Below are 56,331 nucleotides of genomic sequence, written 5' to 3'. Positions count from 1 at the left end.
TTCCGCGGAGCGCGCCGGCGCCGCCGCGGCGGCGCTCGGCTGGGCGACGGTGGAGACCGACTGGAAGGAGCTCCTCCGCCGCGACGACGTCCAGCTCGTCGACATCTGCACGCCGGGCGACAGCCACGCCGAGATCGCGGTCGCCGCGCTCGACGCGGGCAAGCACGTGCTGTGCGAGAAGCCCCTCGCCAACTCCGTCGCGGAGGCGGAGGCGATGGCCGCCGCCGCGGAGCGCGCCCGCGCGCGCGGCGTCCGGTCGATGGTCGGGTTCAACTACCGGCGCGTCCCGGCCGTCACGCTCGCCCGCAAGCTCGTGGACGAGGGCCGCATCGGGACCGTCCGGCACATCCGGGCCCAGTACCTCCAGGACTGGCTCTCCGACCCGGAGGCGCCCTTCACCTGGCGGATGGACCGCGACAAGGCCGGGTCGGGCGCGCTCGGCGACATCGGCGCGCACATCATCGACACCGCGCAGTTCATCACCGGGCAGTCGCTCGCCGGGGTGTCGGCGCTGCTGGACACCTTCGTCCCGGAGCGCCCGGTGCCGGGCGGCGGCACGGCGCGGGTCACCGTGGACGACGCGGCCCTGTTCATCGGGCGGACGGACGCCGGCGCGCTCGCCACGTTCGAGGCCACCCGGTTCGCGACCGGGCGCAAGAACTCGCTGCGGATCGAGGTCAGCGGCTCGTCCGGCGCCCTGGCGTTCGACCTGGAATCGCTGAACGAGCTGTGGTTCCACGACGCGGCCGAGGACCCGCGCACCGCGGGCTTCCGGCGGATCGTCGTCACCGAGCCCGTCCACCCCTACGCCGGGCACTGGTGGCCGCCCGGCCACATCCTGGGGTACGAGCACACGTTCACCCACCAGCTGGCCGACCTGCTCACCGCCATCGCGGACGGCGCCGACCCGCGCCCGTCGTTCGCCGACGGCCTGCAGGTGCAGCGGGTCCTCGCCGCGGTCGCCGACAGCGCGGCGTCCGGCCGCTGGGTCGATGTCGAAGGGAGCGAGTGAGATGGCACGACCGATCACCCTGTTCACCGGCCAGTGGGCGGACCTGCCGTTCGAGGAGGTCTGCCGGCTGGCGTCCGGCTGGGGCTACGAGGGCCTGGAGATCGCCTGCTGGGGCGACCACTTCGAGGTCGACAAGGCCGTCGCCGACGACGGCTACGTCCCGCGCAGGCTGGAGACGCTCGCCAAGCACGACCTCAAGGTGTTCGCGATCTCCAACCACCTCGTGGGGCAGGCCGTCTGCGACAACCCCGACGAGCGGCACCGGGCGATCCTGCCGGACCGGATCTGGGGCGACGGCGAGGCCGAGGGCGTCCGGCGGCGCGCCGCCGAGGAGATCAAGGACACCGCGCGGGCCGCGGCGAAGCTCGGCGTCGGCACCGTGGTCGGCTTCACCGGGTCGTCGATCTGGCACACGGTCGCGATGTTCCCGCCCACCCCCGACGCGATGGTGGAGCGCGGCTACGCCGACTTCGCCGAGCGCTGGAACCCGATCCTGGACGTGTTCGACGAGGTCGGCGTCCGGTTCGCGCACGAGGTGCACCCGAGCGAGATCGCCTACGACTACTGGACGACCGTCCGGACGCTGGACGCGATCGGGCACCGGCCCGCGTTCGGGCTGAACTTCGACCCGTCGCACTTCGTCTGGCAGGAGCTCGACCCGGTCGGCTTCCTCTTCGACTTCCGCGACCGGATCTACCACGTCGACTGCAAGGACACGAAGGTCCGCACGGGCGACGGCCGCCGCGGGCGGCTGTCGTCCCACCTGCCGTGGGCCGACCTGCGGCGCGGCTGGGACTTCATCTCCACCGGCCGCGGCGACGTCCCGTGGGAGGACGTCTTCCGCGCCCTCAACGCGATCAGCTACGACGGCCCGATCTCGGTCGAGTGGGAGGACGCCGGCATGGACCGCCTCCAGGGCGCCCCCGAGGCGCTGGAGTTCGTCCGCGGCCTCAACGCGATGGAGCCGCCGACCGCGTCGTTCGACTCCGCCTTCTCGTCCGACTGAGCCCGCGGCGCGCCGCCCCCCGTGAGGCCACGCACGCGGGCGGCGCGCCGCTCCCCTCGTGACGCTCATTCACGACGCGGGGCGGGCGCCCAGCCTGGCGGGGGCGTGGTCCTCGACGAACCGCTCCAGCTCGGCCGCCGGGACGCCCATGGGCGGGACGACGATGAGGCGGTCCACCCCCAGCTCGCCGTAGACCCGGACGAACTCGGCGTCCGGGAGCTTCGGCGGGCTCACCGAGATGTGCAGCGGTTCCCGGCCGGCCTCCTCGCGGAGGGCGCGCACCCGGGGGATCAGGTCGGCGGCGGCGCGGCGCCCGACCATCCATCCGTACCAGCCGTCCGCGTGGCGGGCGGCCCGGCGGAGCGCCGCGGGGCCGTGGCCTCCGGTCACGACGGGGATCGGGCGCTGGAGGGGACGCGGATACGCGTCCACGCCCTCGAACCGCACATGGCGGCCCTGGAAGGCGGGCCTGTCGTCGTACCAGAGCGACCGCATGGCGGCGAGGTACTCGTCCGCGCGGGCGCCGCGTCCTTCGGGGGAGACGCCGACGGCACGCATCTCCGGCTCCAGGTACCCCGCGGCGGCACCGAAGATCAGCCGTCCCTCGCTGAGCACGTCGACGCTGGCCAGCTGCTTCGCGAGGACCAGCGGGTTCCGCTGCGGCAGGACGACGACGCCGGTGCCGAGCGCGATCCGCTCGGTGCGCGCGGCGAGGTGCGCGAGGGCGACCAGCGGGTCGGTGAACGGCGCGTCCGGCTCCGCAGGGGACGGGTCCACCCGCGGCCTCGGCAGGACGACGTGGTCGCCCACCCAGACGGAGTCGTAGCCGAGGTCCTCGGCGAGCCCGGCGACGCGGGCGGCGGTGCGCGGCTCGGCGCACGCGTACATGTTGAGAGCGAAGAGCCCGATGGTCGGTGGCATCCATCAATAGTCGAACTTTTCTACGATCGAGTCAACCGATGATCGATTCGATATACCATGTCGCCATGGTGGAAGGTCCCCCGCGGGGCGGGCTGCCGGAAGGGCTCGCGTCCCTGGCCGGCTTCCAGCTGTCCAAGTGCGGATGGTGGATGGAGCAGCGGGTCGAAGAGGAACTGAGGCCGCTCGGCATCCGGGTGCGGCATTTCCTGGTGCTGGCGATGCTCGACTCGTCCGGCACGCTCAGCCAGCAGGACATGGCCGGGTACCTGCTGCTCGACCCCACGCTGATGGTCGGGCTCGTGGACGACCTGGAGGAGCGCGGCCTGTGCGAGCGCGCCCGCGACCCGCGCGACCGGCGGCGCTACTCCGTCGCGATCACCGAGGACGGGCGCGCCCTGCACCGCCGCGCCCGGGCCGCCGCCGACCGCGTGGGCGACGAGGTGTTCGGACCGCTGGACGAGGAGGAGCTGCGCGTCCTCGTCCGCGCGGTAGGCCGGGTCATGGAGCCGTTCTGGGCCGAGCAGGCGGTGCGCCCGCGCCGCAAGAGCGCGGGCTGACGCGCGTCAGGGCAGGGCGCGGAAGTCGGTGAAGTCGAAGCCGGGGGAGACGACGCAGCTCACCAGGACCTCCTCGTCCCCGGCCGGGCGCGCGGCCTGCCAGGCGTTCGCGGGCACGACGGCCTGCGGGACCTGCCCGCCCGCCACGTCCGACCCCAGCGTGATCCGCTCGGGCGTCTCGGACGGCCGTTCCCCCTCGCCGCCGAGCAGCAGCGTCAGCGGGCCGCCGGCGTGCCACAGCCACACCTCGGCGGACCGGACGGCGTGCCACATCGACTCCTCTCCCGGCGGCAGCAGGAAGTAGATGGCGGTCGCGCTCGCCCGCTCGCCCGGGTAGCCGTCCGGCGTGAACGCCGCGTCCGACCGCCAGGTCTCCCGGAACCAGCCGCCCTCGGGGTGCGGCAGCAGGTCCAGCGCCTCGGCGGTCGCGGGTCGCTCCAGCACCGCGACGTGCCTCCCGTCCGGGCCGCGCCGCACGTACCGGACGCGGGACGCGGTGGTCCGGTCGATGATCCCGCGCGGCGGCAGGGCGCCGGGCGCCGGGTCGAGGGTGACGGCGACGACCTGGCCGTCCTCGAACACGTCGTCGGCCACGGCGAGCACTCCGGGCTCGTCGTCCGGCGCCCAGACCGCACCCGCCTCGGACAGGACGAACCTCGGGCCGGCCTGGGCCCGCCAGGCGTCGAGTGTGGTGATCAGCAGCACGGGTCGAGCCTAGGGGGTCGGGGCTATTCCATCTCAGAGAGGCGGGCCGGGTCGAACGCGATGGGGAAGGGGCGGTCGAGGGTGACGGTCTCGCCGGAGCGGGCCTTGCCCGTCAGCTCGTAGCGGCCGTCCCGCAGCTCCATCAGGGTGAGGGTGGGCCGGGGCTCCAGGTCGACCAGCCAGTAGTGCGGGATGCCCGTCGTGGCGTACTCGTCGACCTTGCGGACCCGGTCGATCTGCTCGTTGACCGTGCGCGGCGTGACGACCTCGGCGACCAGGATGAGGTCGGGGCCGTAGTAGGTGCGGGTCTGGCGTTCGAGGGCGGCCCGCGCGACGTCCCGCGCGACCGCGAAGACGTCCGGCTTGCGGACGCCGGCCGGGGTCGTGACGTCCTGCGGCGCGCCCGCGATGTGCACGTCGGCGTCGGCCTGCCGGGCCGCGTCCTTGAGGATCGCCTTGAGCCGCTCGGCCGCGTGGTCGTGCCAGAGGTCGCCCGGCAGCTCGTGCAGCCAGCCGTCGGCGAGCTCGTAGCGGCGGCCCTCCTCGGGGAGCGCGTCCAGGTCGTACAGCGTGTACGGGCCGTGCGCGCGGCCGAGCGTCCCGCCCATGGATCGTCCCCCCTCACCTCGATCAACGGGCTGTTCCGAATCTAGCGGACGGCCGTCCGGAAAGGCCGCAGCCGTGATCGCGCGTCGGGATGCGGCCGAATGTCTCGAAAGCCGAGCGACGACAAGTTAAGATACATCGCGTATTGACCCTCCTCCCACGGGAGGGTGCAGGCTGCGGAGGCGGACCCGCTAAGGAGAGATGCGATGAGCGTCGAGCAGCACCCCCAGCCCCCCGTCGCACTGCGCGCCTCGGACCGCGACCGGGACGACATGCTCGTCCGGCTGCACACCGCCTTCGCCGAGGGACGCCTCAGCGAGGCCGAACTCGACGAGCGCATCGACACCGTCCTGGCCGCCCGCACCCATGACGAGCTGGGGACGGTGGCCGCCGACCTGCCGTCCGGCCGGGTCGCCCCGCCGGGCGCCGGGCACGGGCCGGCGGGCCGGTTCCAGGTCGCCTACAAGGGCTCGGTCACGCGCGCCGGATGCTGGCGGCTCCCGGCACAGTTCACGACCGTCGTCTACAAGGGGACGGGAACGCTGGACCTCCGCACCGCCGACTTCGAGGCCGAGCTCACCGTCCTGCGCGTGCTCGCCTACAAGTCGGACGTGGAGATCATCGTGCCGCCGGGCGTTCGGGTGGAGACCGGCGGCCTCGGGGTGTCCTCGGAGGTCCACGGCGATCCGCGGCCCGGTGCGCCGGTCGTCCACGTCCGCGGCTACGCCTACAAGGGAACGATCGAAGCGAAAGATCGGATACGTCGCCCGTGAGGTGATAGAACGCTCCCGCGGCCCCATCGGCCGCCGTTCACGCGGATGTCCGTACAAGGACTCCCGTGGCGCGATTTGATGGTGGTCCGACAGGACCGTGAAGGAGCGCGTGTGACGGCGAGCACCCCGGAGCAGGACGAGGCCCGGCGGACGGCCGAGGAGGGCCCCGCGGGGTCCCGCCAGGTCCGGCGGAGGCTGACGTTCGGCGTCGCCGGCGACCTCGCCGACATGCCCGCCGCGCTGTCGCCCTGGCAGCGCGCCTACGAGGCCTGGCGCGCCGCCGGGCTGGTCTGGGGGCACGGGGCACCGCCGCGGGAGCGCGCGCCGAAGGCCGGGAGCCTCAACGCCGTCCGCCTGGAGTCCCCGCCCGAGACGGCGGACGCCCCCGCCCCGCGCCCGGCGAAGGCGAAGCCCGCCAAGCCGAGCAAGCCGAGCAAGCCCGCGAAGCCCGCGCCCGCGCCGCGGCGGACCGCGAAGGCGAAGCCCGACCCGGGCGACGTCCTGGTCGCCGGGCCGCCGAAGCCGAAGCCGGCCCCGGCGATGCGGACGGGCCTCTCCCGGCGCCTGCGCGTCCGGGCGGCGGTCGGGGCCGGGGTGCTCGCGGTCGCCGGCGGCGCGATCGTCGTCGCGTCCCAGGGCGACGGCGGGCCGGACGGGCCGGGCGTCCCCGCGCCGATCGCCGCGGACGCGCTGTTCGCGCCCGACCCCGAGGCGACGGCCGACGGGCTCGTCCAGGACCTCACCACCGTCGCCTCCGCCGGCGCGGCGGTCGTCGCCGCGGGCACCGAGGGCGACGGGGTCCCCGGCCGGGAGCGGGCCCGGTTCCTCGTCTCCGCCGACGCGGGCCGCACCTGGTCGCTCGCGACGCCGCGCGCCGCGGGCGGCGCCGCGCCGCCGGCCGGCGAGGTCCCGCGCCTGGTCTCCGGCGGAGACGGCCGCTGGGTCGCGCTCGGCCGCTCGCCCGGCGGCGGCGTCGTGGCCTGGACGAGCGACGACGCCAGGACCTGGACCCGCCGCCCGGTCACCGCGGGCTTCACCCCGTCCGACCAGGTGACCGACCTGGCCCGCACCGACCGGGGCTTCGTGGCCGTGGGCGCGTCCGGCGGCCGCGCCGTCGCCTGGAGCTCGGCGGACGGCCGCGCGTGGCAGCGCGTCGACGGCGGCCTCAAGGGCATCCTCGGCCTCGACCGCGTGGCGGCGTCCGGGAACGTGGTGCTGGCGCACGGGACGTACTCCCGGAAGATCACCGCCAAGCGCGGCAAGAAGAAGGTCACGCGGACCGTGCGCGCCGGCGGCATCTGGCGGTCCGCGGACGGCGGCCGGACGTGGGCGCTCGTCACCGTCCCGCAGACGCAGGGCTCGTACGGGGCCACGAAGGGCCTGACGGCCGGTCCGGGCGGGTTCGCGACCGTCCGCGAGGGCAGGCGCACGACCGGCCGCAAGAAGAACCGCAAGACCACGCGGTTCGGGGTGCTGTTCACCTCGCCGGACGGGAAGACGTGGCGGGTCGCGAGCAGGTTCGGCGGGTACGGCATCGACCGGTTCGACGGCACGCCGGCCGGCCTCGCGGTCATCGTCCGCGGCGCCAAGGGCGCGCACACCGTGCTGCGCAGCGCCGACGGCCGCACCTGGCAGCCCGGCGGGAGCATCCCGGCGCCGGTGGACAGCAGCGGGCTGACGGTCGCCGGCGGGCGGGTCGCCGTCACCGGACGGCAGGGCGACGACGCCTACCTGTTCGGCGTGGACCTCCGCACGGTGCCGGGCGCCGTCCACCCCGAACGCTCGATCAGCTCGCTCGCGACGGCCCCGGGCCTGGCGGTCGCGGTGGGCAGCACCAACGGCGGCACCGCGATCTGGACGGCCCCCGACGGCCGCTCGTGGACGCGGGCCCAGTTCCCCGGCACCGGCGGGCGGCTCGCGGACGCCGTCCGCGGCGACCGCGGCTGGCTGGCCGTCGGCCGCGTCTCCGGTGCCTCGCCCGGCCCCCTCGCGATGACCTCGCAGGACGGGCTGGCCTGGCAGAAGGCGCCGTTCCCCGGAGGGCCGCCGCCGGTCGCCGCCGCCGCGGGCCCGTCCGGCTACGTCGCGGTCGGGACCGGCGTCGCCTGGCGCTCGGCCGACCTGCGGACCTGGCGGCGCGCGGCCCTCGACGGGGCCCCGGCCGACGTCACCGCGACCGGCCGCAACCTCGTCGCCGTCGGCGGCCGGGGCAAGGCAGCCGCGGCCTGGACGTCCCCCGACGGCGCCGCGTGGACGCCGGCGAAGCTCCCGCCCGGCCTCACCGCCCCGCTCACGCAGGTCGCGGCCAGGGGCGGCACGCTGGTGGCGATCGCCGGCGGCGCGCCGGGCGACGCCGTCGCGCTGGTCTCCACCGACGCCGGCGCGACCTGGACGCGGCGGGTCCTCGGCCCCGGCCTCACCGCCACCGCCGTCGCGCCGACCCCGCGGGGATTCGCGGTGGCCGCGGTCTCGAACGGGAAGGCGGCCGTCCTGACGTCCCGCGACGGCTCGGCCTGGCGCCGCCTCGACGTCCCGGGGCTCGCGGGCGACGGCGCCCAGCAGCTGACCGCCCTCACCACGGTGGGGCCGGATCTCCTCGCCACCGGGACCAGCGGCGAGACACCGATCCTCTGGCGCGCCCCCGTTCCGGAGTGAGGGCGCCGGCGCGGGTCAGCCGTTGCAGCCGCAGGAGCATCCCTTCGGGCAGGAGCATCCGCCGCCGTGTCCGCAGTTGCAGTCCTTTTTCGTCATGAGCGGACGGTAACGTCCGGTGCACTCTGCGGTCTATGACCGGAGCGCGACGTGCACCTGTCGCCGGAGGCACGGGCCGTCCCGTGGCGGGGACGGGACGGCCCGTGCCCGGCCGGGCGCTCAGAAGTCGATGTGGAAGTCCACGCCCAGCAGGACGAGGACCCACAGGAAGACGGCCAGCAGGGCGCTGACGATGCGCTGGACCAGGCCTTCGTCGATGTAGCCGCGGTCCCACGCGATGAACACGCCGATGATGATGTAGATGAGCCCGACCAGGCTGATGTGCGGTCGGTATCGGGTCGCCATGGGGGGCGTCTCCTCCAGCCGGGGGTGTGACGATCGATGGCTGCCCCGCCCGTCCGGAGGAAAACACCGGAGGCGTTGGGGGACCTGCCGCGCCGATCTTTTCGGCACCGCCCAAATCCGGTGAGGTGTTTATTTCCCTGACATGGCGATGCGCACGACCGTCGGGTCGCGCTCGCCGGCCCGGTCGGCGAACTCCGCGCTGCGGTGCACCACGTCGAACTCGTGCCGCCGCCGGTGCAGCGACGCGCTGAGCATGATGTGGTCGAGGTCCTCGGAGTTCCCCGCGGTCACCGCCGTGTAGCGGTCGCCGGCGGGCAGCTCCGCGGAGAGGTCGGCGAGCCCCGCCCCCTTGGCCAGGGTCTGGACGGGGATGGACGCCGCCCGGTCGTTGAGGTCGCCCGCCACGATCACGCTCGCGTTCGCGTCCACCCTCCGGACGGAGTTCACGAACCGCGCGACGACGCGGGCCTGCGCGTCGCGGCGCCACGCGGTGGGCTGGGACGGCGGCTGGTTGCGCCCGAAGAGCGGCTGGTCGTCGCCGGTCCGCGGGAACCACTGGTTGGCGATGACGATGAGGCGCCGGCCCTGCCAGGTCAGCTCCCCGGCGAGCGGCTTGCGGGTGCCGGCCCACGCGGTGTCGCGCGGCGCGATCCGGCCCGGGCTGAGCGTGAGCCCGGCCGTGCCGCCGCGCGCGACGGCCCGGACCGAGGTCACGGCCGGGTCGGGCTGCTCGGGCGGCTCGTCCGGGAGCGGCTCGGACGGGGAGGGGCGGTCGACGAACGCCAGGCCGCGGTCGGTGCGGAACAGGAAGCCGACCCGGTCGTTGGCGCCCTTGCGGCCGCCGTCCTCGTTGTCGCGCGGGTCGACCGAGCGCCAGTCGTAGGCGGGACCGCCCGCCGCGCTGATCGCGGTGATGAGCTGCGCGACGGTCTGGTCGTCGGCGACGGTGCCGTCGTCGTCCGGTCCGCTGTTGTCGCCGAGCCCGGTCACCGCGACGAGGTCGGGGGAGCGCAGGCCCGCCACGATGTCGCGGGCCACGGCGTCGAACCGCGCGGGCGGCGCGTCGGGGTTCAGCCCGTTCAGCGCGGTGGTGGCGACGGCCATCTCGCCGGGGCGCTGCGGCCGGGTCGCCTCGCGCGCCGGCCCGCCGGGGACGCGCCGCGGTGACGCGGTGAGCAGCAGCCGGTAGTCGCCGTAGGAGTAGTCGAGGACGCCGTCGTTCGGGCCGGGCAGCCGGTCGCCGACGTTCGCGGCGGGGATCGGGGCGAGCGCGTCGTCGAGGATGACCCGCTCGGGGTTGGCGTCGCCGTCGCGCAGGAGGATGCCGCCGCGCGCCGTCCGCGCCCGCGCCCCGGCGCCGCCGGCGGGCAGGACGGGCAGCTCGCCGTCGAGGGTGGGGCCGGCCGCGACGGCGTCGTCGACGCGGACCCGCATGCCTTCGAGGGCCTCGTAGAAGTCGATGGCGTCGTGGCGGGGGTCGAACGCGCCGCCCCGCTCGACGTTCCCCCGCCCGCGCTCGATCACGGCGCCCGGGGGGCGGAGCCCGCGCGGGCCGAGCGCGGCGGGCGCCGGGAGCGGCGCGCCGTGCGCGCCGACGGCCGTCGCGGTGGCGTCGATCTCCGTCCGGGTCAGCCCGCCGGACGTTCCGCCGCCGGGGCGGAACTCGCTGACCCTGCCGTCCACGCGGACGGAGTCGCCGACGCGGGCCTTGGGCGCGGTCCGGGTGAAGACGAAGACGCCCTCGGACGTCGCGTGGCTGCGGTCGGGGTGCGGGTCCTGCATCCAGAAGCCGTTGACGGTCAGCGCCGTCACGACGCCGGGGACCCCGGACACGGCGCGGCCCTTCAGCGGCGAGATGTGCGCGGCGCCCTGGATGTCGCGGATGCGCGGCGAGGGGGCCGCGGCGTGCGCCGCGGGGGCGGCGAGCAGCGGCGCGGCCAGCGCCGCCGCGGCCAGGAGCGCGCCCAGACCGTGCACCACTTACGCTCCATGACCGACTCGGAGTCCGAACGAACGACAAGGATGATACGCCGGTGCGACCGTGCGGCGTGCCGTCCCGGGATGGGCGCGGTTTGCGGGACGGCACGCCGCAGGCTCGGGGGCCGGGAAGCGGCGCGGTCGGGCTACTCCTCCAGCGTCAGCGCGGCCTTCGGGCACGACCGGACCGCGTGCCGGACGCGGTCCTGCTCCCCGGGCGGGACGTCCGGCTTCAGGATCACCAGCTCGTCGTCGTCGGTGAGGTCGAAGACCTCGGGGGCGAGCCCGACGCACACGGCGTTCGCCTCGCACACCAGCGGGTCGACCCGTACATTCATCGCCTTCTCCGTTCACGATTCCCGGTGAGCGCCGCGGTGCCGGGGCCTGGCCACCGCGCCCGCCAACCTACCGAACACGGTTCGGGAAGGTTCTTGTGCACCCGGAAAGTAGAACACGTTCCAGTCTGGTGGGGCAAGCCATCCTGGACACAGCACGACTCATCCGGACGATGTTGGACATGGCGCCCGCGAGGTAAGGTGCCCCGGACAGAGGAGATCGATGACCGACACCAAGGCGTCCACCCCCGCGGGGACGACCGCCGCGCCCGCCCCGGCGATGCCCGCCGACCTGCGGCGGGTCGCCCGCGCCGCCAAGGGCTTCATGCCGGAGGAGGAGGGCCTCGCGCTGTACGAGACGGCCCTGCTCTACGGGGCCCGCCTCGCCGCGGCCGGGCCCATGCTGGAGGTCGGCACCTACTGCGGGAAGTCCGCCGTCTACCTGGGCGCCGCTGCCCGGACGGCGGGAACGGTCCTGGTCACCGTCGACCACCACCACGGCTCCGAGGAGAACCAGGCGGGCTGGGAGCACCACGACCCGTCCCTGGTCGACCCGAGCACCGGCCGGATGGACACGCTGCCCACCTTCCGCAAGACGATCGGCTACGCGGGCCTGGAGGACGAGGTCGTCGCCATCGTCGGGCAGTCGCGCACCGTCTCGGCCTTCTGGCGGGCGCCCCTGGCGCTGCTGTTCATCGACGGCGGGCACGCCGAGGAGCACGCGCAGGGCGACTACGAGGGCTGGGCGCCGCACGTCGCCGTCGGCGGAGCCCTCGTGATCCACGACGTCTTCCCCGACCCGCGGGACGGCGGGCAGCCGCCCTACCACGTCTACCTTCGGGCCTTGGAGAGCGGAGCGTTCGAGGAACGGCGGGTGGAAGGGTCGCTGCGCGTCCTGGAAAGGGTCGCCGGCACCGACCCCCTCACGCCGTCCGCCTGACGCCTCTCAGACGCCGCTGAGCCGCCCCACGCGGGCGCCTCACACGCGGTTGGCGACCGCGACCAGCGCGCACCCGCACGCCAGCGGGTCGGACGCCTCCGACGGCCCGAGCGGCCGTCCCGCGATCTCCTTGAACAGCCGGGAGCCGGGGGACGCGCCCGCCAGCGCGTCCGCCGCCAGGACGACCGCCGCCGCCGTGTAGGTGGAGCGGTCCCCGGGGAAGTGCCGCTCGTTCTCGAACTGCCAGCCCGTCCAGTACGAGCCGTCCTCGTGCCGGAGGTGCTGGATCGTGGCGAACAGCTCCAGCGCGCGGTCGCGGTCGCCCGCCGCGTCCAGCGCCAGCACCAGCTCGCAGCTCTCCGCCGCCGTCACCCACGGCTGGTCGGACACGCACCGGCACCCGAGGCCCGGCACGACGAAGGCGTCCCACTGCTCCTCGAACCGGCGGGCCGCGTCCGCGCCGCGCACCGGGCCGCCGAGCACCGGGTAGTACCAGTCCATCGACCAGCGGCTCTTGTCGGCGAACGCCTCCGGATGCGCGGCCACCACGTGCCCGAGCTGGTCGGCGGCGAGCTCCCACTCCGGCTGGTGCTCGCCGAGGTGCTCGGCCAGCGCCACCGCGCAGCGCAGCGACTGGTAGATGGACGAGCAGCCGGTCAGCAGCGCGTGGTCGGACGGCTCGCCGTCCTCGTGCCGGATCCAGATGATCTCGCCGCGCCGGGTCTGCAGCCCGAGCGTGAAGTCGATCGCCCGCCGGACCGCCGGCCACATGTGCCGCGCGAAGCGCTCGTCGCCGGTGGTGAGCAGCTCGTGCCAGACGCCGACCGCGACGTAGGCGGCGTGGTTGGACTCGCCGCCCGGCTCGGTGACCTCGCCGAGCACCCACTTCGCGGGCCACGACCCGTCCGGCCGCTGGACGCCCCGCAGCCACTCGTACGCCCGCCGGGCCTCCGCGCCGAGACCGGCGACCGACAGCGCCATCGCCGCCTCGACGTGGTTCCAGGCGTCCACGTGGCCGGGGACGCCGCCGGTCGGGGAGAACCACGGGATGGCGCCGGACGCCTCCTGCTGCGCCGCGATGCTCCGCGCCGTCGCGACGATCTCGTCCGTCGTGAGGATTCCGGGGACTGCGGGCGGCGCGGTCTCAGACCGCATCCGCCGTCTCCCTGGCCGGGGTCGCGGGCGTGCCGGGGACCGCGGGCTTGGCGGAGTAGACGACGACGCTCTTGCCGATCAGCGGGTTCATCACGTGCTCGGCGAGCCGGGTGGCGAGCGGCCGCTTCATGATGTCCCACACGAGGATCTGGTGGTAGGCCTTGGCCAGGGGGTTGCCGTCGTTGTCCACGCCCACCGCGCACTTGATCCACCAGTACGGCGCGTGCAGGCCGTGCGCGTGGTGGTGGCCGCCGATCCTGAAGCCGGTCGACTTCAGCTTGGCCTCCAGCTCGGCGCGCGTGTAGATCCGCACGTGCCCGCCCGGGGCCGTGTGGTAGTCCTCCGACAGCGCCCAGCACACCCGCTCGGGCAGCCAGCTCGGCACCGTCACCGCGAGCCTCCCGCCAGGCTTCAGGACGCGCAGCAGCTCGCGCATCGCCCGCATGTCGTCGGGGATGTGCTCCAGCACCTCGGACGCGATGATCGCGTCGAAGCGGTCGTCGGGGAACGGCAGGTCGAGCGCGTCACCCTGGACGGTCTCGGCGGTCGCGTCCGCGGGCACCTCGCCTTCGAGGCGCATGGCCCCGAACATCGTCTCGACGCCGGCCAGCTCGCCGGCGTCCTGGTCGAAGGCCACGACGTGCGCCCCCCGGCGGTACAGCTCGAAGGCGTGCCGTCCGGCGCCGCATCCCATGTCGAGGACGCGGTCTCCGGGGGAGACGCGGAACCGCTGGAAATCCACGGTCAGCAGGGTCGTGCTCCTTCCGTACAGGGGCCGCCGGGAGGGCGCTCCCTCACTTGCCCCCGGCGGCGAGCCGCCGGTAGTTCTGCTGGGCGATCGCGGCCCGGTAGTGCTCGACGGTGGCCTGCGCCACCGCGGGCCAGGCGAACCGCTGCTGGACGCGGGCGAGACCGGCGGCGCCCGCCCGCGCGCGCTCCCCGGCGGAGTCGTGCAGGCGGTGCAGGGTCGCGGCCAGCTCCTCCACGTCGCCGGGCTGGACGAGGATCCCGGCGTCGCCGACGACCTCGGGCAGCGCGCCGGCGCGGCTGGCGACGAGCGGCGTCCCGGACGCCATGTGCTCCACGGCCGGCAGCGAGAACCCCTCGTAGCGGGACGGGACGACGGCGGTCTCCGCGGACGCGAGCAGCTCGCCGAGCTCCGCGTCGCCGATGCCGCTGACGAACCGGACGCGGTCGCCGAGGGCCAGCTCGCGGACGAGCTTGTCGGTCGGCCCGTCCTTCTGCGGCCGGCTCACGACGATCACGTGGACGTCCCGCTCGGTGGCGACCTTGGCGACCGCGCGAAGCAGCACGTCCACGCCCTTGATCGGCGCGTCCGCGCTGGCCATCGCGACGATCCGGCCCGGGACGCGCTCCCCGCGCGGGTGGAAGATCCGGGTGTCGACGCCGAGCGGCAGGATCTCGATGTCGCGCGGGTCGACCTTGAAGTCCTTGACGATGTCGACCTTGGAGGACTCCGACACCGTCAGGACCGGGCCGATCCGCCGGGACACCTGCGACTGCATGCCGACGAACCCGTACCAGCGGAGCTTGCCGAGCTTCTGCTTGATCCCGCGGGCGGCCTCGATCTCGATCCGCCGGTCGACGCTGATCGGGTGGTGGATGCTGGTCACCAGGGGCAGCCCGAGCCGGGCGATGCCGAGGTTGCCGAGGCCGAGGACCTGGTTGTCGTGCACGACGTCGAAGTCGCGGCGGCGCCGGCGCAGCAGCCGCAGCGCGCGCAGGCTGAACGTCAGCGGCTCGGGGAAGCCGCCGGTCTTCATGTGCGCGAACTCCAGGACGTCCAGCCAGTCGCGGAACTCGCGGAGCGCGGGGGTGCGGAACGGGTCCTCGTCGCGGTACAGGTCCAGGCTCGGGAGCTTGGTGAGGGCGATCTCCTCGCGGTCGAGCTCGGGGTACGGCTGGCCCGAGACGACCTCGACGGTGTGCCCGAGATCGACCAGTTCCCGGCTCAGATGCCGGAGGTAGACGCCCTGCCCGCCGCAGTGCGGCTTGCTCCGGTACGAGAGCAGGGCCACCCGCAACGGGCCGCCCGCCTCGCCTGCCTCACCCACGCCAGGCCCTGTTCACGCACCACTCCCGTCAGTCGAGGGACGCCGGTCGCACGCGCACCGGCATCTCCTTTATGCCGTTGATGAAACTAGACCTTAGCCTGCGTACGTTACCGCTGAGTTCAATATTGGGCATGGCGTCCAAAAGTGTTTCGAAGAGCACACTCAGCTCAAGTCGGGCAAGGTGCGAGCCCAGGCAGAAGTGGGGCCCTCCGCCGCCGAATCCGAGGTGCGGGTTCGGGTCCCGTCCCACGTCGAAGGCGTACGGGTCGGCGAACACGGCCTCGTCGCGGTTGGCGGACGAGTAGAAGACGACGACCTTGTCGCCCTCCTTGATCTTCTTGCCGCCGAGCTCGGTGTCCTGGACGGCCGTCCGGCGGAACAGGTTGACCGGCGTGACCCAGCGGACGATCTCGTCCGCGGCCGTGCGGACCAGGGACCGGTCCTCCCTGAGCCGCGCCCACTGCTCCGGATGCTCCAGCAGCGCGAGCATGCCGCCGGTCGCCGCGTTGCGGGTCGTCTCGTTCCCGGCGACCGACAGCAGCATGACGAACAGCTCGAACTCGTCCCCGGTCAGGACCTCGCCGTCCGCGTCCGGCTGGAGCAGCTTGGTGACGATGTCGTCGCGGGGGTTCTCCCGCCGGTCGGCGGCCAGGACGTTGGCGTAGGCGTACAGCTCGGTCGCCGCGGCCTGGCCCTCCTCCGGCGTGCGCTGGAACTCCGGGTCGTCCCCGCCGATCAGGGTGTTCGACCAGTGGAAGATCTTCTCCCGGTCCTCCGGCGGCGCGCCCAGCAGCTCGCAGATGACGTACAGGGGCAGCGGCGCCGCCAGGTCGCGGACGAAGTCGGCGTCCTCGCCCCGCTCGGCGGTCTCGGTGACCAGCGTCCGGCAGATGTCGCGGATGTGCTCCGCCAGCGCGCCGATGGCGCGCGGCGTGAAGCCCCGGTTGACGATGCTCCGCTTGCGCGAGTGCTCCGGCGGGTCCTGGTTGAGCATCATCATCCGCTGCAGGACGAGATGATCCTCCGGCGGCTCGTCGAAGAGCGCGAGCCGCCGCCAGGACGAGAAGACCTCCGGATGCCGCGACACGTGGACGACGTCCTCGTGCCGCGTGACCGCCCAGAACGGCGGGTAGTCCCGCTCCGGATCGCCGTGGTGCCAGTGCACCGGCTCGTGCTCGCGCAGCCACGCCAGCTGCTCGTGCGGGATGCCGCCGCGCTCGTACGCGCCGGGATCGACCAGTTCGATGTCGGGGGTGGTGGTCATCGCCTCGAACCTCCTCGTCCGGAGTGATGGGCGCCGTCAACCTCCAAGGGGAGCCGAGGGCGTGAACCGCACCGGGATCTCCTTGTAGCCGTTGACGAAGTTGGACCGCAGCCGGCGCGGCTCGCCGGCGAGCCGGATGTCGGGCATCCGCTCCAGGATCGTCTCAAAGACGATCCGCAGGTTCATCCGGGCGAGGTGGGTGCCGAGGCAGTAGTGCGGGCCGCCGCCGCCGAAGCCGAGGTGCGGGTTCGGGTCGCGGCCCACGTCGAAGGAGAAGGGGTTCTCGAACACCCGCTCGTCCATGTTGGCGGACCCGTAGAACAGCACCACCTTGTCGCCCTTCTTGATCTCCTTGCCGCCGAGCTCGGTGTCGGCGAGGGCCGTCCGGCGGAACTGGTTGATCGGGCTGACCCAGCGGACGATCTCCTCGACCGCCTTCGGCAGCAGGCTCCGGTCCGCCCTCAGCCGCTCCCACTGGTCCGGCCGCTCGAAGAAGGCGAGCATCCCGCCGGCGGTCGCGGTCCGGGTCGTCTCGTTCCCCGCGATCGACAGCATGATGATGAACAGCTGGAACTCCTCCAGGCTGATCGTGTCGCCGTCCGCGTCGGGCTGCAGCAGCTTGGTCACGATGTCGTCGCGCGGCGTGGACGCGCGCGCCGCGGCGAGCCGCCCGCCCCACTCGGCGAACTCGGCGGCGCACAGCGTCGACTCCTCGCGGCCCTCGATGAACTCGGGGTCGTTGAACGCGACGAGCTTGTTCGACCAGTGGAAGATCCTCTCCCGGTCCTCCAGCGGGGCGCCCAGCAGCTCGCAGATCGTGTACAGGGGCAGCGGCGCCGCGAACTTCTCCACGAAGTCGCACTCGCCGAGCGGCGCGGCCTCGTCGATCAGCTCGTTGCAGATCCGCCGGATGTGGTCCTGCAGCCGCCCGATCATCCGCGGGGTGAAGCCCTTGTTCACCATGGACCGCAGCCGCGTGTGGTCCGGCGGGTCCTGGAACAGCATCATCTGCCCGTAGAGCGCGATGTCCTCGTCGGCGAACTCCTCGAACATCGCCGACCGCACGTGCGAGGAGTACGGGTCGGCACGCCGCGACACCGCGACGACGTCCTCGTGCCGTGTGATCGCCCAGAAACCGGGGACCCCCTCGTTGGGGTCCTGGTGCCAGTGCACGGGATCGTTGTCGCGCAGCCACTGGAACTGCCGGTGCGGGATGCCCCCGCGCTCGTACACGCCGGGGTCGATGATGTCGATCTCGGGAGCTCGGAAGGCCCGGTGGGCGGAGACGGGAGACGTCGCGAGTGCCATGGAAGATCCTTCGTGCCGGGGTGGAGACCACACGAGGCGAACAGGCCGTTTGAGCGCTTGCTTGGGTGCACGCACCTAGAACAGGTTCTAACATGAGACTCCAGTCTCATCAAGGCCCCGGAGCCGGAGTGACGCATGCCGCATCCGGCCCGCGCCCCCTCGTCCCGCCTGGTCCGGGGCGGTAGGATCCCGGACGTGCTGCAGTCGCTCTTTCTCTGATCGGACTCCGGACGGCCCGCCCCTCGCGCCGAGCGAGCCGCGGGCGGTCTGACGCCTGCCATTCGCCCTCGCACTGGGCGAGTCAGCTCGAAGGCACGCTCCCGTACCGCGGTCGCCCGCGCGACGGTCGAAGCGTGCCTCCGTCCGGAGGAAGAATGACCGTCTCCATCACCCTGCCCGCACGCGCGCGGGCACAGCTCACCGCCGAGGGGATCCGCGTCGCCCGCGGTGGGCGGACCGTCCTCGACGGCCTGACCATGACCGTCTCACCGCGGTCCCGCTGGGGCGTCGTCGGCGAGAACGGCCGCGGCAAGACGACCCTGCTGCACGTGCTGAGCGGAGCGCTCGCGCCCGACGAGGGCGAGGTGCGGCGCGTCGGCACGTTCGGCATCGCCGAGCAGAACATGCCCGCCGGCGAGAGCGCCACGGTCGGCGACGCCGTCGACCGGGAACTCGCGGACGCGCGGGCCGCGCTGCGCGCCCTCGACGCGGCCACCGGCGCCCTGACCGACGGACGTCCCGGCGCGGACGAGGACTACGCGGCGGCCCTCGACGCGGCGGAGGCGCTCGGCGCCTGGGACGCCGACCGCCGCGTCGACCTCGCCCTGCGGAACCTGGGGGCCGTCACCGACCGCGCCCGCGGGCTGCGGGAGCTGTCGGTGGGGGAGCGCTACCGCGTCCGCCTCGCCTGCCTGCTCGGGGCCGAGCACGACTTCCTGCTCCTCGACGAGCCGACGAACCACCTGGACGCGGCGGGCCTGGCGTTCCTCACCGAGAGGCTGCGCGGGCACCCGGGCGGGATCGTCCTCGTCAGCCACGACCGCGCGCTGCTGGAGGACGTCGCGACCACCGTCCTCGACCTCGACCCGAGCCCGGACGGGCGCCCGCGCGTCCACGGAGACGGGTTCGCCGGGTATCGGGAGGGCCGCGAGGCCGAGCTGCGGCGGTGGGAGGCCGAGTACGAGCGGCAGCGGGCCGAGCATGTGCGCCTCTCCCGCGACCTGTCCGAGGCGCGGAACCGGCTCGTGACCGGGTGGCGGCCGGACAAGGGCACCGGAAAGCACCAGCGGGCCACGCGCGCCCCCGCGCTCGTCCGCGCCGTCCACCGCAGGCGCGACGAGCTGGAGCGGCACGCGGTGACGGCGCCGGAGCCGCCGCGGCGCTTCGGGATGCCGGATCTTCCGGCGCGTCCGGGCGTCCTGCTGGCCGCCGACGGCGTGCGCGTGGACGGCCGGCTGCGCCGGGAGGCGACGCTGTCCCTGGAGGCCGGCTCCCGCCTGGTCGTCACCGGGCCCAACGGCGCGGGCAAGTCGACCCTGCTGGGCGTGCTCGCCGGGCGGCTCGCGCCGACGGCCGGGACGGCGCGCCGCGCGCCCGGCGTGCGGGCCGGCCTGCTCGCCCAGGAGTCGCCGCCGGCGGACGGACGCCGTGCCCGCGACGTGTTCGCCGCACATGTGGGGCGGCTGGTCACGACGGGCGCCGTCGCCGAGGACGAGACCGTCTCCGTGGCGGCGCTGGGCCTGCTGTCGTCCGGGGAGCTGGGGAAGAGGGTGCGCGAACTGTCGATGGGGCAGCGGCGCCGGCTGGACCTGGCGATGGTGCTGGCGGCCCGCCCGCACGTCCTCCTACTGGACGAGCCGACGAACCACCTGTCGATCGCACTCGTGGACGAGCTGACCGAGGCCCTCCACGCGACCCCGGCCGCGGTCGTCCTGGCGACCCATGACCGGCGGCTCCAGCGCGACACCGCGGGCTGGCCGCGGCTGGACCTCGGTGGTCAGCGCAGGACGTAGCGGAGCGGGTCGTCGGTGCCCTCGCGGCGGGCCACCGCCCGCGTCTCCAAGGTGCGGATGTGGGCGGCGGCCTCCGCGGCGGCCATGCGGCGGGCCTGCTGGGCCATGTCCGCCCACGGGTGGCGCCAGGTGAGGCCCGCCGTGAGGTCCCACAGCGTGATGGGGCTGGACGACAGGAGCGCCGCCACCTCGGCGAGGCGCTCCTCGTGGTGGGTGATGATCTCGCGGGCGCGGGCGGACAGCCCGCTGAAGCGGAACTGGTGGGCGGGCAGGACCTCCTCCACCGACATCGCGGACACCTTGTCCAGTGACCCGAGGAAGTCGCTGAGCGGGTCGATGTCCGGGGTGTCGTACGGGTAGAGGCCGATGTGCGGGGTGATGCGGGGCAGGACGTGGTCACCGGTGAAGATGCGGTCGTCGTCCTCCAGGTGCAGGCAGATGTGCCCGGGGGAGTGGCCCGGCGTCCAGACCGCGCGGAGCCGGCGGCCGGGCAGGTCGACCAGGTCGCCGTCGGACAGCTCGCGGTCGGGGATCGCGGGCGGGGCGACCCGGGTCTGCTGGCTCGGGCCGCTCAGCTCCGACTCGGCCGCGCCGGCGCGGCGCAGCGCGGTCAGCTCGAACGCGCGGCGGCCGCCCTGGCCGACCTGGTGGAAGAGCCGGACGATGCCGGCGTCCGCGTGGTGCATGGCGATCCAGGCGCCGGACGCCTCCCGGACGCGGCCGGCGAGGCCCGAATGGTCGGGGTGGAAGTGGGTGACGACCACGCCGTGCACGTCGGCGACGTCGATCCCGAACGTGCCGAGGCCGTCGCGCAGGGCCGTCCAGGCGTCCTCGTGGTGCCAGCCCGCGTCGATCAGGACGGGCCCCCGCGGGCTCTCCACCGCGTACACGAGCGTGTAGGCGAGGGGGTTGTCCGGGATGGGGACGGGAACGCTCCACAGCCCGCCGCCGAGATCTTCAGGTTCCGGCTGCACCGAGACCGCCTTTCGCGCCTGTCAGGGGTCGAGGCCCCGGCGAGGACCGCCGGGGCCGATGTCCAGGATGCCCGCTCAGATCCGCTCGATGACCGAGGCCGTGGAGAGGGCGCCGCCCGCGCACATCGTGACGAGGGCCGTGCCGGCGTCGCGGCGCTCCAGCTCGTGCAGCGCGGTGGTGATCAGCCGGGCGCCGGTGGCGCCGACGGGGTGGCCGATGGCGATGGCGCCGCCGTTGACGTTGACCCGGTCCATGTCCGGCTTGTGGACCGACGCCCACGACAGCACGATCGACGCGAACGCCTCGTTGATCTCGGTGATGTCGATGTCGTTCATCGTCATGCCGGACTTGCGCAGCACCCGCTCGGTCGCCTGGACCGGGCCGTCGAGGTGGTAGTACGGCTCGCCGCCGACGAGGGCCTGCGTCCTGACGCGGGCGCGGGGCCGCAGGCCGAGGGCCCTGGCCTTCTCCTCCGACATCAGCAGGACGGCGGCGGCGCCGTCGGAGATCTGCGAGGACGTGCCCGCGGTGTGCAGCGCGTCCGGCATCACGGGCTTCAGCCCGGCGAGCCCGTCGGCGGTCGTCTCGCGCAGGCCCTGGTCGCGGGTGACCTCGCGGGTCTCCCCGGTGACGTTGCCCTCGGCGTCCAGGACGGGGGCCGTGATCAGGGCGACCTCCCGGTCGAACCGGCCGTCCGCCCACGCCTTGGCGGCGAGCTGCTGGGAGCGGGCGCCGAACGCGTCGAGGTCGGCGCGGGTGATGCCGCGGCGGGCGGCGATCCGCTCGGCCGCCTCGAACTGGTTCGGCATGTCCAGCGACCAGTCGTCCGGGCGCGGGTTGGCGGGCAGCACGTTGGAGCCGAGCGGGGCGCGGCTCATCACCTCGACGCCGCAGCCGATCGCGACGTCCACGACCCCGGCCGCGATCTGGGACGCGGCGAGGTGCACGCCCTGCTGCGACGACCCGCACTGCGCGTCGATCGTGGTGACGCCGGTCTGCCACGGCAGCCCGGCGTACAGCCAGGAGTAGCGGCCGATGTGGCCGCCCTGCTCACCGGCCTGCGTGACGCAGCCCGCGAAGACCTGCTCCACCTCGGCGGCGTCGATGCCGGAGCGGCCGACGACGGCGTTCAGCGCGTGCGCGAGGACGGCCATCGGCTTCAGGCCCGCCATCCAGCCGTTGCGCTTCCCGAGCGGCGTGCGCACCGCCTCGACGATCACCGGGGTACCCATGCGGTCTCCTTCTAGAACGCGATTCGCCTTCGACTGTAACGTGTTCTAACTTTCCCGGGGAAGGCCGGTCCCGGTGAAAGGGATCCGCGCCGGGGCGCGGGCGGCGGCCGTGAATCGCCCCTGTGGGCACCCGGACGCGTCCATTAGCCTGGGGTGCGACGATCCCCCGCGCCGGAGGGCCCCCATGGCCGCAGATTTCGACGATCCCGTGTTCGACGAGGACTTCGTCAGGAGCGCGGTCTTCACCGAGCCGTCCGCCCGCGAGCGGGCCCGCCCGCCGGGCCGGCGCGAGCGGCGGCGGTCCCGCAGGGCCGCCCGGCGGGCCGGGGGCGGCCGGTTCCGCCGCCGCGGCCGGGAGACGAGCCACCGCATGGCCGTGTTCCAGCTGATCGGGGCCGTGCTGGTGCTGCTGGCGATCTCCATCGCGCTCTGGTGGTGGAACTCGGCGCCGCGCGCCGAGGAGCCGGCCCCGCCGGTCGGCCCGACGATCACCCACTCCCCGGCGCCCGCCCCGGCGCCGACGGGTCCGGCGCCGACCGGCCCGGCGACGCAGGCGCCGCCGACCGGCATCCCCGAGATCTAGGCGAGCCGCACCCGCAGCTCGGCGTACGCCGGGACGAGCACCCGCCGGGCGGGGCGCCGGGAGACGATCCGGTACGGCCGGCCGCCCGACAGCAGCGTCCCCAGCATCCGCGCGACCTGCACCCGCGCGACCGCCGCGCCGAGGCAGAGGTGGCGGCCGCCGCCGAACCACAGCTGCCGCGTCTCGGGCACGTATCCGCGGTGGACGTCGAACGGACCGGCGCCGTTGGTGGCCCGGTGGACCAGCAGCAGGACGCGCTCGCCCGCGCGGAGCCGCCGGCCGCCGACCGTCGCGTCCCGGGCCACGTGCCGCCCGATCAGCGGGGCGGGGGCGGCGACGCGCAGGCCCTCGCGGACGGCGGCGTCCATGAGCGACGGGTCGTCCAGCAGCGCCCGCTGCCGGCCGGTGTCGTGCAGCAGCGCCGCGGTCCGGGCGGTCCCGGAGGCGCCGGTCTCCGTTCCGGCGATCACCAGCAGGGTCGCCAGGCCGCGGCTCAGCGGCAGGCCGAGGCCCATCGCGCGGCACCGGCCGAGGAGGGTGTCCGGCCCCGCCGTGCGGTAGGCGTCCGGGACGGCGGCGGTGAGCCCGGCCACGATCGCGCGGGCCCGCGCGAGCACGGCCGGGTCGAGGTCGGTGGACGCGGTGGTGCCGAGCGCGAGCCGGGCCAGCCGCTCCCCGGCGGCGAACAGCTCGCGGCAGGCGTCGTCGGACCGGCCGGCGGGAAGCCCGAGCAGGTCGGCGACCATCCGCCCGGACAGGACGCGGGCGGCGTCGGCGACGTCCACGTCGGCGCCGGCGGTGAGGCGGCCTGCGAGCGCGGCGTGGGAGGCGCCCTGGGAACGTTCCACCAGGGTCCGCGCGGCGTCCTCGGTGAACAGGTCCCGGACGCCGGTGCGGATCTCCGCGTGCCGCGCGCCGCTGAAGAAGCGGCCCATCTCCTCCCCGAACAGCTGCGTCCACAGGTGGCCGACGCCGCCCTCGCCGGTCATGCCGAAACCGGCGTGGTCGTTCAGCACGTGCCGTGCCAGGACGGGATCGGTCACCACCCACCCGAGCCTGGGGACGCAAGTGATCGGGCCCGTGTGGCGCGCCGCCTCCAGGAGAGCGAACAGCGCGGGGTTCGCGGCCCACAGCAGCCGCGCCTCGTGCCGGTCCGCGATCTTCATGCTGGTCATCCGGCGATTCTGGCGGGTGGCGGACCGGGACGGAAACGCGGTATTACTCAAACCGGCTAAGTGGCGGTACTCACCACGAACCGGGTACAACGCCCGCTCCATGTTCCGTAGGGTCTCCCTGATCGGGAGCGTCCGGGTTCGGCGAGTCTGGCCGGACACCGAGCACGAGGAACCGGGGGAACCCCAGCCCATGAGAGCCCGCATCACCGCCGTCGCCGCGCACCTGCCCGAGCGGACGGTCAGCAGCGCCGAGGTCGAGGCCCGGGTCGCCGCCGAGAGCCCCGGATTCCGGCCGCGCCCCACGATCGTCGAGCGGATGACCGGGATCCGCGCCCGGCACGTCATGCCCGACGGCGAGCAGGCGTCCGATCTGGCCGTCGCCGCCGCCCGCCGCGCCCTCGCCGACCGGGCCGCCGACCCGGCCGGCCTCGACCTGCTGATCTTCGGATCGGCCTCGCAGGACCTCATCGAGCCCGCGACCGCGCACATCGTCGCCGCCAAGCTCGGCGCGACCTGCCCGGTCTTCGACGTCAAGAACGCCTGCAACAGCTTCCTCAACGGGCTGCAGATGGCGGACGCGCTCATCCGCACCGGGCAGCACGAGCGCGTCCTGGTCTGCACGGGCGAGAGCCCGTCCCGCGCGATCCGCTGGAGCGTCCGCGACCGCGCCCAGTTCGTGGACGCCTTCGCCGGCTACACCCTCTCCGACGGCGGCGCCGCGGTGCTCGTGGAGGCCGCCCCGGACGGCGGCATCTTCTACCGCGACTTCGCCGCCGTCTCCAGCGCCTGGCGGATCGGGACGCTGCCCGCCGGCGGCTCGATGCACCCGCGCGACCCTGAGTACACCTACTTCAGCGGCGACGGGCGGCGGCTCAAGGACGCCTTCGTCGTCAACGGCCCGGAGATCTTCACCACCGCGCTGGACAAGACCGGACTCACCTGGGACGACTTCGCGGTCGTCGCCGTCCACCAGGTGACGCTGCCGTACATGGAGGTGCTGCGCTCGATCCTCGGCATCCCGCCCGACCGGCTGGTCGTCACGCTGCCCGAACACGGCAACGTCGCGTCCGCGAGCCTCCCGCTGCAGATCGCCACCGCGCGCGCCGAGGGACGCTGCGGGCCCGGAGACAGGATCGCGCTGATCGGCCTCGCCGGCGGGGTCAGCCTCGGCGTCATGTTCGCGGAGCTGTGATGGCGGGCCTGTGGGTCGTCGTCCCCGCCTACGACGAGGAGCGGTCGATCGGCGCGACGCTGCGCCGGCTCGCCGAGCAGACCGACACCGCGTTCACCCTGGTCGTGGTCGACAACGGCAGCACCGACGGGACCGCCACGGTCGTCAAGGAGTTCGCCGCCGGGGACCCGCCCTTCGACGTCCGGATCGTCCACGAGCCGGAGAAGGGGACCGGCGCCGCCGCCGACACCGGCGTCCGGCACGCCATCGCCGCCGGCGCCGCGCACGTGGCCCGCACCGACGCCGACTGCCTGCCCCACCGCGGGTGGGTCGCGGCGGTGAAGCGGGCGTTCGGCGACGGGCTGGAGATGGTGTCCGGGCCGCTGCTCCCGCGCACCGACGAGTTCCCGCTGAAGTTCTGGGAGCGGCGCCTGCTCCCGGCCGTCATCGACGTCGCGGCGCTCTTCGGGCGGTTCCGCCCCGGCAACCAGGACCCCCTCTACCTCGGCCCCTACGTGATGATGCCGGGCTGCAACCTCGCGATCACCGCGGACCTGTACACGCGGGCCGGCGGCTTCCCGCGCACGCGCATCGAGGACGTCCACGAGGACCGCGCGCTCGTCAACCGCGTCCGCCACGTCACCGACGCCTACGGGCTGCGCGAGGACGTCATCGTCTACGGGTCCGTGCGGCGGCTCCGCGCGTTCGGCCTGGTCAGGACCCTCGGCTGGTACGCCGACCACCGCTACCGCCCCGACGTCGTGGACATCCGGTGAACTGGGAGGAGCGGCTCTACCTGACCGCGCACCCGGTCGCGTATCCGCTGCTGCGCGCGGTCGCCCGGCGCGGCCCGGCCGTCCGGGTGCCCGGGGTCGGGGTGGTCGTCAACGACGCCTCGGTGGCGCGCGAGGTCCTGATGGACGGCGAGACGTTCCGCAAGGACGGGCCCGGCTCGCCCGGCGACCTGTGGACGCCCGTGCTCGGGCCGTCGGTCCTGCTGAACATGGAGGGGGCCGCGCACCGCGCCCTCCGGCGGCGGCTGACCGACCTGTTCGTCCCGTCCTACACCGAGGCGCTGTGCACCCGCGTGCTGGCCGGGCCGCTGGAGCGGCTGGCCGGCCGCCTTGAGCGCGGCGCGACCCTCGACCTCGTGGACGCGGCGCGCGTCATGGCCGGGACCGTGATCGGCGAGGTCATCGGCCTCGAAGGCGGCACCGAGGACGCCTACCGCGAGCTGTTCGAGCAGGGCGAGCGGGTCGTGTCGACGGTGTCGCTGCGGACGCGCCGGCTGTCGCCGTCCCAGGTGCGGCGCGCCCGCGCGGTCCTCGACCCGCTCGGCGACATCGCGGCGAAGTCCTACCTGGCGGGGGACGAGGCCACGGTCATGGGCCGGATGCGGGCCCTCGGCCTGTCCGAGGACGAGGCGCGCGGCGCGGCCGGGGCGTTCTTCCTCACCGGCACCGAGACGGTCGCCACGCTGCTGCCCCGCCTGATCGCGCTCCTCGCCGACCACGGGCAGCTGCTCCGCGTCGCCGGTGACGCCGCGCTGCTCGACCGGGCCGTCGAGGAGGCCATGCGGGTCACGACGCCGACGCCGGTCATGCTGCGCAGCGTGCACCGTCCGGCGACGGCGGGCGGCGTCCGCGTCCGTCCCGGCGAGCGGGTCCTGATCGCCACGCACAACTGCTGCCGCGCGCACGGCCCGTTCGACCTGGACCGCCCGCACCCGCCCGAGCTGCGCCGCCTGTGGTTCGGCGCCGGGCCGCACTTCTGCATCGGGTACCCGCTGGCCATGGCCCAGATCCGCCTGGTCGCCCGGACGCTGCTCGCCGCCGCGCCGCTCGTGGTCACCGGGCGGGCCGCCGCGCGGAACGTCCTGATCCCCACGTACCGGTACCTGACCGTCCGCAAGGGGGACGCGCCATGACCCTCGTCCGCCGGCTCCTCGACCAGGCGGGCCGGACGCCCGGGGCCGTCGCGCTGGTCTCCGGGGACGGCGCGGAACTGACGTACGGCGAACTGCGGCGGCAGGTGCTCGCCGTCCGGCACGGGCTGCTGTCCGGCGGGCTCGGCGCGGGCGACGGGGTGCTGTTCTCGGTGCGGCCGTCGCCGGAGTCGCTGGTCCTCGCGCTGGGCGTGGTCGCGGCCGGGGGCGTGGTCGTCTTCGCCGATCCCGGGGCGGGGCCGGAGATGTTCACCGCGCGGCTGCGGCTGGCGCGCCCGCGCTGGTCGGCCGCGGAATCGGTGCTGTACGCGGGGAGCAGGCTCCGGCCCGTCCGGGCGTATGCGCGGCGGCGCGGGCTGCTCCTGCCGAACCTCGCCGACCTGCGGGTCCCGGGCGAAGGCCCGATGCGGCACGTGTACGTCGGCCGCCGCCTGCCGGGCGTGCCCGGGAAGGCGCTGTCGCTCGCGCGGCTGATCCGGGGAGACGCGCCCGAACCCGGCGGCGATCCCGACCCGGACGCGCCCGCGGCGGTGATCTTCACCTCCGGGACGACGGCGAACCCCCGCGCGGTCGTCCACACGCAGGCGTCCCTCGCCGCGGCGCTCGACCTGTTCCGGGCCCGGCTGCCGCTCGGGCCGGGCGACGTCGTCCACACCGACCAGCTCATGCTGGGGCTGCCGACGCTGATCGCCGGCGCCCGCTGGTCGATGCCGCCGCTGTCCTGCCCGCCCGCCGACTTCGCCCGGCTGATGCGGGAACGGGAGGCCACGCACACGTTCTGCGTCCCCGTCCACCTGGCGGAGATCCTGGACGCGTGCGGCGAGCTGCCGCCGTCCGTCCGGTACGTGCTGCTCGGGGCGGCCCCGGCGCCCGCGGCGATCCTGCGGCGCGCGGTCGCCGCGGCCCCGTCCTCCGAGGTCCTGTCGGTGTACGCGATGACCGAGATCCTGCCGGTGGCGATCGCGTCGGCGGAGGAGAAGCTCGCGCACGCCGCGCCCGGCGACCTGCTCGGCGCGCCGCTGCCCGGTGTCGGCGCGCGGCTCGCGGACGACGGCGAGCTGCTGCTGTCCGGCCCCAACCTGTGCCGCGGCTACCTCGGCGCCGAACCCTCGCGCGAACTGCCGACCGGCGACCTCGCCCGGCTGGACGAGGGCCGCCTCGTCCTCGTGGGACGCAAGAAGGACATGCTGATCCGCGGCAAGTTCAACCTCTACCCGGGCCTGTACGAACCGTCGATCGCGGCCCTCCCCGACGTGACCGAGGCCGCCATCGTGGGCGTGCCGGACCCGCGGACCGGGGACGAGGAGGTGGTCCTGGCGGTCGTCGGACCCGGCGACCTGCCCGCCAGGCTCCGGCGGGCGCTCCCCGACGTCATCGACCACGACGCCCTGCCGGACCGCATCGTCGTCCTGGACGGGCTGCCCCGCTCCGGGCGCACCCGCAAGCTCGACCGCGACCGGCTCCGCGACCTGGTGGCGCCATGAGGATCGCGGTGACGGGCGCCTCGGGGTTCGTCGGCGGCGCGGTGTGCCGGGCGCTCGCGTCCGAGGGCGTCACGACCTACGCGTTCGGCCGCCGTCCGGCCGTGGACCCCGCGCACGTGGGCGGCGCCGGCTACCGGTCGTGGGACCTCGCGCACGGCCCGCTCGCCGATCCGCCCGGGGTCGACGCGGTCGTCCACTGCGCGGGAAGCGCCACCGACTGGGGACCCGCCGCCGTCCTGTTCGCCGCCAACCTCACCGGGACCCGCAACGCCCTCGCGACCTTTCCGGGCGCCCGGTTCGTGCACGTCAGCACGGCCAGCGTGTACGACCCGTACCGTCCGAGCGTCATGGCGCGCGAGGACGAGGCCCCGGTGCGCCGCTACATGAACGCCTACGGCGCGTCCAAGGCCGCCGCCGAACGGCTGGCCGCCGCCCGCGGCGCGATCGTCCTGCGCCCGCACGCCGTCTACGGGCCCGGCGACACGACGCTCCTGCCGCGCGTCCTGTCGGCCGTGCGCGGCCCGATCCTGCTCGCCGCGGGGACGGGCCGCCGGTTCGTCAGCCTCACCTCGTCCGGCAACCTCGCGCGGGCCTGCGTCCTCGCCGCGACCGGCCCGGTGACCTCGGGCGTCTTCAACGTCGCGGACGCGGAACCGGTCGTCCTCGACGACGCGTTCCGGGAGATCCTCCGGGAGCGCGGCGTCCGGGCCCGTCCCGTCTACGTCCCGGCCCGCGTCGCCCGCCCGCTCGCCGCGGTCGCCGAAGGCGCGTACCTGCTGGCCCGCCGTCCCGAGCCCCCGCGGATCACCCGCTACGCGATCGGCCATCTCGCCGTGGAACGCACCCTCGACGTCACCGCCGCCAGGGAGGAGCTCGGCTACGACCCGGCTCCGACGTCCTTCGCGGGCGCCGCCGGCTGGTGAGCGTCAACCTTGGGTTGACGATCCAGGATCGTCAACCTATGGTTGACGCATGTCCGAACCCACACCGCCGGCCGTCCAGGTCCGCCTGGACGACCTCATCAACGCCATCAAGAAGGTCCACACCGACGCCCTCGAACAGCTGAGCAGCGCGGTCCTCGCCGCCGAGCACCTCGGCGAGGTCGCCGACCACCTCATCGGCCACTTCGTCGACCAGGCCCGCCGCTCCGGCGCCTCCTGGACCGAGATCGGCACCAGCATGGGCGTCACCAAGCAGGCGGCCCAGAAGCGGTTCGTCCCGAAGGGATCGGGCCCCGACCTCGACCCGTCCCAGGGCTTCTCCCGCTACACCGACCGGGCCCGCCAGGTGGTCGTGCAGTCGATGAGCCAGGCCCGCGCCGCCGGGAACGCCGAGATCGCCCCCGCCCACCTCGTGCTCGCCATGATCACGCAGCGCGACTCGCTCGCCTCCAGGGCGATCGTCGCCCAGGACGTCCTGCTGGACACCGTCCGCCAGGCCGCCACCGCGGCCCTCCCGCCGTCGGGCGACGACCTCCCCGAACTCATCCCCTTCGACCAGGACGCCAAGAAGGCCCTGGAACTGACGTTCCGCGAGGCCCTCCGTCTCGGCCACAACTACATCGGCACCGAGCACCTCCTCCTCGCCCTCCTGGAGTTCGAGAACGGCACCGGCGTCCTGTCGGAGGCGGGCATCGGCAAGGCCGCCGCCGAGGCGAACATCGTCGAGGCCCTGGCCGCCATCACCGCCCAGAAGGAGGGCGGCTGACCGATGAGTTCCGCGTCCGGCCGCGGTCCGACCCGTCATGGAGAAACTCATCAAGGCCAACGGGGTGGAGCTGTGCGCCGAGACGTTCGGTGACGCGGCCGGGGCGCCGATCCTGCTGATCGGGAACACGATGCTCACCTGGCCGGACGAGCTCTGCGAGCTGCTCGCCGAGCTGCGGCGGTTCGTCGTCCGCTACGACCTGCGCGACACCGGGGGCTCCGCCGGTGGCGACCCCGAGGCACCCGGCTACACGCTGCGCGACCTCGTCGACGACGCCGCCGGCGTCCTCGACGCCCACGACCTGCCGGCCGCGCACGTCGCCGGCTTCGGGCCCGGCGGCTGGATCGCCCAGCTCCTCGCCCTGGACCACCCCGGCCGCGTCACCACGCTCACCCTGGTCGCCACCCGGCCCACCGCCCCCGGACCCAGCGACGAGGACCTGCCCGACCACGCGCCCCAGATGATGGCGCACTTCATGAAGATGACGGAGGTCGACTGGAGCGACCGCGAGTCCGTGGTCGCGTTCATGGTCGAGGGCGCCCGGCACCGAGCGGGCCCGGCCTTCGACGAGGCCGAGGCCCGCTCCGCCATCGAACGGATCCACGACCGGACGCGGACCGGCGCCGACCCCGGCAAGGCGCACCGCGCGAACCAGATGGGGACGGTCTTCGCGGCCCTGGACTGCGGCGACCGGTGGCGCGAGCGGCTGCCCGGCATCACCGCGCCGACCCTCGTCGTCCACGGCGAGGACGACCCCTTCTTCCCGCTGGGCAACGGCCGGGCCCTCGCCGCCGAGATCCCGGACGCCGAGCTCCTCGTCCTCCCCGGCACGGGCAGCGAACTTCCTCGCCGGACGTGGGACACGTTCGTCCCGGCCCTGCTCCGCCACACCTCCTGAACGGCGTCAGGACAGGCGGAGGGCCAGGAAGAAGTCGACCCGGTCCTCCAGGCGGGAGAGGTCGCGGCCGGTGAGGTCCTGGATGCGCTGGATGCGGTACCGGACGGAGTTGACGTGCAGGTGCAGCTGCTCGGCGCACCGCGTCCAGGACCCCGAGTTCTGCAGGAACGTCTCCAGGGTGCGCACGAGGTCGGAGCCGTGGACCTCGTCGTAGTCGCGCAGCGGGTCCAGGAGCCGCACCCGGAACATCTGGCGGACGTCGTCGGGGACACTGGCGAGCAGCAGCACGTGCGTCGCGAGCTCGTCGTGCCGGACGACGCGGACCGGCGCGGGGCGGGTCGCGGCGAGGCGGCGCGCGTAGCGGGCCTCCTCGATGGCGCCGCGCAGGCCGGACGCGCCGGCGCGGTCGCTGACGCCGGCGGCGATGCCGCCCTCCGGCAGCCCCGGGGACAGGAAGTCGAGCGCGTCCTGGACGGCGGCGGCGACGTCCTCCCCGGTGGCCGGGACGAGCGCGACGGCCTCCCCGTCCACCATCCCGACCGCCGGCTGCGGCCCGGGGACGGCCTCGGCCAGGACGGTGCGCAGCTCGCCCGGACGCAGCGCCCCCTCCGTCGAGGCCGCGACGGCGACGACGGGGAAGGAAAGCCGGCCGGGCGCGACGGGGTCCCCGGCGAACGCCGCGTCCACGATCTCCTGGGACGAGCGGTCCTCGGCGCGCAGCCGGGCCCGTTCGAGGGCGACGATCGCGGCGAGCTCGCCGGCGAGGGCGTGCCGCTCCTCGGGCCAGCCGGCGGCGTCGCCGTCGAGCGCGATGAACCAGTCGGCGGCGCGGGGCGTGCCGTCCGGGCCGACGGGCAGGACCGAGATGTCCAGGGCGGGGACGTGGTGCGGCAGCCGCGGCGCGGTGAGGAAGGCCCGCGCCAGCGCGGCGGCATCCGTCGGCGGCGGCCCGGCGACGACGCGGCCGGTCGGGGCGAGGACATGGCAGTGGCCGACCAGGTCGAGGACGGCGCCGAGCCCGGTGCCCTCGACCAGCCGCCGGTGCCGGTCGAGGACGGCGGTCAGGTCGGCGGCGCGGGCGCCCGACAGGTGCCGGACGACCTCCTCGGTCACGGTCGCGAACGCCACGTCCTCGGGGACCTTGAACAGCGGGATGCGGTGGCGGCGGCACGCCTCGACGAGGTCGCCGGGGATGGCGCCGAGCGCGAGGTCCCACGCGGCGAGGCCGGAGACGCCCGCGCCCGCGAGGGCCCGGACGAACGCCTCGGAGTCGGCGGGGCCCGTCCGCCAGACCAGCCCGGTCAGCACCAGCTCGCGTCCGCGCAGGTAGCGGCCCGGGTCGAGCAGGTCGGTGGTGACGACCCACCGGATCGGCCGGTCCAGCTCCTCCTCCCCGGTGACGACCTCCAGCCGCAGCCCGGGCATGGAGAGCAGCGAGCGCAGCTTCATATGGAGCAACCTACAAAAGGCCCCGTCCGGCGACGAGGACAATTCGGACGTCCTGCCCCTCGACGGGCCGCCGGGCCGCTGTGTGTACTGCTGGCGTGCTGGAACCTGGTACCGAGGACCTGGCGGCGTGCTGCGCGTCCCGCCGCTGGGTCGGGGCCCTCGCCGGACGCGCCTACGCGGACTTCGGCGCGCTGCGCGCGGCCTCGCGGCGGGCACTGGACGATCTCGGGTGGGCCGATGTGGAGGAGGCGCTCGCCGCCCATCCGCGCATCGGGGAGCGGGCCGGCGGCGACGCCCGGGAGGCGGGCTGGTCGCGCGGCGAGCAGTCCGGGATGGGCGGCGCCGCCCCGGACGTCCGGCATGCCCTGGTCGAGGGCAACCGGGTTTACGAGGAGCGCTTCGGGCACGTGTTCCTGATCTGCGCGTCCGGCCGCCCGGCCCGGGAGATGCTCGGGGAGCTGCTGGCGCGGCTGGGGAACGACGCCGAGACCGAGCGGGAGGTCGTCCGAGGGGAACTGGCCAAGATCGTCGATCTGCGCCTGGCCAAACTGGTGGAGGAACTCACATGAGCCTGTCGACGCACGTGCTCGACGCCGCGAAGGGGCTGCCCGCCGAGGGGGTCGCCGTGCGGCTCGACCGGCGGGACGACGGCGGCGGCTGGACGACGCTCGCCGAGGCCCGCACCGACGCCGACGGCCGGATCAGGGAGTGGGGCGTGCTGCCGCAGGAGGGCGTGCACCGGCTCACCTTCGACACGGCGGGACTGTCCGCCTTCTACCCCGAGGTCACGGTGGCCTTCACGATCGATGATCCGGGGCGGCACTACCACGTCCCGCTGCTGATCAGCCCGTTCGCGTACTCGACCTACCGGGGGAGCTAGATGGCGATCATGCTCGGGCCCAACCGCTACGGGAAGGCGGAGACGCGCGTCGTCCGCGTGACGCGGGACGGCGGCACGCACCGGATCAAGGACGTCAACGTCAGCGTCTCCCTCTCCGGCGCGATGGACGACGTGCATCTGACCGGCGACAACGCGGCCGTGCTGCCGACCGACAGCCAGAAGAACACCGTGTTCGCGTTCGCGAAGAAGCACGGGATCGCCTCCATCGAGGACTTCGGGCTGCTGCTCGCCCGCTACTTCGTCGATTCGCAGCCGACGATCACCCACGCGCGGGTGGAGATCCACGAGTACGGCTGGCGGCGGATCACGGGCGGGCACTCGTTCGCCCGGGACGGCGGCGAGGTGCGGACCGCGCTCGTCCACGCCGGCGCCGCGGCGGAGACGGTCGTCTCCGGGCTCACCGACCTGGTGGTCCTCAACTCGACCGGCAGCGAGTTCCACGGCTTCGTCCAGGACGAGTACACGACGCTCGCGCCGACCGACGACCGCGTCCTCGCCACGGCGGTGACGGCCCGGTGGCGGCACCGCGGCACGGACACGGATACGGACACTGCCTGGGACGACTCCTACACCGCCGCCCGCGACCTCCTGCTGCGCGCGTTCGCCGAGACGCACAGCCTCTCGCTCCAGCAGACGCTCTACCAGATGGGGCGCCGCATCCTGGAGGAGCGGCCGGAGATCTGCGAGATCCGGCTGTCGATGCCCAACAGGCACCACTTCCTCGTCGACCTGGAGCCGTTCGGGCTGGACAACGACAACGAGGTCTACTTCGCCGCGGACCGCCCGTACGGGCTGATCGAGGGCACCGTGCTGACCGATGACGCGCCGGACGCCCCGTCCGCCTTCACGTGAGGAACCCTGGAGACATGGACTTCCTGCGACCGCCGACCTGGGAGGACGCCCTCGCCGCCAAGGCGGGGCTGCCGGGCGCGCTGCCCGTGCAGGGCGGCACCGACGTCATGGTCGAGATCAACTTCGACGCGCGCCGGCCGGAGGCGCTGCTCGACCTCACCGGGATCCGCGAGCTTGCCGACTGGGACATGGCGGACGGCCGGCTGCGCGTCGGCGCCGGCGTCACCTACGCCCGGCTGATCGCCGAGCTGGGCGGCCGGCTGCCCGGCCTCGCCCAGGCGTCCCGGACGGTCGGGTCGCCGCAGATCCGCAACCGGGGCACGGCCGGCGGCAACCTCGGCGCCGCGTCGCCCGCCGGGGACGCCCATCCGCCGCTGCTGGCCGGGGACGCCGTCATCGAGGCGGAGTCGGCGGCGCGCGGAATCCGGATGATCCCGGCCGCGGAGTTCTTCACCGGCGTGAAGCGCAACGCGCTGGAGCCGGACGAGCTGATCCGCGCGTTCTGGACGGCCCCCGCGTCCGGCCCCCAGTACTTCTCCAAGATCGGCACACGGAACGCGATGGTCATCGCGGTCTGCTCGTTCGCGATCGCCCTGCACCCGGCGGAGCGCCGCGCCGGGACGGGCCTCGGCTCGGCCGCCCCGACGCCCCGCCGCGCCGCCGAGGCGGAGGCGTTCATCTCCGCCGAGCTGGACTGGGACGGGCGCGGCCCGCTCTCCGACGCGGCCGCGCGGCGGTTCGGCGCGCTGGTCAGCGAGGCGGCGGCGCCGATCGACGACGTCCGCGGGACGGGGGACTACCGCAGGCACGCCCTCGCGGTGATGGCGCGCCGCACCCTCACGTGGGCATGGAACGAGCACCGGGCGGGGAGCACGGGACGGAAGGAGGCCTCCTGATGCGGGTGAACGTGGTCGTCAACGGGTCCGCGGAGGCCGTGGACGATGTGTGGGAGGGCGAGAGCCTGCTCTACATGCTGCGCGAGCGGATGGGCCTCCCGGGCTCGAAGAACGCCTGCGAGCAGGGAGAATGCGGCTCGTGCACCGTCTACCTGGACGGCCTGCCGGTGTGCGCGTGCCTGGTCGCGGCCGGGCAGGCCGAGGGCCGGGAGGTCCGCACCGTGGAAGGCCTCGCGGAGGGGCCGCCCGGGGAGGAGCGGCTCGACCCCGTCCAGGAGGCGTTCGTGGAGACCGGCGCCGTCCAGTGCGGGTTCTGCACGCCGGGCCTGATCGTCCAGGCGCACGACCTGATCGAGCGGAACCCCGCGCCGTCCGACGCCGAGATCCGCGAGGCGCTCGCCGGGAACCTGTGCCGCTGCACCGGCTACGAGAAGATCCTCGACGCGGTGCGCCTCGCGGCCGCGCGGAAGGCGGTCACCGGATGAGGCTCATCATCGAGAACGCGCACGTCGTCACGATCTCCGGGGAGGAGTACCCCCGCGGCCACGTCGTGGTCGACGGCGACCGGATCACGGCGGTCGGCGCGGGTCCCGCCCCGGCGGGCGCCGCCGCCCGCGTCGACGGCACCGGCTGCCTCGCCACCCCGGGCCTGGTCAACACCCACCACCACCTCTACCAGTGGGCGAGCCAGGGCATGGCCACCGACAGCACGCTGTTCGAGTGGCTGACGACGCTCTACCGGCCGTGGTCGATGATGGACGCCGAGGTCGTCGCCGGGGCCGCCACCGCCGGGCTCGCGTGGCTGGCCAAGTCGGGCTGCACGACGTCCACCGACCACCACTACCTGTTCCCGAAGGGGCGCGGCGACCTGTTCGCGGCGGAGGTGGAGTCGGCGCGGGAGATCGGCCTCCGGTTCCATCCGTGCCGGGGGTCGATGGACCGGGGCGCGTCCCAGGGCGGCCTGCCGCCGGACGAGGTCGTCGAGGACCTCGACACGATCCTCGCCGAGACCGAGGCCGCGATCGACCGGTACCACGACCCGTCGCCGGGCTCCATGCTCCGCGTCGCCGTCGCGCCCTGCTCGCCGTTCTCCGTCACGCGGGAGCTGCTGGTCGAGTCGGCGCGGCTGGCCCGCGACAAGGGCGTCCGCCTGCACACCCACCTCGCCGAGACGCTGGACGAGGAGGAGCACACGACGGAGCAGTTCGGCATGACGCCGACCGAGTACATGGACTCGATCGGCTGGCTGGGCCCCGACGTGTGGCTCGCGCACTGCGTCCACCTGCACGACACCGACATCAAGCGGCTCGCGGAGACCGGCACCGGCACGGCCCACTGCCCGAGCTCCAACGCGCGCCTCGGCTCCGGGATCGCCCGCGTGTCGCACCTGCTGGAGGAGGGCGCGACCGTCGGGCTCGGCGTGGACGGCTCGGCGTCGGCGGAGCTCGTCCCGCTGGCGGGGGAGCTGCGGCAGGCCGTCTACATGCAGCGCGCCCGGTACGGGCCGGCCGCGCTGACCGCCCGGCAGGCCCTGGAGATGGCGACGCTCGGCGGCGCCCGCTGCCTCGGCCGCGAGGACGACATCGGCTCCCTGGAGCCCGGCAAGCTCGCCGACATCGCGCTGTGGCGGATGGACGGCTTCCAGGCGGCCATCGACGACCCGGTCGTCGCGTTCGCGTTCGGGCCGACGCCGCCGCTGCGGCGCCTCCTCGTCGGCGGGCGCACCGTCGTGGACGGCGACACCCTCGTCACCGTCCCGCAGGACGAGGCCGGGCGGCGCGGCGCCGCGGCCCACCGCCGCCTCATGCGCTCGGCGGAGGAGGTGCTCTGACATGGCGTCCCCGGTGAGAAGCCCGGGCCACGTGGCCGCTCCCGGCATCGGCGGGGTCGGGGAGAGCCCGCTGCGGCCGGACGGCACGCTCAAGGTCGCCGGCGAGTTCGCCTACGCTTCCGACCTCTGGATGGACGGGATGCTGTGGGGCGCGACGCTGCGCAGCCCGCACCCCCGGGCGCGGATCCGGTCGCTCGACATCGGGCCGGCGCTCGCGGTCCCCGGCGTCCGGGCGGTGCTGACCCACGAGGACGTGCCGGGCCGGAGGATGTTCGGCATCGACGACACCGAGGACCAGCCCGTCCTCGCCATCGACCAGGTCAGGCACCAGGGCGAGCCGGTCGCGCTGGTCGCCGCCGACCACCCCGAGACGGCCCGCCGCGCCCTGGACGGGATCGCCGTCGACTACGAGGTGCTCACGCCGATCACCGACCCGCGCGCGGTGATCGCCGACCCGGAGCGGCTGAAGGTCCAGGACCGCGGCGGCATCACCCGGTACCAGCCCGTCCGCGTCGGGGACGTGGACGCCGCGAGGGCCCGCGCCGACGTCGTCGTCTCGGGCGAGTACGAGGTCGGCATCCAGGACCAGGCGTTCCTCGGCCCGGAGTCCGGGCTGGCCATTCCGGCCGAGGACGGCGGGATCGACCTGTACGTGTCCACCCAGTGGATCCACAACGACCTCAGGCAGATCGCGCCCTGCCTCGGCCTCCGCGAGGACCAGGTGCACATGACGCTCGCCGGGGTCGGCGGGGCGTTCGGCGGGCGCGAGGACCTGTCGATGCAGATCCACGCCGGGATGCTGGCGCTGCGCACCGGCAGGCCCGTGAAGATGTCGTACAACCGGTACGAGTCGTTCTTCGGGCACGTCCACCGGCACCCCGCGCAGATGCGGTACGAGTACGGCGCCACCGCCACCGGGCGGCTGCTCTACGCCGACGTCGAGATCGTGCTGGACGGCGGCGCGTACACGTCCTCCACGATGAACGTGGTCGGCAACGCCGCCTCGCTGGGCGTCGGCCCCTACGAGATCCCCAACATCAGGATCGACGGCTACGGCGTCTACACCAACAACCCGCCGTGCGGGGCGATGCGCGGGTTCGGTGCCGTGCAGGCGTGCTTCGCCTACGAGTCGATGATGGACAAGCTGGGCGCCGCCTGCGGTCTCGACCCGGTGGAGATCCGCCGCCGCAACGCCGTCACGCAGGGCTCGAAGCTCGCGACCGGGCAGGTCATCGAGTCGCCGGCGCCGCTCGCCGAGATGCTGACCCGGCTGGAGGCGATGCCGATGCCGCCCGCCCCGGACGCGGCCGACCTGCGGAACCTGCCGGGCGGGGTGTCGCAGACGACGCACGGCGAGGGCGTCGTGCGCGGCGTCGGCTACGGCGTCGGCATCAAGAACATCTGCTTCTCCGAGGGCTTCGACGACCTGTCCACCGCCCGCGTCCGGCTGGAGGTCATCGGCGGGGAGGCGACCGCGCTCGTGCACACCGCGGCGGCCGAGGTCGGGCAGGGGCTCGTCACGATCCAGGCGCAGATCGCGCGGACCGAGCTCGGCGTGCAGAAGGTCGCCATCGCGCCCGCGGACAACCGGGTCGGCGACGCCGGCTCGTCCAGCGCGTCCCGCCAGTCGTACATGTCGGGCGGGGCGGTGAAGGCGGCCTGCGAGGCGGTGCGGGCGGAGCTGCTCGCCCGCGCCGCCCGCCGGTTCGGCCGCGGCGACCTGGCCGTGTCCGGCGGGAAGATCATGTCGCGGGCGGCCGGGGTGCTCGGCACGATCGAGGACGCCCTCGGCGACGCCGTGATCGAGGAGACCCGCGAGTACCACCACCGGCCCACGTCCCGCATGGACCCGGTCACCGGGCAGGGGCGCAGCCACACCCAGCTCGCGCTGTGCGTCCACCGCGCCGTCGTCGACGTGGACGCCGACCTCGGCCTGGTCAAGGTCGTCGAGCTGGCCGCCGTCCAGGACGTCGGGAAGATCATCAACCGGACCGGGGTGGAGGGGCAGATCCACGGCGGGTCCGCGCAGGGCCTCGGGCTCGCCCTGATGGAGGAGATCGTCGTGTCGGACGGCCTCGTCCGGAACCCGTCCTTCACCGACTACCTGATCCCCACGATCCTCGACATGCCGCCGATGCGGCTGGAGATCCTGGAGAATCCCGACCCGGAGGCACCCTACGGGTTGCGCGGCGCGGGAGAGCCGCCGACGCTGTCGTCGACGCCCGCCATCGTCGCGGCCGTCCGGGACGCGACGGGCGCGGCGCTGACCCGGGTGCCGGTCCGGCCGGAGCACATCGTCCAAGGAGGCCCATGACGCGGCGGTTCGCGGTCAACTGCTCGATCCTCTTCACCGAGGCGCCGCTGCTGGAACGCCCGGCCGCGGCGCGCGCGGCGGGATTCGGCGAGGTGGAGTTCTGGTGGCCCTGGCCCGGCGAGCCCGACCCGCCCGGCGCGGACGTGGACGCGTTCTGCCGGGCGGTCGAGGACGCGGGCGTGCGCCTCATCGGCCTCAACCTCTACGCGGGCGACATGCCGGCGGGGGAGCGGGGCGTGCTGTCCGACCCGTCCCGCGTCGAGGAGTTCCGGGCCTGCCTGCCGGTGGTGCGGCGGATCGCCGGGCGGACGGGCGTCCGGTCGTTCAACGCGCTCTACGGGCAGCGGCTCGACGGCGTGGCGGCGTCCGACCAGGACCGGGTCGCGACGGAGAACCTCGTCCATGCCGCCCGATCGGTGGGCGAATTCGGCGGAACCCTCCTGATCGAGCCGCTCGCACGCGGGCTCAACGGCGCCTACCCGCTGGAGACGGCCGCGGACGCCATGGCCGTGGTGTCGCGCGTCCGGGCGGCGGGCGCCGCGAACGTCCGGTTCCTGTTCGACACCTTCCACCTCGCGACCAACGGCGACGACCTGGAGAGGGCCGCCCGGGAGCACGCCGCCGACATCGGGCACGTCCAGATCGCCGACGCGCCCGGCCGGGGACGTCCCGGCACCGGCCGGATCGACTTCGACCGGCTCTTCGCCGTCCTGGACGGCATCGGCTACACCGGCCGGATCGCGCTGGAGTACGTGCCCCAGGGCCCGTCGCCCGAGGAGTTCGGGTGGACGACCTCCTGATCCGGTCGCGCCGGACCGTGCTGCCGGACGGCGAGCGTCCCGCCGCCGTCTCCGTCCGCGGCGGCCGGATCGCGGCGATCGCGGCGTACGACGCCGCCGTCCCGGCCGCCGAGTCGGTGGACCTCGGCGGCGTCGCGCTGCTGCCCGGTCTCGTCGACACGCACGTCCACGTCAACGAGCCGGGACGCACCGAGTGGGAGGGCTTCGCCACCGCGACCCGCGCCGCCGCCGCGGGCGGCGTGACGACCCTCGTCGACATGCCGCTCAACGCGCTCCCGCCGACCGTCGACCCGGCCGCGCTGGCGGCGAAGCGCGCCGCGGCCGAGGGGGCGTGCGCCGTGGACGTCGGCTTCTGGGGCGGCGCGATCCCCGGCAACCTCGCCTCGCTCCGGCCGCTGCACGACCTCGGCGTCTTCGGGTTCAAGTGCTTCACGTCCGACTCGGGCGTCCCGGAGTTCCCGCCGCTGGCGCCCGGCGAGATGAGGGCGGCGTTCCGGGAGATCGCCTCGTTCGGCGGGCTGGTCGTCGTGCACGCCGAGGACCCCGCGTCCCTGCGGCCACCCACCGGCGGCGACTATCCGGCCTTCCTGGCGTCGCGTCCCCCGTCAGCCGAACGCCGCGCCGTCGAACAGGTCGTCGGCTTGGCGGAGGAGACGGGTGTGCGCGCCCACATCCTGCACCTGTCATCGGCGAGCTGCCTGGAGGTCCTGGCGAAGGCACAGACCGCCGGCCTCCCCGTGACCGCCGAGACCTGCCCCCACTACCTGACCCTCTCCGCAGACGACGCCTACGCCACCACGTTCAAATGCTGCCCGCCCATCCGCGACGAGGCCAACCGCGACCTGCTCTGGCAGGGCCTCGCCTCCGGCGTGATCTCGTGCGTCGTCAGCGACCACTCGCCCTGCACGCCGGAGCTCAAACTCGGCGACTTCGCGACGGCCTGGGGCGGCGTCTCCTCGCTCCAGCTCGGGCTGCCCGCGGTCTGGACGGCCGCCCGCGAGCGCGGCCACGGGCTGGCGTCCGTCGCCCGCTGGACGTCCGAGGCCCCCGCGGCGCTGGCCGCCGTCCCCGGGAAGGGCGGCATCGCCGTCGGCAACGACGCCGACCTGGTCGCCTTCGCACCCGACGAGCCCTTCACCGTCGACCCGGCCGCCCTCCACCACCGGCACCCCGTCACCCCCTACGCGGGCCGGACGCTGACCGGGCTCGTCCGGACCACCTGGCTGCGCGGCGTGCCGATCGCGGACGAGCCGGCCGGCCGGCTGCTCACCAGGGAGGCGCGATGACCGACTTCACGTCCCTCCCGGACCTGGCCGTCCGCTCCCTCGGCGGCTCGGTCATCGCCGCCAGCGACGAGTCGTTCGCGGAGAAGGAGAACCTGCTCAACCCCTGGCCACCGGCGTTCAGCCCGGAGACCTTCGGGCCGAAGGGGCAGCTCTACGACGGCTGGGAGACCGCCCGCCGCCGGGGACCCGGCCACGACTGGGCCCTGATCCGCCTCGGCCTCCCCGGCCGGATCGTGGGCGTCGTCATCGACACCGCCTGGTTCAAGGGCAACTTCCCGCCGCACGCCTCCGTGGAGGCCTGCTTCGCGGACGGCCACCCCTCGCCCGCCGACCTCGCCGCCGCCGACTGGGTCGAGATCGTCCCGAAGACCCCCCTCACGGGCGACACCGCGCACACCCTCCCCGCCCACGTGCCCGACCGCGTGTTCACGCACGTCAGGCTCAACATGTTCCCCGACGGCGGGATCGCGCGGCTCCGCGTCCACGGCCACGTCGTCCCCAACCCGGAGTTCCTGACCGGCCTGACCGTCGACCTGGCAGCCCTGGAGAACGGCGCCCGCGTCATCGGCTGCTCCGACATGTTCTACTCCTCGCCCGACAACATGCTGTTCCCGGGACTCGCCCGCAACCAGGCGGAAGGCTGGGAGACCGCCCGCCGCCGCGACGACGGCAACGACTGGGCCGAGATCAGCCTGGCCGCGCCCGGCACCGTCCTCCTCGCCGAGATCGACACCACGAACCTGAAGTTCAACGCCCCCGCCGAGGTCCGCCTGACCGGCACCGACGGCCGCGGCGGCGCCGACGACAGGGCGTTCTCCTGGACGATCCTGCCGCGGACCCCCCTGCGGCCCGACACCCGGCACCGTTTCCGGATGGCGACCCCGGAGGTCACGCACGTCCGGCTGGACATCTACCCGGACGGCGGCCTCTCCAGGTTCCGCCTCTGGGGCGTGCTGAGCCCTGAGACCCAGCGCCGCCTGGTGAAGAGCTGGGACGAGTACACCCGATATTAGGCGGATCGTTGACGACCGTGAGATTTCTGCCTACATTCTGAGCACTCGACTCCGGAGCCCGCCTCCGTACGGGTCGACATTCGACAAAATCGTGACGTTCGTGGCGTACACCTCCAATTTCTGAGCCCCCCGGGCCGGAGAGGATTCCCATGAAACGACTGCAGGCAGGCGCTCTTGTTGCCGTCCTCGCGGTGCCCGCGGCGCTCGCCCCGGCCACCGCCCACGCCGCCGGCCCCGCGCACTACACCGGCACCCTCCCCGACGGCGCGACCTGGATCGCCGACGTCCCCGCCCGCTGGAACGGCACGCTCATCCTGTTCAGCCACGGATTCGGCCCGCTCACCCCCGCCGACCGCCCGAGCGAGGCCGCCGGAAAGGCCCTCCTCGACCGCGGGTACGCGCTCGCCGGCTCGTCCTACGATCCGGACGGCTCCCTGTGGGCACTGGGCAGCGCCGTCCGGGACCAGACCGCCGCGAAGGACGCGGTCACGAAGATCATCGGACGTCCCCGCACCACGCTCGCGCTGGGCCAGTCGATGGGCGGCCTGGTCAGCGCCAAGCTCGCCGAGACCCGCGCCGTGGACGGCGTCCTCAGCACCTGCGGCATCGTCGGCGGCGGCGTCGACCTGAACAACTACCAGCTCAACGCGGGCCACGCCATCGCGACGCTGCTGGCCCCGTCCCAGGACATCAAGCTCACCGACTACACGTCCCCTGCCGAGGGCATCGTCGCCGGAACCCAGCTCACCCTCGCCGTGCAGAACGCCCAGGCCACCCCCGCCGGCCGCGCCCGCATAGCCCTGGCCTCCGCCTTCCTCAACCAGTCGTCCTGGTTCACCGGCGAAGAAGAACCACCCCGCCACGACTACGCCGAACAGGAACGCCAGCAGTACCAGTGGCTCACCTCCGGGGTCCTCGGGTTCATCTTCAGCGGCCGCTACTCCATCAACCAGGCGGCAGGCGGTGACAGCGCCTGGAACAAGGGCCTGAACTACCCCCGCCTGCTCACCCGCTCCGCGAACCTCCGCCAGGTGAAGGCCCTCTACCGAACCGCGGGCCTGAACCTGAAGAAGGACCTCTCAACCCTCACTGCAAAGGCCACCAAACAGCTCGAACCGGCCCCTCTCGCCTGGATGACGCGCACATCCGAACCCACCGGCCGCCTCACCGTCCCGACCCTGAACATCCACACGATCTCCGACCAGCTGGTCCCTGTGGAACACGAGACCGAATACGCCGGGACCGTCCGCGCCGCCGGCCGCACCCGCCTGCTGCGCCAGGCCTACGTCCACCGCACGGGCCACTGCAACTTCGCGGCCTCCGAATACGTGGCAAGCCTCCAAGTCCTGGAAAAGCGCGTCAAAACCAACCATTGGCCCAGCATCACACCAAAATCCCTAAACCAAAAAGCCAACGCCCTCTCCCTGGACACCCCCGCCTTCCACCCTCACAACCCAAACCCCCTACTAGTGCAACCTTCCCGCCCATAATGCACTGTGACCCACTGCACAAGCCGACGCTCAGCATCGTCGCCGAGACGTCACCTCCCAATGGGCCAAGACGAGAGCCCCGTGCTACCTGGTGGTCATATGTCCTCGTCCTGCGGTGGCCGAGTGGGCCCGAGAGCCGATCAAGCTCGGTCACCCGGGCTTCGAGCTCACGCCCCTGGTACTGGGACCGGGCTCCGAACCGCTCATAACCTCGACCGAGCAGGCGGCACAGATGCCTGAATTGACCACGCGCGGGAGCGTGTCTTGGCCTGCGAGGACACGGAGCAACTGGACCGCTGGCTGGCCCGCGCGGTCACGGCGGAGTCGGTCGACGACGTGTTCGGTTGATCTGGGTGTGCTTCACGCAGAACGCCCCCGGCGGGGATGCCGGGGGCGTTCTGGGTTTGGGTCAGGGGGTTTCGGTGGGGTCTTCTAGGAGGTCGTCGAACTCGCCGTCCTTGACGCCGGCGATGAAGGCGTCCCACTCGGCCTCGGTGAAGTAGAGGATCGGGCCCTCGGGGTTCTTGGCGTCGCGCATGACGACGGCCCGCTCACCGAAGTCCTTGTGCTGGACGGGGACGTCCTTGCCATCGATGAACTCGATGATGACCCCGTCGCTGAGGATCGGTTCCTGCTCGGTCACTGGCCCACCTTCTTCTTCCCTGGCTCTGGCGTGGCCAAGGCTAGTAGGGAAGGTGCGTGCGGCACACCGGAACGCGAACGCGCGGTGGGGGATCGGCGAAGCACAGGTGACCATCCCCCTCTGCGGAAGGCAGGACATGACCCGAGAAGGACCGGCATGGTCGCGGTGACCGCCGGGGACGCCGAGATCGTCCGGCGGTCCCGGCACGAGCCCGAGTGCTTCGCCGCGCTGTTCGACCGGCACTACGCCGCGATCCACGGGTACGCGGCGCGGCGGCTCGGGCGGGGGCTCGCCGACGACGTCGCCGCCGAGACGTTCCTGATCGCGTTCGACCGGCGCGGGCGCTACGACCTGGCGCGGCCCGACGCGCGGCCCTGGCTGTACGGGATCGCGTCCAACCTCGTCGCCCGGCAGCACCGTGCCGAGGTGCGCCAGTACCGGGCGCTCGCGAGGGCCGGGACGTCCGAGGCCGGCGACGGGCACGCCGACGCGGTGGCCGGGCGCGTCGACGCGCAGGCCGCGAAGGGGGCGCTGGCGGCGGCGCTCGCCGGGCTGCCGCGCGGCGACCGGGACGTCCTGCTGCTCGTCGCGTGGGCGCAGCTCACCGTGCAGGAGGCCGGTGAGGCGCTCGGGATACCGGCCGGGACGGCGCGGTCGCGGCTGCACCGGGCCCGCAGGAGGATCCGCGCCGCATTGGGCGATACCGACCCGACGACCTTGGGAGAGGACCTGTGAACGACCTCGACATTCTTCGCGACGCCTGGGCCGAGCCCGGGCCGCCCGCGGAGGCGTCTCGCACGGCGGCCAGGACGGCGCTCCTCGAACGCGCGTCAGGAGGCACCCGGAAGCGGGGGCGGTTCCGGCTCGGCATCAGGGTCGCGGTGGTGGCCGCCGCGGTCGCCGTGGGCGTGACCGTGGTGCAGGCGGGCGATGAGGACGGGCCGGTCGTGCGTCCCGTGTCCAACGCGTCGCAGGCGCTGGAGCGGGCCGCGCTCGCCGCGGAGGCGCGGCCGTTCACGCCGCCCCGTCCGGATCAGTGGGTCTACATCGAGTCGCGGACGCTGACGGGCCCGGTCGGGGCGCCGCCGGAGAACCTGCGCGACACGGGCGTGCGGCGGCAGTGGAAGCGGGCCGACGGCACGAAGTCCGCCAGGCTGGAGGACGGGAAGCTCGTCGTGTCCGCGACCCCGCCGACCACGCCGCCGTCCGACTACGCGTCGCTGGCGGCGCTGCCGACCGATCCGGCCGCCCTGCTGCAATGGGTCTACCAGAGGGCGGGCGGGCGCACGGCGGAGGGACGGTACTCGGCCGCGTACTCGATGCTGTGCGCGATCCTGCGGGACAACCTGCTGCCGCCGAAGACCGAGGCGGCGGTGTACCGGGCGATCACGCGGATCCCGGGCGTGACGGCGGTCCTGTTCCTCGGCCTGAAGATGGAGGGACGGTCGCCCGAACGTCCGGTGCTCGGGCTCGGGCGCGTCACCGAAGGCCGCCACCGGGAACTGCTGCTGGACCGGAACGGCTACGCCTACCTCGGTGAGGGGTCGGCCGCGATCGAGGGCGATGCGCTGAACCTCACCGTCCGGGTCAGGTCGGGCGTCGTCGACGAGGCGGGGCAGCGGCCCTGAAGAGCGGCGGGAGAGCGGCCGGGGCGCGCCCCGGCCGCTCGTCGTGTCAGGGGTCGATGAGGAGGCGGGTGGCGGTGATCTCCAGGCGGGCCTGGATCTCCTCTGCGGTGGCGTTGCCGCGGAGCATCTCGATCATCTCCATGGTCCAGATGCCGGACAGCGCGCGGGACGCGAGGCGGCGGGGGTCGCCGGCGGGGATCTCCTCCGGCGGGCCGTACGCGGCGCGGAGCAGGAGTTCGCTCATGCGGTAGCCGAAGTCGGTCTTGACGTCCGACAGCAGCAGTGACCGGATCAGCGCCTCGGCCAGCTCCGGTTCGCGCATCAGGCCGCGGGTGGCGCGCATCAGCACGTCCACGGCCCGCTCCGGGGCGGCGCCGGCGCGGGGCGGGCGGCGCTCGATGCTGCTCTCGAGGAGGTCGATCTCCTCGCTGACGACGGCGACGACCAGGTCCATCTTGGACGGGAAGTAGCGGTAGAGGGTGCCGAGGGCGACCCCGGCGCGCTCGGAGACGGTGCGCATCTGCATCGCCTCGATGCCGCCGCGCGAGGCGAGCGCCGCGGCCGCCTGGACGATACGCTTGCGCCGCTGGTGCTGGCTGCGGGAGCGCACGCCCTGGCCGGCCGCCTGCCCCCGGGCCTCGTCCCCGGTCACTGTCGGCTCTGCGGTCACGGTCGTCATCCCTTCTGTGCGGGCCCGGACGCCCGACGTGTTCCCCCCAAGCGTACCGCTCATGCGAGAACGTGTTATCTGATCCGTTGATCGGGGTGGCTTCCGTGGTGCTCTCGGGGGTGGGGGGACGCACCAGTGGTCCAGGCCAATCGGGGCGGGAAGACGGATGATCAGAGCTCTGGACAGAGACTAGAATCTGTTCTAGTTTTTGCCGCGGGAGGTGGTGGCGTGAGCGTCGCGACACTGCTGGAGGCGAGGGCGGACGACGACCGCCCGGGGCTGCGCTCCGCCGACGACGGACGCGCCTGGACGTGGCGGCAGGTCGTCGCCGAGTGCGCGGCCCGCGCCGCCTGGATGGGCGGCCGGGCGGGCGCGGAGCGTCCCGTCCATGTCGGGGTGCTCCTCGACAACCTTCCCGAGCTGGTGTTCCTCCTCGGCGGGGCGGCGCTGTCGGGCGCGGTGGTGGTCGTGCTGAACCCGACGCGGAGCGCCGCCGAGCTGGCGGGCGACGCCGAGCGCACCGACTGCGATCTTGTGGTGGCCCAGCCGCGCCACGCCCAGCGGGCCGCCGCGCTCGGGCCTCCCGTGCTGGACATCGAGGCTTTCCATGAGCTGCTGGCGCCCTTCGAGGGTTCTCCGATTCCGGACATCTCCGGTATCAGCCCCGCCACCCTGCTGATGCTCATCTTCACGTCCGGGACGTCCGGACGGCCCCGCGCCGTCCGCGTCACCCACCGGAAGGTGGTCGTGCCGGGGGAGGTGCTCGCCGAGCGCATGCTGACCCCGGAGTCGGTCGTCTACTGCCCGATGCCGCTGTTCCACTCCGGCGCCGTCATGGCCGCGTACGCGCCCGCCCTGGTCGCCGGTGCCGAGCTGGTGCTGCGCGCCCGGTTCTCGGCGTCGTCGGTTCTGCCCGACGTGCGCGAGCACGGGTGCACCTACCTGCACTACGTCGGCAAGGCCCTGTCGTACGTGCTCGCCACGCCGGCGAAACAGGACGACGCCGACAACCCGGTGCGGTTCGCGTTCGGGAACGAGGCGGCTCCGCTGGAGCAGAAGACGTTCGGTGAGCGTTTCGGCTGTTTCGTCATCGACGGCTACGGCTCGACGGAGACCGCCATCTCGCTGGCGCCCGACCCGTTCGGCCCGCAGGGCGCGCTCGGCAGGCTGACCGAGGGCATCGCGATCCTCGACCCCGCGACCGGCCGGCCCTGCCCGCCCGCGCGGTTCGACGGTGCCGGACGCGTGGTGAACGGCGACGAGGCCATCGGCGAGCTCGTCAAGACCGGGGACCTCGGCCTGTTCGACGGCTACTACAAGGAGGACGCGCCCGATCGCCTGCGCGACGGCATGTTCTGGAGCGGCGACCTCGCCTACGCCGACGCCGACGGGTACGTCTTCTTCGCCGGGCGCAGCGCCGACCGGCTCCGCGTGGACGGCGAGAACTTCGGCGCCGTCCAGGTGGAACGTGTTCTGGCGGAGCTGCCCGGCGTCCGGCAGCTCGCCGTCTACGGGGTGCCGGACGCGGCGTCCGGCGACCAGGTGATGCTCGCCGTCGCCGCCGACGCCTTCGACCCCGAGGCGTTCGCCGCCTACCTGCGCGGGCGCGCCGACATGAGCCCCAAGTGGCCGCCCCGCTACGTCCGGGTGGCGCGGGAGCTGCCCGCGACGGCCTCCAACAAGATCCTCAAACGCCGGCTGGTGCGGGAGGGCTGGCGCACCGGAGATCCGGTGTGGTGGCGGCCCGGCCGCGACCTCGACTACCGCCCGATGACCGCGGACGACGCGGCGGGCCTGCGGGCCGAGTTCGAGCGGCGCGGCCGGCTGCACCTCCTGGAAGGGAGCGGATGAGTGGACTTCGACCTCGACGAGACCCAGCAAGAGATCAGGGGGCTCGCGGCGGACGTGCTCGCGCGCGAGTCGACGCGGGAGCGCCTTGAGGCGTTCGAGCGGAGCGGGGCGCCCTACGACGACGTGACGTGGAAGGCCCTCGCGCAGGCGGGGCTGCTCGGCGTCGTCCTGCCGGAGGACGCCGGCGGCGCCGGGCTCGGCCCGGTCGAGCTGGCGGTGATCCTCAAGGAGGTCGGCCTCCACGTCGCGCCCGTGCCCGTGTACGCGTCGCTCGCGCTCGCGGCCGCCCCGATCGCGGCGCACGGGACGGCGGAGCAGCGCGCCCTGCTGGCCCCGCTGACCGAGGGGGCGACGATCCTGACGGGCGCGTACCGCGAGGTCGGACCGGCCGGCGGCATCGCCGCGACGGCCCGCGAGGACGGCGCCGGATACGTCCTGGACGGCGTGAAGACGTTCGTCCCGTACGCGCGGGAGGCGTCCCGGATCCTGATCCCGGCGCGTGTCGAGGGCGCGGGCATCGGGGTCTTCCTCGTCGAGCCCTCCGCCGTGACGATCAGCGAGCAGCCGTCCGCGACGTCCGAACCGCTGTCGCGCGTGGCCCTCGCCGACGTCCGCGTCGGCCCGGACGCCCTTCTCGGCGGCTCGGCGGACGGCGCGGCCTGGGACACGCTGCGCCGCTCGGCCGTCGCGGGCGCGGTGGCCGTCGCGTCCGGTGTCATCGAAGGCGCTCTGGATCTGACGAAGGAGTACACGAAGACGCGCGAGCAGTTCGACCGTGCGCTCGCGCAGTTCCAGGCGGTCACGATGCAGATCGGGGACGTCTACATCGCCAAGCGCGCGCTGGACGTCGCCGTGTGGGCGGGAGTGTGGCGCCTCGCGCAAGGAGCGGACGACGCGGAGGAGGTCCTCACCGTGGCCGCCTGCAACGCGTGCGACCCCGTGGTGAAGGCGCTCTACACCTGCCAGCACCTGCACGGCGGCATCGGTCTGGACGTCACCTACCCGCTGCACCGCTACTTCGCCTGGGGCAAGCACTGCGCGCACCTGCTCGGTGGCGGGGAAGACCGTCTCGACGCGCTCGGCGCCCTGATCGCCCAGGAGGCCTGAATGTTCATCGACCTCACCGACGAGCAGAAGAAGCTCCGCGCCGAGCTGCGCGAGTACTTCGAGAACTGCCTGACGGCCGAGCAGCGCGCCGCGATCCTCGCCGACCCGTTCGGCCCGGCCTACCTGGAGCACTGCAAGCGGCTCGGACGGGACGGGATGCTCGGCGTCGCGCTGCCGAAGGAGTACGGCGGGCGGGGTTACGGCCCGGTCGAGCAGACGATCTTCGCCAACGAGATCGCGCGCGCCGAGGTCACCTACCCGCTCATCACGCTGAACTCGGTCGCGCCGACGATCCTGCAGTACGGGTCCGAGGCCCACAAGGAGTTCTTCATCCCGCGCATCCTGGCCGGCGAGTGCCACTTCGCGATCGGCTACAGCGAGCCGGGCGCGGGCACCGACCTCGCGGCCCTGCGCACCACCGCGGTCAGGGACGGCGACCACTACATCGTCAACGGCCAGAAGATCTTCACCTCCGGGGCGCACCACGCCGACTACGTGTGGCTCGCGGCGCGCACCGACCCGGCCGCCAAGAAGCACAAGGGCATCTCGATGCTCATCGTGGACTGCGAGGACCCGGGGTTCTCCTGGACGCCGATCATCACGATGGACGGCGCCCACCACACGAACTCGACGTACTTCCAGGACGTCCGCGTCCCCGCGGACATGCTCATCGGCGAGGAGAACAAGGGCTGGGACCTCATCGTCAACCAGCTCAACCACGAGCGGGTCACGCTGGGCCCGGCGGGCAACATCGGGCACACCTACATCCGCTTCGAGCGCTGGGCCCGCGCCACCCCCGGACGGGACGGGCGCCCGCTGATCGAGGAGCCCGCCGTCCGCCGCGCGGTGGCACAGGTGTACGCCTACCTGCGCGTCAACGAGATCCTCAACTGGCAGGTCGCCGCGAACCAGGACCTCGGCTGGCTCGGCGCCGCCGACGCGTCCGCCACCAAGATCTACTCCTCGGAGCGGATGCAGGAGATCGGCCGGATCGTCGGCACCGTCCTCGCCCGCTACGGCGATCCGGCCGACCCGGAGACGGCCGCGTTCATGACGGCGCTCGACCGGCTGGCCAAGGGCGCCCTGGTGCTGACCTTCGGCGGTGGCGTCAACGAGATCCAGCGCGAGCTGATCGCGATGATCGGCCTCGGCCTGCCCCGGGCGCCGCGCTGATGCCGCGCCCCGGAGTCAGCTGGGTGTGACGCGGCGATCACGGTACGGGCTGCACTCCACCGGAAGAAATGCGATCATCTACGCACTGACGCAATGAATCCGGGCGGTCACTCGCAGGAGGTGCAGCGTGTTCTGGCGGAGGAAGCGGGACCGGGAGCCGGACAAGGACGGCACCCTGCTGCTCAGCGGTGCTTGGACCGCCGACATCTGGGACCGCAAGCCCATCCGCGTCCCCGCGGTGGTGGACGTCGACTCCTTCCTCGACCAGAGCCCGATGCCGTCGCTCTGGCCGGACGACGCGGAGTTCAACGACTACGCGGGCGGGGACGACGAGAGCCTGCGCCGTATGTGGGTCATGGCGCTGCTGCACCACCCGGACCGCGACGCCGTCGTCCAGACCCTGCGCTCCCCGCACCTGGAGGACGTCGCGCTGCACGCGGTCACGGTCGCCGATCTGGTCATCGACTCGCCGGTGGCCGAGGAGGCCGCCGAGGCCGCGTGGCGCATGACCGACGACGGCGTGACCGCGGTGCTCAATGTCGTGCTGAACCGCGGGATCGTGTCCTCGGGCCACTCGCCGGCCCAGGCGAACCGCGCGATCGAGCTGCTGCGCGCGACCTGCCCCGAGGATCGGCTCGCCTTCTTCGAAGCGGAGGCCGTCGGCGAGGACGAGCGCACGGCCCGCCGTCTCGTGGACCTCGTGGCGGCCGCCCAGCGCGCGTACAAGGGGCTCGGCGAGGAGGACCGGGAGCGCTGGCACGACCTCCGCTATGTCGACGGCCTGCTGGACGGCGGCACGCCGCCGGAAGGGCTCGCCGAGCGTGTCGAGATCCGCGCCATCGGGCACCGCCTCAACGCCGAGGGCGGGTTCGCGCTGATGCGGTCGGTCGCCGCGCGGGCGGGCGAGCTGAGCGATCGCCGGATGGCCGAGCGGATGCTCAACATGTACTGGGACAGCATCGGCGAGTGGATGGCCTGACCGCCCCTCAGACCTTCCGGGCCCGCGCCTTCTTGGGCTCGGCGCCGTGGGCGAATCCGGTCGTCTCGCTCGCGTCGCGTCCGGGGCCCTGCTGGGCGCGCAGCCGGGGCAGGGCGCGGCGCAGGTCGTCCAGGAACAGGTCGGCGAGGTCGTGCCCGAACCCGTTGCGCACCACGACGCGCAGGACGGCGAGGTCGGTGCGGTTCTCGGGAAACGTGTAGGCGGGCACGAGCCATCCGCACTCGCGCAGCGCGGCGGACACGTCGTAGACCGTGCAGCCGGCGTCCTCCCGCACCCGGAACGCGAACACCGGGAGTTCGTCGCCGCCGGTGAGCGTCTCGAACGGCCCGAGCCGGCCGATCTCGGCGGCCAGCCGCGTCGCGACGTCCCGGCAGGTGCGCTGGACGCGGCGGTACCCGTCGAAGCCGAGCCGCAGGAACGCGTAGTACTGGGCGACGACCTGCGCGCCGGGACGGGAGAAGTTGAGCGCGAACGTCGGCATGTCCCCGCCGAGGTAGTTCACGCGGAAGACCAGGTCGGCGGGCAGCGCGTCCTCGTCCCGCCACAGCGCCCAGCCGACGCCCGGCATGACCAGCCCGTACTTGTGCCCCGAGGTGTTGATCGAGGCCACCCGCGGCAGCCGGAAGTCCCACACCAGGCCGGGGTCGAGGAACGGCGCGATCATCGCCCCGGACGCCCCGTCCACGTGGATCGGGACGTCCAGCCCGGTCCGCGCCTCCAGGTCGTCGAGCGCGGAGGCGATCTCGGCGACGGGCTCGTAGCTCCCGTCGAAGGTGGACCCGAGGACGGCGACCACGCCGATGGTGTTCTCGTCGCACAGCTCCACCGCCTCCCGCGCGCCGAGATGGAAGCGGTCGCCCTCCATCGGCACGTACCGGGGCTCGACCTCGAAGTAGTTCGCGAACTTCTCCCAGCAGACCTGCACGTTGACGCCCATGACGAGGTTCGGCCGGTCCGCGGGCTCGCCCGCGGCGCGCCGCCGCTCGCGCCAGCGCCGCTTGAGCGCCAGCCCGCCGAGCATCGCGGCCTCGCTGGACCCGGTCGTCGAGCAGCCCACCGCCCGGCGCGGGTCCGCGGCGTGCCACAGCCGGGCGAGCATGTGCACGCAGCGCATCTCCAGCTCGGCGGTGCGCGGGTACTCGTCCTTGTCGATCATGTTCTTGTCGGCGCACTCGGCCATCAGCCGGAGCGCCTCCGGCTCCGCCCAGGTGGACACGAACGTCGCGAGGTTCAGCCGCGCGTTGCCGTCCAGCATCAGCTCGTCGTGGACGATCTGGTAGGCGGTGCCGGGGTCGAGCTCCCCGGCGGGCAGCGCGTACCGGGGGATCGCCAGCGGCTCCCGGCTGAAGACCGGGTTGACCTCCAGGTCACGGCCGCCGGACCCGGCGTCGCGCGGATGCTGCAGAGCCATGTCGCCGCCCTCCCGCGTGCGGGGACGGGACGCCCCCGGATCCGCAGGGGGTACCCGCGGCGCACCGCGCCACACCGGGCGGACCGCCGCTGGTCAGCGCCGGGTCAGCCGGCCGGACGGGACGGTTCGTTCAGGCCGTTCTCCAGGATCGCGAAGGCCTGGTCGACCGTCTCGGAGAGCGTGGAGAACTTCCCGCCGAGGCGGGAAGCGACGTCGGCGGACGCCTGGAACGCGCAGGTCGTGGCGGCGGCGACGACGTGCGGGCGCAGGTCCTCGTCCGGGTCGAGGCCCATCCGCCGGCCGATGATCTCGACGAGCAGCGCCTGCTTGCGCTGCGCGTGCTCCAGGCTGCCCGCCATCAGCGACGGGCTGTCGCTCATCATCGTCAGCATGCACTCGAAGCGGCCGGGCTCGAAGCCCAGCTCGCCGGCCTCGCAGGCGCGGGCGATCTCCACCACGGTGTGCCGCAGCGCGGTCATGATCGGCTCGTCCGGGGGGCGCTCGGCCAGCGCCGCCATGACGGCGCGGGTCTGCTCCTCCTGGAAGGTGAGCGCGACGTCCTCTTTCGAGGCGAAGTAGCGGAAGAACGTGCGGGACGAGACGTCCACGGCGTCGGCGATCTCCTCGACGGTGGTCGCGTCGAACCCCTTCTCGGCGAAGAGGGTGAACGCGGCGTCGACGAGCGCCTCTCGGGTGCGCTGCTTCTTGCGTTCGCGCCTGCCCGGGGGCTGGGGACCGGGGCCGGTGGAGCCGGTCTCGGGGGCGGTCGCGGTCATGGGCGAAGTGTAACCAGCCTGCGGGCGCCCGCCAAGCGACAGAGCGCGACCAATGTCGTGATATGAATCATGTCTTGGCACGACTATCGGCATTTGACGACAAGTGTCATCTCATGACACTTTGGGGCTCTGCCTATCCGGAGGTCGAAGATGACTCACCCCACGGGCGCCGAGACCCTCGACGCCGTCAAGATCCCGCCGCGCGGCCAAGCGCGCGGACGCCCCGGCAGACCGGGGCACGGGCATCCCTGGCTCACGCTCATCGCCGTCGCGCTCGGCGTGATGATGGTCGGCCTGGACGCGACCGTCGTGTCCATCGCCAACCCCGCGATCGCCAAGGACCTCGGTGCGAGCCTGTCCGGCCTGCAGTGGGTCACCAACGCCTACCTGCTCGCGCTCGCCGTCACGCTGATCCCGGCCGGCAAGATCGCCGACCGCTTCGGGCGCAAGCGGACGTTCCTGGCCGGCGTGATCGGGTTCGCCGTGTCGTCGGTGCTGATCGGCCTCTCCGGCGGGCTCGGCATGGTGATCTTCTGGCGCGTCGTGCAGGGCTTCGCCGGCGCGCTCCTGCAGCCCGCCAGCCTCGCCCTCCTGCGCAACACGTTCCCGCCCGAGCGGCTCAACGCCGCGATCGGCATCTGGGGCTCCACGGTCGGCATCTCGATCGCGGGCGGCCCGATCGTCGCCGGGCTGCTCGTGGAGAACGTCAGCTGGGAGTCGGTCTTCTTCCTGAACGCGCCCCTCGGGCTGATCGCGCTGGCCGTGGGCCTGTGGGTGATCCGCGAGTCCAAGGACGAGGAGGCCGCCGGCTCGTTCGACCTGCCCGGCGTCGCCCTGCTCACCGGCGCGCTGTTCGCCCTCGTCTGGGGCCTCATCAAGGCCGGCGAGAACGGGTTCGACGACACCGTCCCGCTCGTGTCGTTCGCCGCGTCCGTGGTGCTGTTCGCCGGGTTCGTCTGGAACGAGCTGCGGGTCGAGCGTCCGCTGCTGCCGCTCGGGCTGTTCCGCTCGGTGTCGCTGTCGGCGGCGACCGGCCTCATCGTGCTCGGCTTCTTCGCGATGTTCGGGACGATCTTCTTCATCACCCTGTACCTGCAGCAGGTGCACGGCATGAGCCCGGTGGACGCCGGCGTCCGGATGCTGCCGATGACCGGCGTGTTCATCGTCGCGTCCCCGGTGGCGGGCGCGCTGACCTCCCGGTTCGGGCCGCGGGTCCCGCTGGCCCTCGGCATGGCCTTCACCGCGGCCGCGCTGTTCGGCCTGTCGCGCATCGGGGTGGACGCCCCCTACATCGAGCTGTGGCCGTGGTTCGTGCTGGTCGGCCTGGCGTTCGGGCTGGTCATCGTCGCCGGGACGGAGGCCATCGTCGGCAACGCGCCCGCGCACCTCGCGGGCGTCGCGGGCGGCCTCCAGCAGACCGCCGCGCAGGTCGGCGGCGTCCTCGGCACGTCGGTGCTGGGCGTGCTGCTGTCCACCAAGGTGGGGGACGTCCTCTTCGGGCGGCTGACCGACGCCGGGCTCCCCGGGGCCGCCGCGCGCCAGCTCGAAGGCCAGGGCGGGCTCGTCTCGCAGGGCGTCGCGCCGGTCCCGCCGGGCACCCCGCCCGAGGCGGCCGACGCCATCACGACCGGAAGCCACCTGGCGTTCATGGACGGCTTCCAGACGTCCCTGACCGTCGCCGGGGCCGTCGCGCTCGCCGCGATCCTCGCCGCGCTCCTGGTCCGGCGCGGGACGTCCCCGGTCGAGGGCGGCGCCGCCGTCTGACCTCCCCGGGCGTCCGCCTCGGAAGACGCCGACCTCATGGCGCGCGTGGCGCCGTCGCGGAAGCCGTCCGCGGCGGCGCTTCGCGCTTCGGCGCGCCGGCCCGGTCAGCCCTGGCCCGGCTGCGGCGCCGGGTTGGACGTGGGGCTCGGGCTCGGTGTCCCCGGGTCGCCGGGGGGCGGGTCGGTCGGGGTGCCGCTCGGCGGCGGCGTCGTCGGGTCGGCCGAGCCGTCGTCCGGCGGCGGGGTGGTCGGGTCCGAGGGCGAGTCCGGGGGCGTGGTCGGCGTCTCGTCCGGCGGCGTGGTCGGCGGCTGCGGCTTCGACGGCGTGGTGGACGCCGGCGGCCTCTCCCGCGCGGGCGGCGGGGACGTCGCGGGCGGCGCCGCGGCCGTGCCGCCGCCCGGCGCGCCGCCGGCCTCCTGCGGCGGGCTCTCGTACGCGCCCGCGACCGGGTTCTTCGGCCCGCTCTCCGGGGTTACGGATCCGGGCAGGCCGGGCAGCGGGCTCTGCGGGACGCCGTGGGTCTGCGTCGACGCCGGCTGCGTCTGCCCCTTGCTCGCGGTCGGGACCAGCGACGAGGCGCCGCCGCCCTTGGCCGCGGGCCAG

Annotated in this window: 53 protein-coding genes (2 of these 53 cut by a window edge); 33 read left to right on the top strand and 20 right to left on the bottom strand. The window is 73.9% G+C overall.

The window, feature by feature from the left end; translation table 11 throughout:
- Together BM339_RS22570 and BM339_RS22565 are read left to right on the top strand one after the other, a co-directional pair.
- Positions 1 to 1,012, top strand: partial view of a Gfo/Idh/MocA family protein gene (locus tag BM339_RS22570; RefSeq protein ID WP_021597616.1) — the 3' portion only. 128 nt of this gene lie to the left of the window's left edge; only the last 1,012 of its 1,140 coding nucleotides appear in the window; its start codon lies beyond the left edge, outside the window; it ends in the stop codon at positions 1,010 to 1,012.
- 1 nt (position 1,013) lies between these two features.
- The gene (locus tag BM339_RS22565; protein ID WP_075022129.1) at positions 1,014 to 2,018 is read left to right on the top strand and encodes a sugar phosphate isomerase/epimerase family protein; all 1,005 of its coding nucleotides are present in this window, start codon (positions 1,014 to 1,016) and stop codon (positions 2,016 to 2,018) included.
- Positions 2,019 to 2,087: 69 nt separating this feature from the next.
- Here BM339_RS22565 and BM339_RS22560 read toward each other — a convergent pair whose 3' ends face one another.
- The gene (locus BM339_RS22560) at positions 2,088 to 2,939 is read right to left on the bottom strand and encodes a TIGR03619 family F420-dependent LLM class oxidoreductase (protein WP_075022128.1); all 852 of its coding nucleotides are present in this window, start codon (positions 2,937 to 2,939) and stop codon (positions 2,088 to 2,090) included.
- 65 nt (positions 2,940 to 3,004) lie between these two features.
- Here BM339_RS22560 and BM339_RS22555 point away from each other — a divergent pair, with 65 nt between their 5' ends.
- Positions 3,005 to 3,496, top strand: coding sequence for a MarR family winged helix-turn-helix transcriptional regulator (locus tag BM339_RS22555; protein ID WP_063747820.1), 492 nt, complete (start codon positions 3,005 to 3,007; stop codon positions 3,494 to 3,496).
- 6 nt (positions 3,497 to 3,502) lie between these two features.
- Here BM339_RS22555 and BM339_RS22550 read toward each other — a convergent pair whose 3' ends face one another.
- Positions 3,503 to 4,201 (bottom strand): cupin domain-containing protein, encoded by a 699-nt coding sequence (locus BM339_RS22550; RefSeq protein ID WP_256255417.1) that lies wholly within the window; start codon positions 4,199 to 4,201, stop codon positions 3,503 to 3,505.
- A 23-nt stretch (positions 4,202 to 4,224) separates the two neighbouring features.
- The gene (locus tag BM339_RS22545) at positions 4,225 to 4,809 is read right to left on the bottom strand and encodes a Uma2 family endonuclease (protein WP_021597621.1); all 585 of its coding nucleotides are present in this window, start codon (positions 4,807 to 4,809) and stop codon (positions 4,225 to 4,227) included.
- Positions 4,810 to 5,013: 204 nt separating this feature from the next.
- Between BM339_RS22545 and BM339_RS22540 the strand changes: the two genes are divergently transcribed.
- Positions 5,014 to 5,580 (top strand): DUF1707 SHOCT-like domain-containing protein, encoded by a 567-nt coding sequence (locus tag BM339_RS22540; RefSeq protein ID WP_021597622.1) that lies wholly within the window; start codon positions 5,014 to 5,016, stop codon positions 5,578 to 5,580.
- 111 nt (positions 5,581 to 5,691) lie between these two features.
- Positions 5,692 to 8,235 carry a beta propeller repeat protein gene (locus BM339_RS22535; protein ID WP_075022127.1) on the top strand — a complete coding sequence of 848 codons (2,544 nt, stop codon included), beginning with the start codon at positions 5,692 to 5,694 and terminating at the stop codon, positions 8,233 to 8,235.
- Positions 8,236 to 8,451: 216 nt separating this feature from the next.
- Here the strand turns inward: BM339_RS22535 and BM339_RS22530 are convergent, their stop codons facing one another.
- From BM339_RS22530 to BM339_RS22520, 3 genes are all read right to left on the bottom strand, one after another.
- A complete protein-coding gene (locus tag BM339_RS22530) occupies positions 8,452 to 8,637 on the bottom strand; it encodes a hypothetical protein (protein WP_021600335.1) in 186 nt (61 codons plus the stop codon).
- A gap of 129 nt (positions 8,638 to 8,766) precedes the next feature.
- Positions 8,767 to 10,617, bottom strand: coding sequence for an endonuclease/exonuclease/phosphatase family protein (locus BM339_RS48805; RefSeq protein ID WP_024936319.1), 1,851 nt, complete (start codon positions 10,615 to 10,617; stop codon positions 8,767 to 8,769).
- 143 nt (positions 10,618 to 10,760) lie between these two features.
- The gene (locus BM339_RS22520; protein WP_021598630.1) at positions 10,761 to 10,952 is read right to left on the bottom strand and encodes a ferredoxin; all 192 of its coding nucleotides are present in this window, start codon (positions 10,950 to 10,952) and stop codon (positions 10,761 to 10,763) included.
- A gap of 220 nt (positions 10,953 to 11,172) precedes the next feature.
- Between BM339_RS22520 and BM339_RS22515 the strand changes: the two genes are divergently transcribed.
- Entirely contained in the window at positions 11,173 to 11,889 is a 717-nt protein-coding gene (locus tag BM339_RS22515; protein ID WP_021598631.1) for a class I SAM-dependent methyltransferase, read from the top strand.
- A 39-nt stretch (positions 11,890 to 11,928) separates the two neighbouring features.
- Here BM339_RS22515 and BM339_RS22510 read toward each other — a convergent pair whose 3' ends face one another.
- Genes BM339_RS22510 through BM339_RS22490 form a run of 5 tightly spaced genes read right to left on the bottom strand, consistent with a single transcriptional unit; the run spans position 11,929 to position 17,691 of the window.
- Positions 11,929 to 13,044, bottom strand: coding sequence for a glycoside hydrolase family 15 protein (locus BM339_RS22510; protein WP_021598632.1), 1,116 nt, complete (start codon positions 13,042 to 13,044; stop codon positions 11,929 to 11,931).
- Positions 13,034 to 13,795, bottom strand: a complete 762-nt coding sequence (locus BM339_RS22505) for a class I SAM-dependent methyltransferase (RefSeq protein ID WP_177287763.1) — start codon at positions 13,793 to 13,795, stop codon at positions 13,034 to 13,036. The genes BM339_RS22510 and BM339_RS22505 overlap by 11 nt, the downstream gene beginning before the upstream one ends.
- A 43-nt stretch (positions 13,796 to 13,838) precedes the next feature.
- Positions 13,839 to 15,119, bottom strand: a complete 1,281-nt coding sequence (locus BM339_RS22500; protein WP_021598634.1) for a glycosyltransferase family 4 protein — start codon at positions 15,117 to 15,119, stop codon at positions 13,839 to 13,841.
- Positions 15,120 to 15,147: 28 nt separating this feature from the next.
- A complete protein-coding gene (locus BM339_RS22495) occupies positions 15,148 to 16,383 on the bottom strand; it encodes a cytochrome P450 (protein WP_021598635.1) in 1,236 nt (411 codons plus the stop codon).
- Between the two features lie 36 nt (positions 16,384 to 16,419).
- Entirely contained in the window at positions 16,420 to 17,691 is a 1,272-nt protein-coding gene (locus BM339_RS22490; protein WP_021598636.1) for a cytochrome P450, read from the bottom strand.
- Between the two features lie 374 nt (positions 17,692 to 18,065).
- On the opposite strand from BM339_RS22490, the gene BM339_RS22485 reads away from it, so the two are divergent.
- The gene (locus BM339_RS22485) at positions 18,066 to 19,703 is read left to right on the top strand and encodes an ABC-F family ATP-binding cassette domain-containing protein (RefSeq protein ID WP_075022125.1); all 1,638 of its coding nucleotides are present in this window, start codon (positions 18,066 to 18,068) and stop codon (positions 19,701 to 19,703) included.
- On the opposite strand, the gene BM339_RS22480 is transcribed toward BM339_RS22485, so the two are convergent.
- Together BM339_RS22480 and BM339_RS22475 are read right to left on the bottom strand one after the other, a co-directional pair.
- Positions 19,688 to 20,677 (bottom strand): MBL fold metallo-hydrolase, encoded by a 990-nt coding sequence (locus tag BM339_RS22480; RefSeq protein WP_021600210.1) that lies wholly within the window; start codon positions 20,675 to 20,677, stop codon positions 19,688 to 19,690. The two genes, BM339_RS22485 and BM339_RS22480, sit on opposite strands and share 16 nt — an antisense overlap.
- A 75-nt stretch (positions 20,678 to 20,752) precedes the next feature.
- Complete coding sequence (locus BM339_RS22475) at positions 20,753 to 21,910, bottom strand: steroid 3-ketoacyl-CoA thiolase (RefSeq protein ID WP_075022124.1); 1,158 nt, start codon at positions 21,908 to 21,910, stop codon at positions 20,753 to 20,755.
- 184 nt (positions 21,911 to 22,094) lie between these two features.
- On the opposite strand from BM339_RS22475, the gene BM339_RS22470 reads away from it, so the two are divergent.
- Entirely contained in the window at positions 22,095 to 22,493 is a 399-nt protein-coding gene (locus tag BM339_RS22470) for an SCO2583/SCO2584 N-terminal domain-containing protein (protein WP_075022123.1), read from the top strand.
- Here the strand turns inward: BM339_RS22470 and BM339_RS22465 are convergent.
- Positions 22,490 to 23,668, bottom strand: coding sequence for a cytochrome P450 (locus BM339_RS22465; RefSeq protein ID WP_033333646.1), 1,179 nt, complete (start codon positions 23,666 to 23,668; stop codon positions 22,490 to 22,492). The two genes, BM339_RS22470 and BM339_RS22465, sit on opposite strands and share 4 nt — an antisense overlap.
- Positions 23,669 to 23,858: 190 nt before the next feature.
- Between BM339_RS22465 and BM339_RS22460 the strand changes: the two genes are divergently transcribed.
- The 7 genes from BM339_RS22460 to BM339_RS22430 are packed head-to-tail and all read left to right on the top strand — an operon-like array spanning position 23,859 to position 30,873.
- Entirely contained in the window at positions 23,859 to 24,860 is a 1,002-nt protein-coding gene (locus tag BM339_RS22460) for a 3-oxoacyl-ACP synthase III family protein (RefSeq protein WP_075022122.1), read from the top strand.
- Complete coding sequence (locus BM339_RS22455) at positions 24,860 to 25,615, top strand: glycosyltransferase family 2 protein (RefSeq protein ID WP_021594203.1); 756 nt, start codon at positions 24,860 to 24,862, stop codon at positions 25,613 to 25,615. The genes BM339_RS22460 and BM339_RS22455 overlap by 1 nt, the downstream gene beginning before the upstream one ends.
- On the top strand, positions 25,612 to 26,766 hold the full coding sequence (locus tag BM339_RS22450; protein WP_075022121.1) for a cytochrome P450: 1,155 nt from the start codon (positions 25,612 to 25,614) through the stop codon (positions 26,764 to 26,766). Before BM339_RS22455 ends, BM339_RS22450 begins: the two co-directional genes overlap by 4 nt.
- Positions 26,763 to 28,268, top strand: coding sequence for a class I adenylate-forming enzyme family protein (locus tag BM339_RS22445; RefSeq protein WP_075022120.1), 1,506 nt, complete (start codon positions 26,763 to 26,765; stop codon positions 28,266 to 28,268). Before BM339_RS22450 ends, BM339_RS22445 begins: the two co-directional genes overlap by 4 nt.
- Positions 28,265 to 29,191, top strand: a complete 927-nt coding sequence (locus BM339_RS22440) for an NAD-dependent epimerase/dehydratase family protein (RefSeq protein WP_075022119.1) — start codon at positions 28,265 to 28,267, stop codon at positions 29,189 to 29,191. Before BM339_RS22445 ends, BM339_RS22440 begins: the two co-directional genes overlap by 4 nt.
- A gap of 49 nt (positions 29,192 to 29,240) precedes the next feature.
- Positions 29,241 to 29,975 (top strand): Clp protease N-terminal domain-containing protein, encoded by a 735-nt coding sequence (locus BM339_RS22435; RefSeq protein ID WP_075022118.1) that lies wholly within the window; start codon positions 29,241 to 29,243, stop codon positions 29,973 to 29,975.
- Positions 29,976 to 30,012: 37 nt separating this feature from the next.
- A complete protein-coding gene (locus BM339_RS22430; protein WP_021594208.1) occupies positions 30,013 to 30,873 on the top strand; it encodes an alpha/beta fold hydrolase in 861 nt (286 codons plus the stop codon).
- A 6-nt stretch (positions 30,874 to 30,879) separates the two neighbouring features.
- Here BM339_RS22430 and BM339_RS22425 read toward each other — a convergent pair whose 3' ends face one another.
- On the bottom strand, positions 30,880 to 32,322 hold the full coding sequence (locus tag BM339_RS22425) for a PucR family transcriptional regulator (protein ID WP_075022117.1): 1,443 nt from the start codon (positions 32,320 to 32,322) through the stop codon (positions 30,880 to 30,882).
- Positions 32,323 to 32,417: 95 nt separating this feature from the next.
- Between BM339_RS22425 and uraD the strand changes: the two genes are divergently transcribed.
- The 11 genes from uraD (at position 32,418) to BM339_RS22370 (ending at position 43,705) form a co-directional block, all read left to right on the top strand.
- Positions 32,418 to 32,891, top strand: coding sequence for a 2-oxo-4-hydroxy-4-carboxy-5-ureidoimidazoline decarboxylase (gene uraD, locus BM339_RS22420; RefSeq protein WP_021594210.1), 474 nt, complete (start codon positions 32,418 to 32,420; stop codon positions 32,889 to 32,891).
- On the top strand, positions 32,888 to 33,202 hold the full coding sequence (uraH, locus tag BM339_RS22415; RefSeq protein WP_021594211.1) for a hydroxyisourate hydrolase: 315 nt from the start codon (positions 32,888 to 32,890) through the stop codon (positions 33,200 to 33,202). Before uraD ends, uraH begins: the two co-directional genes overlap by 4 nt.
- Positions 33,203 to 34,075 carry a factor-independent urate hydroxylase gene (pucL, locus tag BM339_RS22410; protein WP_075022116.1) on the top strand — a complete coding sequence of 291 codons (873 nt, stop codon included), beginning with the start codon at positions 33,203 to 33,205 and terminating at the stop codon, positions 34,073 to 34,075.
- 14 nt (positions 34,076 to 34,089) lie between these two features.
- Positions 34,090 to 34,971, top strand: a complete 882-nt coding sequence (locus BM339_RS22405) for an FAD binding domain-containing protein (RefSeq protein ID WP_021594213.1) — start codon at positions 34,090 to 34,092, stop codon at positions 34,969 to 34,971.
- Positions 34,971 to 35,456 carry a (2Fe-2S)-binding protein gene (locus tag BM339_RS22400; RefSeq protein WP_021594214.1) on the top strand — a complete coding sequence of 162 codons (486 nt, stop codon included), beginning with the start codon at positions 34,971 to 34,973 and terminating at the stop codon, positions 35,454 to 35,456. The genes BM339_RS22405 and BM339_RS22400 overlap by 1 nt, the downstream gene beginning before the upstream one ends.
- Positions 35,453 to 36,802 carry an 8-oxoguanine deaminase gene (locus BM339_RS22395; RefSeq protein WP_177287753.1) on the top strand — a complete coding sequence of 450 codons (1,350 nt, stop codon included), beginning with the start codon at positions 35,453 to 35,455 and terminating at the stop codon, positions 36,800 to 36,802. The genes BM339_RS22400 and BM339_RS22395 overlap by 4 nt, the downstream gene beginning before the upstream one ends.
- Before the next feature lies 1 nt (position 36,803).
- Positions 36,804 to 39,116, top strand: a complete 2,313-nt coding sequence (gene pucD / locus BM339_RS22390) for a xanthine dehydrogenase subunit D (protein WP_024936324.1) — start codon at positions 36,804 to 36,806, stop codon at positions 39,114 to 39,116.
- Positions 39,113 to 39,916 (top strand): hydroxypyruvate isomerase family protein, encoded by an 804-nt coding sequence (locus BM339_RS22385; RefSeq protein ID WP_021594217.1) that lies wholly within the window; start codon positions 39,113 to 39,115, stop codon positions 39,914 to 39,916. The genes pucD and BM339_RS22385 overlap by 4 nt, the downstream gene beginning before the upstream one ends.
- A complete protein-coding gene (gene allB / locus BM339_RS22380; RefSeq protein ID WP_021594218.1) occupies positions 39,901 to 41,202 on the top strand; it encodes an allantoinase AllB in 1,302 nt (433 codons plus the stop codon). Before BM339_RS22385 ends, allB begins: the two co-directional genes overlap by 16 nt.
- Positions 41,199 to 42,215, top strand: coding sequence for an allantoicase (gene alc, locus BM339_RS22375; protein WP_075022115.1), 1,017 nt, complete (start codon positions 41,199 to 41,201; stop codon positions 42,213 to 42,215). Before allB ends, alc begins: the two co-directional genes overlap by 4 nt.
- A gap of 149 nt (positions 42,216 to 42,364) precedes the next feature.
- Positions 42,365 to 43,705 (top strand): alpha/beta fold hydrolase, encoded by a 1,341-nt coding sequence (locus BM339_RS22370; RefSeq protein ID WP_075022114.1) that lies wholly within the window; start codon positions 42,365 to 42,367, stop codon positions 43,703 to 43,705.
- 409 nt (positions 43,706 to 44,114) lie between these two features.
- Here BM339_RS22370 and BM339_RS49985 read toward each other — a convergent pair whose 3' ends face one another.
- Positions 44,115 to 44,348 carry a DUF397 domain-containing protein gene (locus tag BM339_RS49985; RefSeq protein WP_021594222.1) on the bottom strand — a complete coding sequence of 78 codons (234 nt, stop codon included), beginning with the start codon at positions 44,346 to 44,348 and terminating at the stop codon, positions 44,115 to 44,117.
- 156 nt (positions 44,349 to 44,504) lie between these two features.
- Here BM339_RS49985 and BM339_RS22360 point away from each other — a divergent pair, with 156 nt between their 5' ends.
- Complete coding sequence (locus BM339_RS22360) at positions 44,505 to 45,083, top strand: RNA polymerase sigma factor (protein ID WP_075022113.1); 579 nt, start codon at positions 44,505 to 44,507, stop codon at positions 45,081 to 45,083.
- Positions 45,080 to 45,976, top strand: a complete 897-nt coding sequence (locus BM339_RS22355; protein WP_075022112.1) for a CU044_5270 family protein — start codon at positions 45,080 to 45,082, stop codon at positions 45,974 to 45,976. Before BM339_RS22360 ends, BM339_RS22355 begins: the two co-directional genes overlap by 4 nt.
- Before the next feature lie 46 nt (positions 45,977 to 46,022).
- Here the strand turns inward: BM339_RS22355 and BM339_RS22350 are convergent, their stop codons facing one another.
- A complete protein-coding gene (locus BM339_RS22350) occupies positions 46,023 to 46,646 on the bottom strand; it encodes a TetR family transcriptional regulator (protein ID WP_024935877.1) in 624 nt (207 codons plus the stop codon).
- Between the two features lie 228 nt (positions 46,647 to 46,874).
- On the opposite strand from BM339_RS22350, the gene BM339_RS22345 reads away from it, so the two are divergent.
- From BM339_RS22345 to BM339_RS22330, 4 genes are all read left to right on the top strand, one after another.
- Positions 46,875 to 48,497 carry an AMP-binding protein gene (locus BM339_RS22345; protein WP_075022111.1) on the top strand — a complete coding sequence of 541 codons (1,623 nt, stop codon included), beginning with the start codon at positions 46,875 to 46,877 and terminating at the stop codon, positions 48,495 to 48,497.
- The gene (locus BM339_RS22340) at positions 48,498 to 49,604 is read left to right on the top strand and encodes an acyl-CoA dehydrogenase family protein (protein ID WP_075022110.1); all 1,107 of its coding nucleotides are present in this window, start codon (positions 48,498 to 48,500) and stop codon (positions 49,602 to 49,604) included.
- Positions 49,605 to 50,777, top strand: coding sequence for an acyl-CoA dehydrogenase family protein (locus BM339_RS22335; RefSeq protein ID WP_075022109.1), 1,173 nt, complete (start codon positions 49,605 to 49,607; stop codon positions 50,775 to 50,777).
- 127 nt (positions 50,778 to 50,904) lie between these two features.
- Positions 50,905 to 51,756 carry a hypothetical protein gene (locus BM339_RS22330; protein ID WP_075022108.1) on the top strand — a complete coding sequence of 284 codons (852 nt, stop codon included), beginning with the start codon at positions 50,905 to 50,907 and terminating at the stop codon, positions 51,754 to 51,756.
- A gap of 7 nt (positions 51,757 to 51,763) precedes the next feature.
- Here the strand turns inward: BM339_RS22330 and gad are convergent, their stop codons facing one another.
- Positions 51,764 to 53,188 (bottom strand): glutamate decarboxylase, encoded by a 1,425-nt coding sequence (gene gad / locus BM339_RS22325; RefSeq protein ID WP_075022107.1) that lies wholly within the window; start codon positions 53,186 to 53,188, stop codon positions 51,764 to 51,766.
- Positions 53,189 to 53,292: 104 nt separating this feature from the next.
- Positions 53,293 to 53,964: a TetR family transcriptional regulator gene (locus BM339_RS22320; protein WP_021594231.1), complete on the bottom strand. Its 672-nt coding sequence runs from the start codon at positions 53,962 to 53,964 to the stop codon at positions 53,293 to 53,295.
- 150 nt (positions 53,965 to 54,114) lie between these two features.
- Between BM339_RS22320 and BM339_RS22315 the strand changes: the two genes are divergently transcribed.
- Positions 54,115 to 55,728 (top strand): MFS transporter, encoded by a 1,614-nt coding sequence (locus BM339_RS22315; RefSeq protein ID WP_024935878.1) that lies wholly within the window; start codon positions 54,115 to 54,117, stop codon positions 55,726 to 55,728.
- Between the two features lie 104 nt (positions 55,729 to 55,832).
- Here BM339_RS22315 and BM339_RS22310 read toward each other — a convergent pair whose 3' ends face one another.
- Positions 55,833 to 56,331, bottom strand: the final stretch of a protein-coding gene (locus tag BM339_RS22310) for an RNA polymerase sigma factor (RefSeq protein WP_075022106.1). Its footprint extends 752 nt past the window's final position; 499 of the gene's 1,251 nt are visible here — the last part of the coding sequence; its start codon lies beyond the right edge, outside the window; the stop codon is at positions 55,833 to 55,835.

Source organism: Actinomadura madurae, from assembly GCF_900115095.1.
In the GTDB taxonomy this organism is placed as follows: Bacteria; Actinomycetota; Actinomycetes; order Streptosporangiales; family Streptosporangiaceae; genus Spirillospora; species Spirillospora madurae.
Note: the sequence above shows the minus strand (reverse complement) of the source record. Positions and strands in the feature narration are given on the sequence as shown.

Coding starts and splice junctions, on each gene's coding strand:
- BM339_RS22565 (WP_075022129.1), top strand. CDS start 1,014: ATGGCACGACCGATCACCCTGTTCACCGGCCAGTGGGCGGACCTGCCG.
- BM339_RS22560 (WP_075022128.1), bottom strand. CDS start 2,939: ATGCCACCGACCATCGGGCTCTTCGCTCTCAACATGTACGCGTGCGCC.
- BM339_RS22555 (WP_063747820.1), top strand. CDS start 3,005: ATGGTGGAAGGTCCCCCGCGGGGCGGGCTGCCGGAAGGGCTCGCGTCC.
- BM339_RS22545 (WP_021597621.1), bottom strand. CDS start 4,809: ATGGGCGGGACGCTCGGCCGCGCGCACGGCCCGTACACGCTGTACGAC.
- BM339_RS22540 (WP_021597622.1), top strand. CDS start 5,014: ATGAGCGTCGAGCAGCACCCCCAGCCCCCCGTCGCACTGCGCGCCTCG.
- BM339_RS22530 (WP_021600335.1), bottom strand. CDS start 8,637: ATGGCGACCCGATACCGACCGCACATCAGCCTGGTCGGGCTCATCTAC.
- BM339_RS22520 (WP_021598630.1), bottom strand. CDS start 10,952: ATGAATGTACGGGTCGACCCGCTGGTGTGCGAGGCGAACGCCGTGTGC.
- BM339_RS22515 (WP_021598631.1), top strand. CDS start 11,173: ATGACCGACACCAAGGCGTCCACCCCCGCGGGGACGACCGCCGCGCCC.
- BM339_RS22510 (WP_021598632.1), bottom strand. CDS start 13,044: ATGCGGTCTGAGACCGCGCCGCCCGCAGTCCCCGGAATCCTCACGACG.
- BM339_RS22495 (WP_021598635.1), bottom strand. CDS start 16,383: ATGACCACCACCCCCGACATCGAACTGGTCGATCCCGGCGCGTACGAG.
- BM339_RS22490 (WP_021598636.1), bottom strand. CDS start 17,691: ATGGCACTCGCGACGTCTCCCGTCTCCGCCCACCGGGCCTTCCGAGCT.
- BM339_RS22485 (WP_075022125.1), top strand. CDS start 18,066: ATGACCGTCTCCATCACCCTGCCCGCACGCGCGCGGGCACAGCTCACC.
- BM339_RS22475 (WP_075022124.1), bottom strand. CDS start 21,910: ATGGGTACCCCGGTGATCGTCGAGGCGGTGCGCACGCCGCTCGGGAAG.
- BM339_RS22470 (WP_075022123.1), top strand. CDS start 22,095: ATGGCCGCAGATTTCGACGATCCCGTGTTCGACGAGGACTTCGTCAGG.
- BM339_RS22465 (WP_033333646.1), bottom strand. CDS start 23,668: ATGACCAGCATGAAGATCGCGGACCGGCACGAGGCGCGGCTGCTGTGG.
- BM339_RS22460 (WP_075022122.1), top strand. CDS start 23,859: ATGAGAGCCCGCATCACCGCCGTCGCCGCGCACCTGCCCGAGCGGACG.
- BM339_RS22455 (WP_021594203.1), top strand. CDS start 24,860: ATGGCGGGCCTGTGGGTCGTCGTCCCCGCCTACGACGAGGAGCGGTCG.
- BM339_RS22445 (WP_075022120.1), top strand. CDS start 26,763: ATGACCCTCGTCCGCCGGCTCCTCGACCAGGCGGGCCGGACGCCCGGG.
- BM339_RS22440 (WP_075022119.1), top strand. CDS start 28,265: ATGAGGATCGCGGTGACGGGCGCCTCGGGGTTCGTCGGCGGCGCGGTG.
- BM339_RS22435 (WP_075022118.1), top strand. CDS start 29,241: ATGTCCGAACCCACACCGCCGGCCGTCCAGGTCCGCCTGGACGACCTC.
- BM339_RS22430 (WP_021594208.1), top strand. CDS start 30,013: ATGGAGAAACTCATCAAGGCCAACGGGGTGGAGCTGTGCGCCGAGACG.
- BM339_RS22425 (WP_075022117.1), bottom strand. CDS start 32,322: ATGAAGCTGCGCTCGCTGCTCTCCATGCCCGGGCTGCGGCTGGAGGTC.
- uraH (WP_021594211.1), top strand. CDS start 32,888: ATGAGCCTGTCGACGCACGTGCTCGACGCCGCGAAGGGGCTGCCCGCC.
- pucL (WP_075022116.1), top strand. CDS start 33,203: ATGGCGATCATGCTCGGGCCCAACCGCTACGGGAAGGCGGAGACGCGC.
- BM339_RS22405 (WP_021594213.1), top strand. CDS start 34,090: ATGGACTTCCTGCGACCGCCGACCTGGGAGGACGCCCTCGCCGCCAAG.
- BM339_RS22400 (WP_021594214.1), top strand. CDS start 34,971: ATGCGGGTGAACGTGGTCGTCAACGGGTCCGCGGAGGCCGTGGACGAT.
- BM339_RS22395 (WP_177287753.1), top strand. CDS start 35,453: ATGAGGCTCATCATCGAGAACGCGCACGTCGTCACGATCTCCGGGGAG.
- pucD (WP_024936324.1), top strand. CDS start 36,804: ATGGCGTCCCCGGTGAGAAGCCCGGGCCACGTGGCCGCTCCCGGCATC.
- BM339_RS22385 (WP_021594217.1), top strand. CDS start 39,113: ATGACGCGGCGGTTCGCGGTCAACTGCTCGATCCTCTTCACCGAGGCG.
- alc (WP_075022115.1), top strand. CDS start 41,199: ATGACCGACTTCACGTCCCTCCCGGACCTGGCCGTCCGCTCCCTCGGC.
- BM339_RS22370 (WP_075022114.1), top strand. CDS start 42,365: ATGAAACGACTGCAGGCAGGCGCTCTTGTTGCCGTCCTCGCGGTGCCC.
- BM339_RS22360 (WP_075022113.1), top strand. CDS start 44,505: ATGGTCGCGGTGACCGCCGGGGACGCCGAGATCGTCCGGCGGTCCCGG.
- BM339_RS22335 (WP_075022109.1), top strand. CDS start 49,605: ATGTTCATCGACCTCACCGACGAGCAGAAGAAGCTCCGCGCCGAGCTG.
- gad (WP_075022107.1), bottom strand. CDS start 53,188: ATGGCTCTGCAGCATCCGCGCGACGCCGGGTCCGGCGGCCGTGACCTG.
- BM339_RS22320 (WP_021594231.1), bottom strand. CDS start 53,964: ATGACCGCGACCGCCCCCGAGACCGGCTCCACCGGCCCCGGTCCCCAG.
- BM339_RS22315 (WP_024935878.1), top strand. CDS start 54,115: ATGACTCACCCCACGGGCGCCGAGACCCTCGACGCCGTCAAGATCCCG.